Annotated in this window: 49 protein-coding genes; 28 read left to right on the top strand and 21 right to left on the bottom strand. The window is 66.3% G+C overall.

Annotation, left to right across the window (positions count from 1 at the left end; genetic code table 11):
• Nucleotides 1-126: 126 nt before the first annotated feature.
• Nucleotides 127-1059: a hypothetical protein gene (locus EGH23_RS12920; protein WP_220580409.1), complete on the top strand. Its 933-nt coding sequence runs from the start codon at nucleotides 127-129 to the stop codon at nucleotides 1057-1059.
• On the opposite strand, the gene EGH23_RS12915 is transcribed toward EGH23_RS12920, so the two are convergent.
• Entirely contained in the window at nucleotides 1060-1998 is a 939-nt protein-coding gene (locus EGH23_RS12915) for a M48 family metallopeptidase (RefSeq protein WP_220580408.1), read from the bottom strand.
• A gap of 330 nt (nucleotides 1999-2328) precedes the next feature.
• On the opposite strand from EGH23_RS12915, the gene EGH23_RS12910 reads away from it, so the two are divergent.
• The 5 genes from EGH23_RS12910 to EGH23_RS12890 all read left to right on the top strand — a co-directional run bounded on the left by EGH23_RS12910 (nucleotide 2329) and on the right by EGH23_RS12890 (nucleotide 7252).
• Nucleotides 2329-3648: a helix-turn-helix transcriptional regulator gene (locus EGH23_RS12910; RefSeq protein WP_220580407.1), complete on the top strand. Its 1320-nt coding sequence runs from the start codon at nucleotides 2329-2331 to the stop codon at nucleotides 3646-3648.
• Between the two features lie 124 nt (nucleotides 3649-3772).
• On the top strand, nucleotides 3773-4339 hold the full coding sequence (locus EGH23_RS12905; protein WP_220580406.1) for a HalX domain-containing protein: 567 nt from the start codon (nucleotides 3773-3775) through the stop codon (nucleotides 4337-4339).
• Nucleotides 4340-4404: 65 nt separating this feature from the next.
• On the top strand, nucleotides 4405-4698 hold the full coding sequence (locus EGH23_RS12900; RefSeq protein WP_236044814.1) for an ATPase domain-containing protein: 294 nt from the start codon (nucleotides 4405-4407) through the stop codon (nucleotides 4696-4698).
• Complete coding sequence (locus tag EGH23_RS12895) at nucleotides 4695-6089, top strand: sensor histidine kinase (RefSeq protein WP_220580405.1); 1395 nt, start codon at nucleotides 4695-4697, stop codon at nucleotides 6087-6089. The genes EGH23_RS12900 and EGH23_RS12895 overlap by 4 nt, the downstream gene beginning before the upstream one ends.
• Before the next feature lie 578 nt (nucleotides 6090-6667).
• Entirely contained in the window at nucleotides 6668-7252 is a 585-nt protein-coding gene (locus EGH23_RS12890; protein ID WP_236044813.1) for a DUF7344 domain-containing protein, read from the top strand.
• A gap of 458 nt (nucleotides 7253-7710) precedes the next feature.
• Here the strand turns inward: EGH23_RS12890 and EGH23_RS12885 are convergent, their stop codons facing one another.
• The 6 genes from EGH23_RS12885 to EGH23_RS12860 form a co-directional block, all read right to left on the bottom strand.
• Complete coding sequence (locus tag EGH23_RS12885) at nucleotides 7711-9393, bottom strand: asparagine synthase-related protein (protein ID WP_220580404.1); 1683 nt, start codon at nucleotides 9391-9393, stop codon at nucleotides 7711-7713.
• A 27-nt stretch (nucleotides 9394-9420) separates the two neighbouring features.
• Nucleotides 9421-11235, bottom strand: coding sequence for a glutamine--fructose-6-phosphate transaminase (isomerizing) (glmS, locus tag EGH23_RS12880; protein ID WP_220580403.1), 1815 nt, complete (start codon nucleotides 11233-11235; stop codon nucleotides 9421-9423).
• 566 nt (nucleotides 11236-11801) lie between these two features.
• Entirely contained in the window at nucleotides 11802-12395 is a 594-nt protein-coding gene (locus EGH23_RS27030; protein ID WP_328765967.1) for a helix-turn-helix transcriptional regulator, read from the bottom strand.
• A 249-nt stretch (nucleotides 12396-12644) separates the two neighbouring features.
• Nucleotides 12645-13307, bottom strand: coding sequence for a DUF7344 domain-containing protein (locus EGH23_RS12870; RefSeq protein ID WP_220580401.1), 663 nt, complete (start codon nucleotides 13305-13307; stop codon nucleotides 12645-12647).
• Nucleotides 13308-13650: 343 nt separating this feature from the next.
• Nucleotides 13651-14982, bottom strand: a complete 1332-nt coding sequence (locus EGH23_RS12865) for a nucleotide sugar dehydrogenase (RefSeq protein ID WP_220580400.1) — start codon at nucleotides 14980-14982, stop codon at nucleotides 13651-13653.
• Nucleotides 14979-15563 (bottom strand): acyltransferase, encoded by a 585-nt coding sequence (locus EGH23_RS12860; RefSeq protein ID WP_220580399.1) that lies wholly within the window; start codon nucleotides 15561-15563, stop codon nucleotides 14979-14981. The genes EGH23_RS12865 and EGH23_RS12860 overlap by 4 nt, the downstream gene beginning before the upstream one ends.
• A gap of 308 nt (nucleotides 15564-15871) precedes the next feature.
• Here EGH23_RS12860 and EGH23_RS12855 point away from each other — a divergent pair, with 308 nt between their 5' ends.
• Complete coding sequence (locus EGH23_RS12855) at nucleotides 15872-17425, top strand: hypothetical protein (protein WP_220580398.1); 1554 nt, start codon at nucleotides 15872-15874, stop codon at nucleotides 17423-17425.
• A gap of 207 nt (nucleotides 17426-17632) precedes the next feature.
• Here the strand turns inward: EGH23_RS12855 and EGH23_RS12850 are convergent, their stop codons facing one another.
• The gene (locus EGH23_RS12850) at nucleotides 17633-18622 is read right to left on the bottom strand and encodes a Gfo/Idh/MocA family protein (protein WP_220580397.1); all 990 of its coding nucleotides are present in this window, start codon (nucleotides 18620-18622) and stop codon (nucleotides 17633-17635) included.
• On the bottom strand, nucleotides 18619-19710 hold the full coding sequence (locus EGH23_RS12845; RefSeq protein WP_220580718.1) for a DegT/DnrJ/EryC1/StrS family aminotransferase: 1092 nt from the start codon (nucleotides 19708-19710) through the stop codon (nucleotides 18619-18621). The genes EGH23_RS12850 and EGH23_RS12845 overlap by 4 nt, the downstream gene beginning before the upstream one ends.
• A 364-nt stretch (nucleotides 19711-20074) precedes the next feature.
• On the opposite strand from EGH23_RS12845, the gene EGH23_RS12840 reads away from it, so the two are divergent.
• Together EGH23_RS12840 and EGH23_RS12835 are read left to right on the top strand one after the other, a co-directional pair.
• Nucleotides 20075-21082, top strand: coding sequence for a DUF1616 domain-containing protein (locus EGH23_RS12840; protein WP_220580396.1), 1008 nt, complete (start codon nucleotides 20075-20077; stop codon nucleotides 21080-21082).
• Nucleotides 21082-21657, top strand: coding sequence for a metal-dependent hydrolase (locus EGH23_RS12835; RefSeq protein ID WP_220580395.1), 576 nt, complete (start codon nucleotides 21082-21084; stop codon nucleotides 21655-21657). Before EGH23_RS12840 ends, EGH23_RS12835 begins: the two co-directional genes overlap by 1 nt.
• Before the next feature lie 80 nt (nucleotides 21658-21737).
• Here EGH23_RS12835 and EGH23_RS12830 read toward each other — a convergent pair whose 3' ends face one another.
• Nucleotides 21738-23087: a right-handed parallel beta-helix repeat-containing protein gene (locus EGH23_RS12830; protein ID WP_220580394.1), complete on the bottom strand. Its 1350-nt coding sequence runs from the start codon at nucleotides 23085-23087 to the stop codon at nucleotides 21738-21740.
• Nucleotides 23088-23345: 258 nt separating this feature from the next.
• Here EGH23_RS12830 and EGH23_RS12825 point away from each other — a divergent pair, with 258 nt between their 5' ends.
• Genes EGH23_RS12825 through EGH23_RS12815 form a run of 3 tightly spaced genes read left to right on the top strand, consistent with a single transcriptional unit; the run spans nucleotide 23346 to nucleotide 25782 of the window.
• Nucleotides 23346-24218, top strand: a complete 873-nt coding sequence (locus EGH23_RS12825; protein WP_220580393.1) for a winged helix-turn-helix transcriptional regulator — start codon at nucleotides 23346-23348, stop codon at nucleotides 24216-24218.
• A complete protein-coding gene (locus tag EGH23_RS12820; protein ID WP_220580392.1) occupies nucleotides 24215-24676 on the top strand; it encodes a response regulator in 462 nt (153 codons plus the stop codon). The genes EGH23_RS12825 and EGH23_RS12820 overlap by 4 nt, the downstream gene beginning before the upstream one ends.
• Nucleotides 24673-25782, top strand: a complete 1110-nt coding sequence (locus tag EGH23_RS12815) for a hybrid sensor histidine kinase/response regulator (protein WP_220580391.1) — start codon at nucleotides 24673-24675, stop codon at nucleotides 25780-25782. Before EGH23_RS12820 ends, EGH23_RS12815 begins: the two co-directional genes overlap by 4 nt.
• Before the next feature lie 31 nt (nucleotides 25783-25813).
• Here EGH23_RS12815 and EGH23_RS12810 read toward each other — a convergent pair whose 3' ends face one another.
• The 4 genes from EGH23_RS12810 to EGH23_RS12795 form a co-directional block, all read right to left on the bottom strand.
• Nucleotides 25814-26725, bottom strand: coding sequence for a glycosyltransferase family 4 protein (locus tag EGH23_RS12810; protein WP_220580390.1), 912 nt, complete (start codon nucleotides 26723-26725; stop codon nucleotides 25814-25816).
• Nucleotides 26722-27804 carry a DUF354 domain-containing protein gene (locus EGH23_RS12805; protein ID WP_220580389.1) on the bottom strand — a complete coding sequence of 361 codons (1083 nt, stop codon included), beginning with the start codon at nucleotides 27802-27804 and terminating at the stop codon, nucleotides 26722-26724. The genes EGH23_RS12810 and EGH23_RS12805 overlap by 4 nt, the downstream gene beginning before the upstream one ends.
• 258 nt (nucleotides 27805-28062) lie before the next feature.
• The gene (locus EGH23_RS12800) at nucleotides 28063-29622 is read right to left on the bottom strand and encodes a hypothetical protein (RefSeq protein WP_220580388.1); all 1560 of its coding nucleotides are present in this window, start codon (nucleotides 29620-29622) and stop codon (nucleotides 28063-28065) included.
• Between the two features lie 303 nt (nucleotides 29623-29925).
• Nucleotides 29926-30747, bottom strand: a complete 822-nt coding sequence (locus tag EGH23_RS12795; protein ID WP_220580387.1) for an LpxD N-terminal domain-containing protein — start codon at nucleotides 30745-30747, stop codon at nucleotides 29926-29928.
• 297 nt (nucleotides 30748-31044) lie between these two features.
• Here EGH23_RS12795 and EGH23_RS12790 point away from each other — a divergent pair, with 297 nt between their 5' ends.
• From EGH23_RS12790 to EGH23_RS12780, 3 genes are all read left to right on the top strand, one after another.
• The gene (locus EGH23_RS12790) at nucleotides 31045-32055 is read left to right on the top strand and encodes a glycosyltransferase family 2 protein (RefSeq protein WP_220580386.1); all 1011 of its coding nucleotides are present in this window, start codon (nucleotides 31045-31047) and stop codon (nucleotides 32053-32055) included.
• Nucleotides 32045-32806, top strand: a complete 762-nt coding sequence (locus EGH23_RS12785) for a polysaccharide deacetylase family protein (protein ID WP_220580385.1) — start codon at nucleotides 32045-32047, stop codon at nucleotides 32804-32806. The genes EGH23_RS12790 and EGH23_RS12785 overlap by 11 nt, the downstream gene beginning before the upstream one ends.
• Before the next feature lie 184 nt (nucleotides 32807-32990).
• Nucleotides 32991-34955, top strand: a complete 1965-nt coding sequence (locus EGH23_RS12780) for a glycosyltransferase family 39 protein (protein ID WP_220580384.1) — start codon at nucleotides 32991-32993, stop codon at nucleotides 34953-34955.
• Between the two features lie 255 nt (nucleotides 34956-35210).
• On the opposite strand, the gene EGH23_RS12775 is transcribed toward EGH23_RS12780, so the two are convergent.
• Entirely contained in the window at nucleotides 35211-36512 is a 1302-nt protein-coding gene (locus EGH23_RS12775) for a glycosyltransferase family 4 protein (RefSeq protein WP_220580383.1), read from the bottom strand.
• 188 nt (nucleotides 36513-36700) lie between these two features.
• On the opposite strand from EGH23_RS12775, the gene EGH23_RS12770 reads away from it, so the two are divergent.
• Nucleotides 36701-38338, top strand: coding sequence for an alkaline phosphatase family protein (locus EGH23_RS12770; RefSeq protein ID WP_220580382.1), 1638 nt, complete (start codon nucleotides 36701-36703; stop codon nucleotides 38336-38338).
• A gap of 352 nt (nucleotides 38339-38690) precedes the next feature.
• On the opposite strand, the gene EGH23_RS12765 is transcribed toward EGH23_RS12770, so the two are convergent.
• Both EGH23_RS12765 and EGH23_RS12760 read right to left on the bottom strand, forming a co-directional pair.
• Nucleotides 38691-39014: a helix-turn-helix transcriptional regulator gene (locus EGH23_RS12765; RefSeq protein ID WP_162318276.1), complete on the bottom strand. Its 324-nt coding sequence runs from the start codon at nucleotides 39012-39014 to the stop codon at nucleotides 38691-38693.
• Nucleotides 39015-39267: 253 nt separating this feature from the next.
• Nucleotides 39268-40854, bottom strand: a complete 1587-nt coding sequence (locus EGH23_RS12760) for a sensor histidine kinase (RefSeq protein WP_220580381.1) — start codon at nucleotides 40852-40854, stop codon at nucleotides 39268-39270.
• Nucleotides 40855-41138: 284 nt separating this feature from the next.
• On the opposite strand from EGH23_RS12760, the gene EGH23_RS12755 reads away from it, so the two are divergent.
• The 4 genes from EGH23_RS12755 to EGH23_RS12740 all read left to right on the top strand — a co-directional run bounded on the left by EGH23_RS12755 (nucleotide 41139) and on the right by EGH23_RS12740 (nucleotide 43973).
• On the top strand, nucleotides 41139-41309 hold the full coding sequence (locus tag EGH23_RS12755) for a hypothetical protein (RefSeq protein ID WP_220580380.1): 171 nt from the start codon (nucleotides 41139-41141) through the stop codon (nucleotides 41307-41309).
• On the top strand, nucleotides 41306-41524 hold the full coding sequence (locus EGH23_RS12750; protein ID WP_220580379.1) for a hypothetical protein: 219 nt from the start codon (nucleotides 41306-41308) through the stop codon (nucleotides 41522-41524). Before EGH23_RS12755 ends, EGH23_RS12750 begins: the two co-directional genes overlap by 4 nt.
• A 530-nt stretch (nucleotides 41525-42054) precedes the next feature.
• Nucleotides 42055-43524 (top strand): ATPase domain-containing protein, encoded by a 1470-nt coding sequence (locus tag EGH23_RS12745; protein WP_220580378.1) that lies wholly within the window; start codon nucleotides 42055-42057, stop codon nucleotides 43522-43524.
• Nucleotides 43524-43973, top strand: coding sequence for a hypothetical protein (locus EGH23_RS12740; protein WP_236044812.1), 450 nt, complete (start codon nucleotides 43524-43526; stop codon nucleotides 43971-43973). Before EGH23_RS12745 ends, EGH23_RS12740 begins: the two co-directional genes overlap by 1 nt.
• Before the next feature lie 146 nt (nucleotides 43974-44119).
• Here the strand turns inward: EGH23_RS12740 and EGH23_RS12735 are convergent, their stop codons facing one another.
• The gene (locus EGH23_RS12735; protein WP_220580377.1) at nucleotides 44120-44794 is read right to left on the bottom strand and encodes a hypothetical protein; all 675 of its coding nucleotides are present in this window, start codon (nucleotides 44792-44794) and stop codon (nucleotides 44120-44122) included.
• A gap of 270 nt (nucleotides 44795-45064) precedes the next feature.
• Here EGH23_RS12735 and EGH23_RS12730 point away from each other — a divergent pair, with 270 nt between their 5' ends.
• From EGH23_RS12730 to EGH23_RS12720, 3 genes are all read left to right on the top strand, one after another.
• A complete protein-coding gene (locus EGH23_RS12730; protein ID WP_220580376.1) occupies nucleotides 45065-46441 on the top strand; it encodes a CapA family protein in 1377 nt (458 codons plus the stop codon).
• Between the two features lie 84 nt (nucleotides 46442-46525).
• Nucleotides 46526-48313, top strand: coding sequence for a glucosamine inositolphosphorylceramide transferase family protein (locus EGH23_RS12725; RefSeq protein ID WP_220580375.1), 1788 nt, complete (start codon nucleotides 46526-46528; stop codon nucleotides 48311-48313).
• Between the two features lie 218 nt (nucleotides 48314-48531).
• A complete protein-coding gene (locus EGH23_RS12720) occupies nucleotides 48532-49455 on the top strand; it encodes a sulfite exporter TauE/SafE family protein (protein WP_328765964.1) in 924 nt (307 codons plus the stop codon).
• A 70-nt stretch (nucleotides 49456-49525) separates the two neighbouring features.
• Here EGH23_RS12720 and EGH23_RS12715 read toward each other — a convergent pair whose 3' ends face one another.
• Nucleotides 49526-51088, bottom strand: a complete 1563-nt coding sequence (locus EGH23_RS12715; protein WP_220580374.1) for an oligosaccharide flippase family protein — start codon at nucleotides 51086-51088, stop codon at nucleotides 49526-49528.
• Nucleotides 51089-51136: 48 nt separating this feature from the next.
• On the bottom strand, nucleotides 51137-52318 hold the full coding sequence (gene glmU / locus EGH23_RS12710; protein ID WP_220580373.1) for a bifunctional sugar-1-phosphate nucleotidylyltransferase/acetyltransferase: 1182 nt from the start codon (nucleotides 52316-52318) through the stop codon (nucleotides 51137-51139).
• A gap of 159 nt (nucleotides 52319-52477) precedes the next feature.
• Here glmU and EGH23_RS12705 point away from each other — a divergent pair, with 159 nt between their 5' ends.
• From EGH23_RS12705 to EGH23_RS12690, 4 genes are read left to right on the top strand one after another with little or no spacing between them, the layout of a single operon-like run.
• Nucleotides 52478-53302, top strand: coding sequence for a DUF4129 domain-containing protein (locus EGH23_RS12705; RefSeq protein WP_220580372.1), 825 nt, complete (start codon nucleotides 52478-52480; stop codon nucleotides 53300-53302).
• Nucleotides 53299-53901, top strand: a complete 603-nt coding sequence (locus EGH23_RS12700; RefSeq protein WP_220580371.1) for a DUF7269 family protein — start codon at nucleotides 53299-53301, stop codon at nucleotides 53899-53901. Before EGH23_RS12705 ends, EGH23_RS12700 begins: the two co-directional genes overlap by 4 nt.
• Nucleotides 53898-55169, top strand: coding sequence for a DUF58 domain-containing protein (locus tag EGH23_RS12695; RefSeq protein ID WP_220580370.1), 1272 nt, complete (start codon nucleotides 53898-53900; stop codon nucleotides 55167-55169). Before EGH23_RS12700 ends, EGH23_RS12695 begins: the two co-directional genes overlap by 4 nt.
• On the top strand, nucleotides 55166-55846 hold the full coding sequence (locus EGH23_RS12690) for a DUF7519 family protein (RefSeq protein WP_220580369.1): 681 nt from the start codon (nucleotides 55166-55168) through the stop codon (nucleotides 55844-55846). The genes EGH23_RS12695 and EGH23_RS12690 overlap by 4 nt, the downstream gene beginning before the upstream one ends.
• Here EGH23_RS12690 and EGH23_RS12685 read toward each other — a convergent pair.
• The gene (locus EGH23_RS12685) at nucleotides 55797-56789 is read right to left on the bottom strand and encodes an AAA family ATPase (RefSeq protein WP_220580368.1); all 993 of its coding nucleotides are present in this window, start codon (nucleotides 56787-56789) and stop codon (nucleotides 55797-55799) included. The genes EGH23_RS12690 and EGH23_RS12685 overlap by 50 nt on opposite strands.
• 125 nt (nucleotides 56790-56914) lie before the next feature.
• Between EGH23_RS12685 and EGH23_RS12680 the strand changes: the two genes are divergently transcribed.
• Nucleotides 56915-57250 (top strand): hypothetical protein, encoded by a 336-nt coding sequence (locus tag EGH23_RS12680; RefSeq protein ID WP_220580367.1) that lies wholly within the window; start codon nucleotides 56915-56917, stop codon nucleotides 57248-57250.
• Nucleotides 57251-57381 lie beyond the last annotated feature (131 nt).

Raw genomic sequence — 57381 nt, 5'->3', positions numbered from 1 at the left:
CGATCCCGGCGCTGATCAGGGGTTCTCCTCCACTACTTCTGGCCGTTCGCCAGTTTCGGCTTCGGCGCGCTCTGGGTCGGGACTTCGCTCGGCAGCGTTTTCCGCCCGTCGGCCCAACTGGCGCACATGTCATCGGTCCCCCCGCACTGTCACGTCGAGACGACGCTACCGCCGGCCGTTCGGGCGTACTTCGACGCAGAACTGGAGACGCTCGGCGACTACCTCGAACTGGTGCCGGACGCCATCGACGGAGGGACCGGCGACGCGACCGTCGGTCCCGTGCAGGCCGTTCCGTGGGTGTACATCCCCGATCTCACCGGCTGGCGCGGTTTCGCGCTCGCTCGGCTACTGGCCGCGGAACGGGACTGCCCGTGTTACCAACTCTCCGCGCTCGCGCGCGACGGCGTCTCCTCGCTGTGGGGCGCGATCGACCGGAGCGCCGACGGCCCGGTCGTCGTTCACCTGGAGCTGCGGGGCGACACCGGTCCGATCCCGGGGACCCTCCGAGAGGCGGTCCGACGCGGGTTCGACCAGCCCCCGCAGTCGGCGGGCGAGGGCGACCCGATCTCCGGCGACCCGACGAATCTCGTCGTCGTGCTCACCGACACACAACCCTCCAAACGGTTGACGTCGCCGCTGCCCGCCGCCACGTCGCCGGTCAGCGGGGCGACCCTCTCGTACGCGCCCCGGGACAGCATGACGCCGGAACACCCCGACGGGACGACGACGCTCGACGCGCCGCCCGCCGCGCAGGACCGGACGGAGCGACTCGACGGGCTACTCTCCTCGGCGCTCGACGGCGTCGGCGACCCCGACCGGCGAGAGCGCTTCGTGGACGACGCGGTCGAGGCGCTCACCATCACGCAGTCCACGATCGGCCGGCAGGACCTGCTGTTCGACGTCTCGCCGCGGGTGGCGCTGAAACACGGGCATCGACTGGAGCGGGTCGGGCCGGACGAGGCGCTCTCGGGGCTCCGCCGGGACATCCTCGCGGGCGTTCCGCAGAGCCCGGGTAGCGCGGATCTGCGGCGGACGCTCGCGGACCTCCTCCCCGAGTGATTACGGCCGTCGGAACCGCTGCGGGAGCGGCCGCTCGGCGCGCTCGACGAGCCGGGCCACTCGGTCGTCCATCGGCGGGTGCGTCGAGAGCAGTTTCGACAGCGTGCCGTCCTCGTCGCCGTGGACGTACAGCGGCGTCAGCGGACCCAGCTGCGGCGTCGACGCTCGCTCTATCTTCCGGAGCGCCCGCGCGAGCGCCAGCGGGTTTCCCGTCACTTCGACGGCCCGGTCGTCCGCGGCCCACTCCCGCCGGCGGGAGTACGCGAACGCGAGCAGCGTCACGCCGAGTCCCAGCACTGCGACGGCCCGCAACGCGGTGCGCTGGGTCCGGCCGAGCCACGACCGGGACCACGACGACGGGTCGCCGCGAAGCATCGCGACCGCTTGGGCGATCCCGCCGAGCAGGACGACGACCGGGAACACGAGGAGACCGACCAGTCCGACGAGACTCTGCGTGAGGCTATAGGCGAGCGTCTGGACGAGCGCGTCCCGCCCTTCGAGATGCGCCAGTTCGTGCGCTAAGAGCGCCTCCATCTCCTCGGTCGAGAGAATGCCGAACAGCCGCCTGTCGACGACGATGGCCGACCCGAAGCCGCCGATGGCGAAGGCGTTGGGGACGGGGAGGCGGGCGATCAGCAGCGTCGGCGTCTCGACCTCCATCCGGGCGACCAGCTGCTCCAGCCGCTCGTACACTGACGGCGCACGCGAACGCGGGAGGGCCACGGCGTCCAGCGACCGCTTGAGCCGCGTCGTCCCGGTCCAGTAACTCACCAGTCCGAGGACGGCCGCCGTCGTCAGCACGGCGAGCGCGAGCGTCGCCGGCGAGGGCCGGGACGCCCAGAGCGAGACCAGCACCCGGTAGCCGACGACGGCGACGAACAGATACGCCGTCAGCGACGCCAGTCCGAGCGCCGCGAGTCCGATCCGTCGTCCGTTCATACGGACGCTATCCCGAGCGGCGGCGAAACACCTTCGGTCGTTCGCTCCCCCCGTGCGTCCTCTCGATAATGGCAGAGAATCGTCACGTCCGCTCGCGATCTGACGGTGAGACGTACCACAAGGATATTAAATGACAGCACGCATGTGGTAGTACAAGGAATTCCGACGGCCGAACAGTCGGTCCTTTCCGGAACGATGGAAGTACAAGAACACACGGCCGAGTACCGGAGCGGCATCGGAAAACGCGCGGGTTGCCGTAGACGGACCGCCGGGTCGTCCAAACTGCCGACCGAGTGGTTGGGTGGAGGCGCTCGCTGACCGACGAGAACGATGACGAGTGATACAATCGAGGACGGGCGTCTCGCCGACGCCTCGAACGTGCTGGTACTCGCCCCGCTGACACCGGCGGGTAACAGCGCGTTCCTCGAACTCATAACGGCGACGAGCGCTCCCGCCGAGACGAACGTGGTGGCGATCACCTACACGCAGCCGCCGGATACCTGGATCGAAGACTGGAAGAGCCAGATCGGCGAACTGCCCGGCGCGCTCGCGTTCACCCACGCGAACGGCGCGGAGGTGACCAACGAGATAGAGAGCTCGTCGGTCCGCGACGACACGTCGATAACGGTCTCGAAAGTGGACCCGCGCGAGCCGATGGACATCATCGCGCCGGTCACGGAGTCGCTGACCCGCTGGCGGAACAACGACAGACAGACCGTCGTCTCCGTCCAGACGCTCACGATCCTCCTCGAGTACGTGGATTTCGACACGGCGTTTCGCTATCTCCACATCTTGACTCATCGAGTGCAGGACGACGCCATCGGGTTCTACCAGATGGACCCGGAGGTCCACGACGTAGAGACGATCAACACCCTCAAGCCGCTGTTCGACGCGGTCGTCGAGGTCGAGGACGGCGAGTGGCGCGTCACCGAGACGTTCGCCGAGAACGAGCGCGCCTCGACGGACGACCACGCCCAGCGCCACGACACCTCGAACGCCGAGGCCGAGGCCGAGGCCGGAGCCGAACCCGAAGAACAGGGCGTACTCGGCGCTATCAGCGGCGTCCTCGACCGGTTCTCCGGATTCGGCGGGTCGGACGATACGACCGCGTCCACCGCGAGCGAACCGGCCGAGACGACCGAGGCGACCGAGGCGACCGAGGCGACCGAGGCGACCGAGACGACCGAGACGACCGAGACGACCGAGACGACCGGTCCGGAGACCGCCGCGGAACCGGCCGCTCCCTCGGAGGCGGTCGACGGGGGGGCGTCACCGGATACCGCTGGTGACGCCTCGGCGGAGGCGGGACCCGAGTCCGCTCCCGATTCCGAATCCCCCTCGGTCTCCGATGCCGACGTTACCGAGCCCGAGACGAGCGAGGAGGAGATAGAACAGATCCCCGACGAGGCGATGATGACCGACGAGGACCTCATCTGCCAGCTGCTCACCAAGTACGGGGGGCGGATGAAACAGACGGACGTCACCGAGGAGACGACGTGGTCGAAGTCCACGGTGAGCCGCAAACTCTCCGCGATGGAGGAGAAGGGGATCATCACTCGGGTGCAGGTCGGCCGCGGGAACCTCGTCTTCCTCGCGGGCTACGAACCGGAGTCCGCGAAGTCGCCGTTCCTCCAGGAGAAACCCGACTGAGACCGATACTATGAATACGACACAATCACTACGGCATGACCAGTACGCCACCGTCCGACGACGTGGTACGCAACCGACGAGTTGCGGCGCGCATCGCGTGGCTGGGGCCGAACACTACTGACACATGCCGGAGCAAGCGACTGTCCTGATCGTCGACGACGAGAAGCCGATTACGGACGGCTACGCCCAGTGGATATCCGAGGAGTACACCGTCAGGACTGCCTACAGCGGTACTGAAGCGCTCGACAAACTCGACGAAGCGGTCGACATCGTTCTCCTGGACAGACGAATGCCGGACATCTCCGGCGAGGAAGTGCTCGAAGTCCTCAACGAACGCGGTCTCGACTGTCGCGTCGTGTTGGTCTCCGCGGTCGAACCCGACTTCGACATCCTGGAACTGGGATTCGACGCCTATCTCGAGAAACCGGTCTCCGAACCGGCGGAGCTTCGAGACGCCGTCGAGACGTGTCTCCGCCGCTCGGAGTACGACAACAAGATGCAGGAGTTCCTCTCGCTGGCGTCGAAGAAAGCGGCGCTGGAGTCGAAAAAGAGCAACGCGGAACTCGACAGCAGCGAGGAGTACGACACGCTCCAGCGTGAACTGTTGCGGCTCCGCACCGAACTGTCGGATACGACCGGCGCGCTCGACGACCAGGACCTCCGAGCCGAGTTTCAGCACGGTCGGGAGTGAGCCGCTGTCCGGTCTCGGTCCCTCGATAAGGCTATGTAGAGTCGGCGTTCGTACGTGAAAGCAAGATGACAGACCGTTCTTCCGCCCCCGTTTCGACCGGTATCTCCGGTCCCGACGAAGTGCTGAACGGCGGTTTCGTCCGCGGCCGCAGCTATCTCGTCCGCGGCGACCCCGGGACGGGAAAGACGTCGCTCGGAGCGCACTTTCTGGCTGCGGGCGTCGCCGCTGACGAGACGGCCCCCCACCCCTATTTAACGGAGAGCAGCGGCGATAGCAGACGGAACGCCGCGTCGAGCGGACCCGAGTTATCCGACGCGGCGTTTCTGGATCCGAGGACGCGGGGTGGCAGCCACCGATGACGGTCGAGAACCACACGGGCGATCGGACGACGGCGACGGAGAGCGGCCGCGTCCTCTTGCTCATCGACCACGAGCGGAACCGCGAACTACTCGCGAACTCGCTCGCCGCGTCCTACGACATCGTCGTCGGCGAGGGGAGCGCAGACGTCGAAGAGCGCTTCGACCTCTGTATCGTCGACGAGACGCTCTTCTCTCGGTGTCGAGATCGGCTGGAAAACAGGAAAGACGACGAGGGGGCCACGTTTCTGCCGTACCTGTTGGTGAGTTCCGAGGAGTCGTCGGTTCGCAACCCGGCGACCTGGCAGTACGTCGACGAGGTCGTCACGACGCCGGTCGCGAAGGGGGTTCTGACGGCGCGTATCGACGGACTGCTCGAACGGCGGCAGCTCTCGGTGGCGCTGGCACGCGAGAAAGAGCAGAGCGAACAGCGCTTTCGGACGCTCTTCGAGACGGGACCGGACCCGGTCTTCGTGCTGGGTTCCGGAGGTCACATTCGGGCGGTCAACGAGGCGTTTCGGACGCTGACACGCTCGGAAGCGGGGGAGATCGCCGGAAAGCGATTCGAGGAGATCGACGCGTTCCCCCCGGAGACGGCGGCGACGCTGACGGAGTCGCACGACGGGAACCCGGTGACGGTGAGCTACGTCACGCCGAAGGGCGAGACGCGGTACGCGGAAGTGAACGCGGCGTACACCCCGGGAGACGGGGAAACCGGCGAGATAATCGGCGTGCTGCGAGACGTCACCGAGCGACGCCGCCACGAGCGACAGCTCGAACGGCAGAACCGGCGGCTCGACGAGTTCGCGTCGATGTTGGCCCACGAACTGCGGAACCCGCTGGGTATCGCACAGATGTATCTCGGGATGGCGAGACGTGGGGAGAAGGCGGCCTTCGACCAGATAACCGACGCGCTCGACAGAATGGAGACGATGATCGATGCGCTGCTCGACCTGGCTCGGCGGGGCGAGACCGTCGACGACACGGAACAGATCGACCTCGGTACCGTCGCCGAGGAAGCGTGGGGGGCCGTCGAGACGGCCAACGCGACGCTGAACTGCGCAGACGGCGAACCCCTCGCTGCGGACGCCGACCGGCTGGGCGTCGTCTTCGAGAACCTCTTCCAGAACGCCGTCGAGCACGGGGGGCCGGGGGTGGCGGTGGAGGTGGATAGCTACGACGGCGGCTTCTACGTCGCGGACGACGGGTCCGGTATCGACGCCGACCAGCGGGAGATAATCTTCGAGCGGGGATACAGCGCGGCCGACGACGGCGTCGGCATCGGACTGACGATCGTGCGACGGATCAGCGAGGCCCACGGGTGGCGAGTGGAGGTCGGCGAGAGCGACGCCGGCGGCGCACGGTTCGACATAAGCGGCGTCGAGTTTCGCTGAGACGACGCCGAGGCGACCGGCTCGGTACCGGTAGCGGCCGTTTCTCTCACGTCCTCGGTAACCAGTTCGTTATCGCCTCGATGGCCACGAGAGACGCTATCACGCCGCTCTCGAAGGGAGGATCCGTCGCGGCGTAGGACCTTCCTAGTCGCGTGTGATCGGGACCCACGAAACGACCCGTCTCCCCGCCGACCAGCGCGATAAACTGACTATTTCAGTAAAGTTTTCTAACCATTTCACGACAGTCGGGCGACTATTTCATGACAGCCTATTAGTTGTTGTTGAGGGTGTACGGGGCGTTTATCGTTTCTGCCAACAGTAGGACTGGTTCGCTAAGACGCCGAATTTCGGGGCTGGTGAAGCTTACTGAACGAGTGAAACAGTTACGAAGCGTCCGAAACAATCCGTATCGGCGGCGGGACTAGTTATGAGGATGTTTATCGGCTGAAAGAGTACGTTTCGCCGGAAGGAATCCTCTGGTGGCCGGTTTCCGCGACCCCTCGCGTCGAAACCGTCTGCAACCGCTGAGACGGATTTAGGTCCTTATTACCCCGTGCTCTGTAAGACTGGGTAGAGCAATGAGCACGATGCAGAACCCTACCGAGCAGTCCGAGATCGAAGGCGAACTCGCCGAGACCGACGACGAGACCACGCGTGTGCGTGATCTGGCCAAAGACGACATCTTCCACCTCCTGCAGAACCGCCGCCGTCGGGATGCACTCCGCTATCTCGAAGGGGAGGACGAGGAAGTCCGCATGCGCGACCTCGCGGAGCAGGTGGCCGCGTGGGAACACGACACGACGGTACAGGCGCTCACCAGCGACGAGCGCCAGCGGGTCTACATCGCGCTGTACCAGTCCCACCTGCCGAAGCTCGACGACGAGGGCGTCATCGAGTACAACCAGAGCCGCGGGATCGTCGAGCGCACGGCCGTCGCCGACCAGCTCTCGCCGTACCTCGACGCCGACGAGGACGACGAGGAGACGGCCGAAGAGCCAGAGGGGTCCAACGCGCCGTACTACAGCGGGGCGCTCGGCCTGAGCACCCTCGTGGTCGGGAGCGCGGCCGCAGGGCTGGCGCTGCCGACGATGCTCGCGGTCACGGTCGTCGGGCTCGTCGCGCTCACGCTGTTCACGATGGTCACTAACGGCGTTCTGGCGTAGCGGCGTAGTTCAGTCTCCTGCTCGGTATGCGGATGCTCCGCCGCGGGCCGCGGCGGCCGGCATCCCCTCGTGCTCTTCTCATGTGGCACCGACAGGTGATGCGCCGCGCGGTAGTCGAGTTTCGGACGAGACGTTCCGACGACCGCTCTCATACGAGCGACAGCGAGGTCTTTCCCGAGCCACGCCCGCCGAGACACAGCGGTCACGCGGCGGCCCCTCACCGCTCTGCGAACGGCTGACCGGGGTCGAAGTATTCGAAGTATCGCGGAGGTCGCTGATCGTCTCGGAACATCTGTTTTCAATCCCCGCGCACAGGGGAGCGCCTGACTGCGGCGTGTCGGATACTCGGTCTGGATATCGTCTACCGTGTTGCACTCGTCGGCTCGCTGTGCGCTCGGTATCCCGGTCTTCGGGAGGTACAGGACGAGAGCGGGCCCCCGTCTCGGACGTGGAGTGAGTTACCGCTTCGCTCGAATCACTTCGTCGGGAGCGACCGAGTGGTCGAGCGTGGCGTCGAGCCAACTCGCGACGTCGTTGATGCGGAGTTTCGTCCGCGGGGCGAGCTCGTGGATGGACTCGGTCTCGGGGAACAGCTGCTGGTCCATGTTGTTGTTGGCGTAAATCTGGTCGCGGTCCGGCCACGCCGTATCGAACGCGTCGACGACGGGAAGCTTCCGTCGCAGGAACTTCTCTACCTGGTTGACTCGGTAAGAGTCGTGGGGGCGATCGGGCGGTCGGTGGTGGAGGATATCGTCGTCTATCTGTTTGAGCGCGTCGAGGAACACCTGGTCGTTGCGGTGCTCCGGTGGCGTCATCAGGTGCCACTCGACCAACTCCGCGTCGGCGGCGATGAAGCTCTCGATGTAGTTGTCGGCCAGGTGCGCTCGGAACGGCAGCGTCGGCTTCAGCTTGACCCCCAGTAAATCGATGGCGTTGTACACCGAGTCCGCTCGGTCGAGACACCGCTCGAAGGCCGGCCGTATCGTCTCCTCGGCGAACTGCCGCCCCGCCGTTTCGTCGAGCATCCCCCAGTCCTGTTCGCGGACGTCGGAGTCCGGGAAACAACCCAACAGGCCGCAGTAGTGGCCGGCGACGTCCGGGTCCGGGTCGAGCCGATCGCGCGGGAACGTGAGCCCGAACATGTCGAACCCGTCGCGCGGGAGGAAGTACCCCCGGAACATCGTATCGAAGAACAGCCCGTGGTAGATGCTATCGGCCCGTATCTCGGGGTCGTTGCCGCGGTGGTGGATGTGGACCGACTCGCGCAGCCCCTGCGTGTACTGGACCACGTCGTACAGCGTCTGGAGATAGCTGGCGTCCACTTCCAGGATGTCGTGTTCGGCGTCGTACTGATCGGCGAGCAGGCGGGCGACCTGTACCTCGTCGGCGTCCGTAGAACCGATGGAGTAACAGCGGTCGATGTCGTCGATCTGCGAGAGGATTATCCGCGAGTCGTACCCGGCGCTCAACAGTAGGCCGTTCTGACCGGGGAGGCCGCTCCGTCGCTCGAGCGCCCGCTCCATGCGGTCGGCCAGTTCGCCCGCGTAATCGAACTCCGCGGGCCGGTAGACGAACCGCCGTAACTCGCCGGTCTCCTCGGGACCGAGATAGCCGTCGAAGGGCGCACGCTCCAACTCCTCGATCGTCGTTCGGTCGGTGAAGACGTTCCCGAAGTGCGTGAACTCGCGGATCGCGTCCCAGTACGGCGTCGCGTCGTCGATGGTGCGACCGACGTGAGCGGCGTCGCTCCCGAAGACGCGGACGCCGGGAGCGTCGGTGTAGTAACACTCCCAACTGCGGAGCTGGTCCGTGAAGACGCGGGCGATGCCGTCCCGTTCGACGACGGCCAGATACGATCCGTTGACCGATCCGAGGGCGTTCGCCCCCCGCTCGCCGAACGCGTCGTAGAGGTGCTTCGCCGTCGACGTGCTCCCGGCGTCGTCGATGAACGCTTCCCCCCAGAGGACACAGAGTCCGTCCTCGTCGTCGTAGACCTGCGTCCGGCCGGGGAGTCCGAGAGCGACGTCGCTGACGCCGACAGTCACCTGTCTTCCCTCCAACACGCGGTCGTACTTCGCTGGAGCGGCGAACTGGTCGAACGTCTCGCGGTCGCCGAACACTCCAAATACCTCGGTATTCATCAGTGGGAAGATATCTCGGGTGACACGCTATCTAACCGTGACGCTCTTCGCGAGGTTGCGGGGCTTGTCGATGGGCCGTTCGAGCTGTCTGGCCGTGTAGTACGACACCAACTGCAGCTGGATGTTCGCGAGCAGGCTGGAGAGGTCCGGATGCGTGTCCGGGATCGTCAGCCGCTCGTCGGCCACGTCGTCTACGTCTACGGACTCGGGAGCGACCGTGACGATGTTCGCCCCGCGGGCGCGCGCCTCCTCGGCGTTGCTCCGGGTCTGAGTAGAGGGACCGGACCCGAGGAGAGTGAAGATGGTCGTCTCGGGGGTGACCAGCGCCAGCGGGCCGTGTTTGAGGCCGCCCGACGGGAAGCCTTCCGCGTGTTCGTAGGTGATCTCCTTGAACTTCAGCGCGCCCTCGAGGGCGACGGAGTAGTTCAGTTCGTGCCCGATGAAGAAGAACGCCTCCTTATCGAGGTGGTGACGGCTGAGCCGCTCGGCCTCCGTGGTGTCGAGGAGGCGCTGGATGTCCTCGGGGAGCCGCTCGAGCGCGGCGAGGAACTCCTCGCGGTCCTCCCGCGGCGTCCCCTGCGGGAGGTCGTCCGCGAAGTGTTCGGCCAGCAGGCTGAGCGTGACGGCCTGCGACGAGAACGTCTTGGTGGCGGCGACGCCGATCTCCGGCCCGGCGCGGATGTACACCGGCGTATCGACCTCGCGCGCGACCGTCGAGCCGATGACGTTGGTCACCGCGAGCGTCTGTGCGCCCTTCTTCTCGGCGCGGCGAATCGCGGTGAGCGTGTCGGCGGTCTCGCCGCTCTGTGTCACCGCGATCGTCAGCGTGTTGCCGTCGACGGGGATGGTATCGGTGTACTCGTTGGCCCGGTGGGCGGTCGCGGGGATGCCGCGGCGGTTCATCAGGTTACTGCCGAACATCGCCGCGTGGTAGGAGGTCCCACAGGCGACGAGGTGGACCTGTTCGACCCCCTCCAGATCGGCCTCCTCGAGGGCGTCGAGCGTGACCTCGCCCGCCTCCGGGTCGACCCGGCCCTGGATCGTCTTGCGGAGCGACTCGGGCTGGCTGTCGATCTCCTTGAGCATGAAGTGGTCGTACGCGCCCTTGCCGGTCTCCTCGGGGTCCCACTCGACGGTCTCGACGTCGCGGGAGACCTCCTCGCCGTCGGCGTCGGTGATGGTCGCGCCCTCGGCGCTGACCTCGGCGACGTCGCCGTCTTCGAGGTAGCTGACCTGGTTGGTGAACTCGAGGAACGCCGGGACGTCGCTGGCGAGATAGTACTCCCCGTTCTGCTGGCCGAGGACGAGCGGGGAGTCCTGTCGCGTCGCCAACAGCTTCTCGTGGCCCTCGACGAGCGCGACCGTCGCGTAGCTCCCTTCGAGCGAGTCGATCGTGCGCTCGAACGCCTCACGCGCGTCCGCGCCCTCGTCCATGTACCCCTCGATGAGATGCGGGATGACCTCGGTGTCCGTATCGCTCTCGAATTCGTGCCCACGCGCGCGGAGGTCGCTCTTCAGCTCCTCGTAGTTCTCGATGATGCCGTTGTGGACGACGGCGACCCGCTCGGATTCGGCCGTGTGCGGGTGCGCGTTCTCGTCCGTGGGCGGGCCGTGGGTGCTCCAGCGGGTGTGACCGATGCCGATCTCGCCGTCGGGGAGGTTCTGAACGATCGTGTTCTTCAGGTCGCTGATCTGTCCCGACTGCTTGTATATCGAGACGCCGTGACCGTTCTTGACGGCGATCCCGGCGGAGTCGTAGCCGCGGTACTCGAGGTTCTCGAGGCCGGTGATCAGTCGGTCCACCGCGTCGTCCGTGCCGACGCAGGCGATGATCCCACACATCTCAGTACGCCTCCGAGCGGGCGACGGGACTCGACGGAGTGATTCGCAGCGGTACGGTTCTGGGTCGGTCGGACGAAGGGCGAATAGTACTCATCATGATTGCGTGAGTCTACGGTTCTCTCACTCCCACCGTACACCGGGATGGGGCATTACTATCTGCTCGTTAAGGACTCGAGTGACGGAAATCGGACAGAAGCGCAACAGTACCCCCATCGTTTCGGTTGTTTCGGCTTAATCCCCCGAGCGACGGCCGGTTTCCGGGTCTCTGCTTATCACCTCCGTTTGTGGCGCTTATCAGGTGTGTAATTCCGTTTCTGCGGCCTTGCTGTCCGGAGATCCCCCTCCGAATGCGCCCCCGCCGTCACGATGGCAGTCGTTGTCACAAGAACGAGAGATAGAGCGGTCTAATACGTGACAGCACGGTCGGAACGGCCGACCGAACGACCCGCGGAATCCACGTCTCGCGTGAGCGCACGCGCACTGACAGTTCATTCCGTTCAGCGCCGTTCATCGCTTCCCTGCCGGCCGCCACCCTGGCCCGGGTCGAGCGGCCGACGCGGTTCGCGTTATCCGCGATGCTTGAGGACGATGATGTTCTCGCGGCCGTCCTTGTCCTTCCGGATGATGTCCCGGTCGGCCATCCGAGAGAGGAGGCGGCTCACCTTCGCCTTCGACCACTCGGTCTGTTCGACGATCTCCGACTGCTTCATGTAGCCGTCGTTCTCGGCGAGCAACTGCTCGACGCGGTCGGCGTCGGTCAGGGGCTTCCAGGGCTCCTGGTCGTCGTCCGAATCGTCGGAGCCGCCGCCACCGAAGAGACGTTCGCGGACGCGGATGAGCGAGAGGAGGACGAGCGCGAGGAGACCGCCGCTCGCGAGCAATACGACGGAGGGGCTCGAGACGGGCGAGAACACGTTCGTACTGGTGAAGTGAGCGTCGAGCGCCGCTTGAGTCCGGGTCTTTACCGATCCCGTCGCGGCGGCGAGGCTCGCGACCGCTGACCCGCAGGGGAACTCGTCGACGCTTTCGACAGCGTGTGTCTGGGCGGTGGCGTGTCGAGTGTCGGTCGGCTGGTCGACCGGTGCTGCACTCACCGTGCCGACGCAGCTCGAGAGGCCGACGCCGAGGACCAGCACGCCGACGGCGATCGCTACTGGCACTCGCAGTCTCAGCCCAGCGATGCGGGCGGCTGCCCACATTGCGTCATCGCGCTCCCGGGACGCGGGGGTCCCCCGAAAGTGCGCTGCCGGATCTCGTCTCACGAACGGTTTGGGTTGGAAGCACTGTCAGTCACTGTTCGCACAGTGGGCCTTTTGTGGGATAGTTTCTCTCCCGTTAAACTCGGACGCGGGCGGCTGATGTGATTGATAAACGTACAGTTCTCGACCCGGGCAGAACGACTCGTCTGCTTACGTCCACGCGGACGCGGCGGAGGTCAGTGCAAACAGCGCGGTGACGACGACGGCCGTCTGCAGGCCCGAGAGCAGTGTCGAGGGGATCGCCTGGGACCAGACGCCGACGGTCAGGAGGAAGCTCACCGTCGTCACGCCCATGAACGCGGCGTGCTGGCTGACGCCCGCGGGCGCGTCCGCGTCGTCTTCGGTGCCGTCGTCCGCGCCGGCCGCGTCGGGCTCGCCCGCGTCGTCGATGGAGACGGTGTCGTCCGAGCGCGCGGCCGCCTCCGGCGAGTCCACGTACTTGCTCACGCCGTCGAGCAGCGCCGTCGCCTCGACGATCCCGCGGCTCTGGTTGTACTCGATGAGACCGATGTCGTCGAGCTTCGGCAGGTGGGACTGGTACAGCGCGATGTAGACCCGCTGGCGCTCGTCGGACATGAGCTGGCGGACGGTGGTGTCGTGTTCCCACGCGGCCACCTGCTCCGCGATCGTCCGCATCTCGAAGGGACCGTCGTTGTGAATGATATACGCGAGGACGCGCCTCCGGCGCTCGTTCTGGAGGACGTGAAAGAGGTCGTCTTTCGAGATCTCCGTGGGCGCGTCGTCCCCGTCCGCAGTGTCTGTCTCGGTGCTCCGGGTCGAAACGTCGTCGGTCTGCTCTGCGGTTACAGCCATTGGTGTTCTATTCATCCGATTACCCCGGCCATAGATAAAGGGGGGAAGCCATTGCAATCGATTTCAAACGGTTTCCAATCGTTGCGCAACTGTTCTATTCCTCCCCGCACCTTACGGGTTTGATTATACCTCATCGATCACGCAGTCTGAAACACGGAGCTGAGGCGGCCAGACTGGCGGATAAGCCATTAAACGACCCACAATCTACGTCGTCTGGTACGCATCTGGACGTTTCGTTGACAGGTATTCGGAACCGCCGAGCGGTCGGCGCCTAGCGTCGAACGTCACACAGAAGGGGGAAATTCTCGGGGTGAACGCGAGTCCGTCGGTCGGCGCGCGACGATCAGAGGTGGTCGTAGATGAAGCCGGCCTCGGTCGCGTCGGCCTCGTCTACGTCCGCCATCACGTCGACGAGCACCGGGTCGTCGTCGAGCGCGCCCGCGACCTTCGAGAGGTCGAAGCGGTCGAACTCGTCGTGGGGCGTCGCCAGGAAGACGGCGTCGAAGCCCTCGAAGTCCGGCGTGTCCTGGATCGGGATGCCGAAGTGCTCGGCCATCGCGTCGTCCTGGGCGTGCGGGTCGTACCCCTCGACGTCGATGCCGTAGGTCTCCAGTTCGGTGATGACCTCGTCCACTTCGGAGGTGCGGATGTCGCCGACGTTGGGCTTATACGAGAGCCCGAGGATGAGCACCGAGGAGTCCTTGAGGACCTTCCCGGCCTCGTTGAGCCCGCGCATCGTGAGCTCGGCCGCGTGCTTGGGCATGTACTCGTTGACCTCGCGGCCCTGCAGGATGAGGGAGGGCGTGTAGCCCGCTCGTTCGGAGCCGTGAGCGAGGTACAGCGGGTCCACGGGGATGCAGTGGCCGCCGACCAGTCCGGGCCGGTAGTCGTGGAAGTTCCACTTCGTCCCGGCGGCGTCGAGGACCTCGTGGGTGTCGATGTCCATGTGGTCACAGATGATGGCGAGCTCGTTCATCAGCGCGATGTTGAGGTCGCGCTGGACGTTCTCGATGACCTTCGCCGCCTCGGCGGTCTGGATGCTCGGGGCGCGGTAGACGCCCGCGTCGACGACCGTCTCGTAGAGGGTCGCCACGTCCTCGAGCGTCTCGTCGGTGTCGCCGCTGACGATCTTCATCACTTCTTCGAGCGTCTTGCCCTTGTCGCCGGGCGAGAGCCGCTCGGGCGAGTAGCCGAGGTTGAACTCCTCGCCGGCGGTCAGCCCGGACTCCTCCTCGATGATGGGGGCGAGTTCGGACTCGGTCACGCCGGGGTAGACCGTCGATTCGAGGATGATGGTCGTATCCTCGGAGATGTGTTCGCCGACGGTGCGGGCCGCGCCCTTCACGAAGTCTAAGTTCGGGTTCTGCGTGTTGTCGACGGGCGTCGGGACCGTGAGGATGACGTAGTCCGCGCGCACGATGTTGTCCGGCTGTGCGGTGAAGGAGACGTCGCTCTCCGCGACCCGGTCGTGACCGGCCTCGCCGGTGGGGTCGTTGCCGTTACTGAGCGTCTCGACGAGTTCGGGGTCGATGTCGAAGCCGGTGACCTCGAACCCCTCGTCGTCGAACGCCAGCGCGAGCGGCATGCCGACGTAGCCGAGTCCGACGATGCATATCTGTTCGCCCTCGGGACGGGCGCTCTGTTCGCCTGTTCTGTGTGAGACTGATTCACTCATGCTATCACGTTTCCGCCGCTGAGCTGCTCGGGAAGGGGCTTCTCTTCCGCCGGTGCGCCGATGGCGAGCGTGCCCGCCGGGACGTCGTCGGTGACGATGGCTCCGGCGGCCACGAAGGCGTCTTCGCCGACGGTGACGCCGGGGAGAATCGTCGCGTTCGCCGCGATGGAGGCGCCGTCCTCGATGGTCGGCCCGACGAGTTCGGACTCCTGTCTGATGGGATACTGGTCGTTGGTCAACACGGCCTTCGGTCCGACGAAGACGTTGTCGCCGATGGTCGTGTTCTGTGGCACGTAGACGCCCGTCTGGAGACTGACGTCCGAGCCGATCGTCGTCTCGCCGTCGATGACGGTGTCGGTCCCGACGACGACGTCGTCGCCGATGGTCGTGTTCTCGCGCACGAGGACGTCGTGTCCGGTAACGAGGTTCTCACCGACTTCGACGTCGGTGTAGATCGTCGTCCCCGAGCGGATGCGGGCGTCGTCGCCGATGACGGTCGGGTCGGCGTCCTCGCTGTGACGGTAGCCGACCGTCGCGTCGTCGTCGATGTCACAGCCGTCGCCCAGGTCTGTCGCGACCATGCTCACACCTCTGTGTCGCCGACGTCGGCCGCGGCCGCGCCGCTGCTGTTGGATCGGCGCAGGAGAAGGCCGACTGTGACGATGCTCGCAAGGACCACCAGTGTTTTGCTCGATTTCATCGGAATCACGTTCCCCCTCGGGCCGGTCCGGCCCGTGGGCTATCCCAACGGAGTACCCCTACCCGGTTTATTATAAAGGCGATAAGGGTCGTTCGACAGGGGACACGTCGAAAACACGCAGTTCAGGCGCTGAAAATGCCGCTTATCTAATTCATAATAATGCGGGTAGCTCGACATAATACGGGACGCATGTCTCAGGACAGCCCCCCCGCCCGAGTTGGCCGCCGAACGTTCGTCACCGGTCTCGCGGCCGCCGGTGCCGCTCTCGTCGGTGGAACCGCGGTCAGCGCCACTGCGACCCAGACGGAGAGCGGAAGCGGTCCCACGGTCGCGTGGGAACGGAACTACAGCGGCGAGGCGTACGACGTCCACCTCACCGCGGCGACCCAGACGGCCGACGGCGGCTACGCCCTCGCCGGCACCGGCGCGCCGGCCGGGAGCGACGGGGCGCAGTACGGGATGGTCAAGGCGGCCGCCGACGGCTCGACGGAGTGGGTCGCGTTCGCCGACGACGACGACCCGGAGACGAACGACGTCTCCCTCTGTGACGTCGTCCAGACCGCCGACGGTGGGTTCGTCATCGTCGGGTACGCGACGAATCCGACCAACGGCGGCGACGACCGAGTCGGCGGCAAGGTCGCCGAAGCGGTGAAGGTGACCGCGGGCGGCGACGTATCGTGGGTCGTCCAGCACGACGCTTTCGAGGACGACGAGAGCGCCGACCTCGACTCGGGCAACAGCGACAACTCGCTGTTCCTGACGGCGACGGCGACCGACGACGGGGGCTTCCTCGCCGGCGGTTCCTTCGAAGGTAGCGCGTGGCTCGCCAAACTCGACGGCTCGGGGAGTATCGCGTGGGAACGGCAGTACGACGGCTTCAGCGTCGAGTGGGTCAGGCCGCGAAACGGCGGCTACCACGCGGCGGTCGATGCGGACGACACCTGCGCCGGACTGGTGCTCGATTCCGCGGGCGAAGTTCGGCAGCGAGTCGCGCTCGACATCGACTACGGCGCGACCCCGTACAACCACGAGTTCGCGCTGACCGACGACGGCGGCTACGCCTACACCGGCCGCGACGAGGGCCGCGAGGACATGGTCCTCGGCAAACTCGACAGCTCCGGCGCGCGAATCTGGCGCGCGGAGTTCGACGGTCCCGCCGGGGACACCGACTTCGGGAGGCACGTCCTCGAAACCGGGGACGGCGGCTACGCCGTGGCCGGCTACATGAGCGTCGATACCGCCGCCGAGTACGCGCCGACGGTCGTCCGGACCGACGGCGACGGGACCGAGCAGTGGCGATACCTCTTCGCGGAGTCCGAAGCCGACGGCGTGGCCGACGTCCTCCAGACCGAGGACGGCGGCTACGCGGTCCTGCTCGCCTCGGGGACGAACACGCTCGCGAAGCTCACCGCCGGCACGGATACCGAGGAGACGGCGACGCAGGAACCGACCGAAACGGCGACCCAGGAATCCACCGAAACGGCTACCGAAGAGCCGACGGAGACGACGCAGGAACCGACGGAGACGCAGACCCAGGAACCGACCGAGACGCGGACTCGAGAGCCGACCGACACCGCGACCCGGACGCCGGAGCAGACGGCTACCGACGCGCCGACTGACGCGTCGGGCGGCACGCCCGGGGACGCCTCGACGGAGACGGCGACGCGACGGACCGCCACCGACGCGCCGACCGATTCCGGGAGCGACGCGGGCGACGACGACTCGTTCCGCTGTATGCTGTAGGCCGACGGAGCCTCTCCTTCGGCGCTGAATCGGGACGCTTTTCGACGGCGTAGCTACCGAACCACCGGAGAATCGTCTCTTCGAGTCGGGTAACCTTCGCTGGCGATCCACTGTCTGAGAGATGTCTCCCGAAGCGAGTGCGGTGCGGAAAACGAGGGGAATCGACCATTCACCGAGGCGTCGGGACTCCGACGCCGGGCGAGTGAGCTACTGCGTGGTGGCGGGCTTGCGGGTCTTGCGGGTCGCGTCCTTCGAGAGCTCGTCGATCTCCTTGACGAGTTCGAGGGCGCGCAGGCCGTCCTCGCCCGTGACCGGCGGTTCGGCTCCGGTGCGGACCGACTCGACGAAGGCGTCGAGTTCGTGTTTCAGCGGCTCGCGGTTCTCGACGCTCAGCTGCTCGACGAAGCTCTCGTGGCGGTGGGTGAACTCCCCGTCCTCGCGGATGTACTCGGGGGCCGAGCCGCGGGTGACCTCCAGCGTCTGGTCGATGTAGTCGACGGTCACGCGGCAGGTCTCGGCGGAGATAGTGAGCTTCCGGACCTTCTCCTGGGTGACGCGGCTGGCGGTCAGTTGCCCGACGACGCCGGATTCGAAGGCGAGGTTCGCGCTCGCGTAGCGGGCGTCGCGGTTGCCGACCGCGTCGACCGACTCGACCTCGTCGTCGACGAGCGCCAGCAGGATGTCGATGTCGTGGATCATCAGGTCCATCACGGCCGACTCGTCGATCTCGCGGTCGAGCGGCGGGCCGAGGCGGTGGGCGTCCACGGCGATGATGTCTAGGTCCTCGACGAGGTCCAGCAGGGTGCTGACGGCCGGGTTGAACCGCTCGACGTGGCCGACTTGGATGTTGACGTCGCGCTCCTCGGCGAACTCGATGAGCCGCTCGCCCTCCTCGGCGTCGGAGACGAACGGCTTCTCGACCAAGACGTCGACGCCCGCGTCGATGCACTCGCGGGCGGTGTCGAAGTGGTACTGGGTCGGGACGGCGATGGAGACGGCCTCGACGGCCGACAGCAGGTCGTCCAGCGAGCGATAGCGCGTGTCGTACTCCTCGGCGACAGCGCGCGCGTTCTCTTCGTCCGCGTCGTAGACGCCGACGAGTTCGGTGGTCGGAAGCTCGCGGTAGACGCGGGCGTGGTTGCGGCCCATGCTTCCGACGCCGATCACGCCGACGGGTGTGGGTGTGGTCGTTGTCATAGTAGCGGCGTTTCAGTGATGGCAGCGGTTATCTGCTCGATGTCGTCGTCGTCGACTTCCGGGTGGACCGGAAGCGAGAGCGCTTCGTCGGCGGCCCGCTCCGAAACCGGTGCCGAGACGCTGTACTCCTCGTAGGCCCCGAGCTCGTGGATGGGCGTCGGGTAGTACACCGCGCTGCCGACGCCGTGGTCCGCGAGGGTCTCTTTCAGCCCCTCGCGGTCCGGACATCGAACCGTGTACTGGTGGTAGACGTGCCGGCGGTTCTCGGGCTCCGCGGGCGTCTCCACCTCGGTGTCGGCGAGTCGCTCGGTCAGCTTCCGCGCGTTCTCGCGGCGCTTGCGGTTGAACTCCGGGAGCCGTTCGAGCTGGGCGAGGCCGACGGCGGCCTCCATGTTCGTCATCCGGAAGTTGTGGCCGACCTCGACGTGGTCGTAGCCCGAGACCTCGCGGCCGTGGTTGATGAAGCGCTCGGCCGCGTCGGCGACGTCCTGACGGTCGGTCGTTATCATCCCGCCCTCGCCCGAGGTCATGTTCTTCGTCGGGTAGAAGCTGAAACAGCCGACGTCGCCGATCGCGCCGACGGCTTCGCCGTCGTATCGCGCGCCGTGGGCCTGTGCGGCGTCCTCGACGAGCGCCACGTCGTAGTCGTCGGCGATGTCCCGCAGCGCGTCCATCTCGGCGGGCAGGCCGTAGAGGTGGACCGCGACGATGGCGTCGACCGGCTCGTCGCTCTCGCGGATCTTCTCCTCGACGCTCTCCGGGTCGAGGTTGTACGTCTCGGGGTCGATGTCGGCGAACACCGGCGTCCCGCCCGCGAACTGGATGGTGTTCGCGGTGGCGACGAACGAGAACGGCGTCGTGATCACGTTCGCGCCCTCGGAGACGCCGACCGCTTCGAGCGCGGCGTGGAGCGCGGCGGTCCCGTTCGTGGCCGCGACGCCGCGGTCGGCCTCGCAGTAGTCGGCGAACTCGGCTTCGAACTCCTCGACGACGTCGCCGGCGGCGAGGTAGCCCGAGTCGAGGACGTCGAGGACGCGCTCGCGTTCGGGCTCGCCGATCGTCGGCGACGCGATGGGAATATCTACCATCCGTCGCTCACCCGTCTCGGTCGATATCGTTCGGCCGCCCGCGAACGAGGTGCGGACGGGGTCTGCGATTCGGTCGGTCGTTCGTCGCACGGCGCGACAGTCCCTTGCTCACTCGGATGCATGGTCGATTTGGGCGGCCGCTCCGCCGTCTTCAGACTTCCAATGTACCAGACAGGGCTTTATTATGGGCGAGGTAAGCGGTCTCCTGTCGTTTAGCCCCCGACCAGTCGTCGTTGAGTGGGTGGCTAAACGACCCCCGCTCGACCCGGGATTCGCTTAGGCAGCGGCTATCAAATCGGGTATAGAACCGTCGAACTCGAACGATCCTGACCGCTTATCAGGCTCGGGTGCTTCCGGCCAACCGATGAACGAACGCCTCGGTGCAGTCGTCGACCTACTCGCCGTGCTCCTGTTGCTCGGGGCGGCGACGGCCGTCGTGGTAGTCGAACCGCCCGGGGGTGCGCTGCTCAGAGTCCCCCTCTTGCTGCCCGCCATTCTCTTCCTGCCGGGTTACGCGCTCGTGAGTTTCCTCTATCCGGACGCGCCCGGAAACCAGGCGGCCCGAAACGACGACGGGTGGAGCCTGACGCCGCTGGAACGGGCCGGGTTCGCCATCGCGGCGTCGGTCGCCATCGTCCCGATAATCGCGCTCGTGTTCAACTTCACGCCGTACGGCGTCCGCGGCCCACCGGTGCTCGGCGGCACGATCGCCGTCACGGCGGTCCTGACCCTGGCGGCGTTCGTGCGCCGGGCCCGGCTCCCGGCCGAACGCCGGTTCCGAGTCAGCGTCGGGTTCGCTGGCGGTCTCCGAAAGTACTTCACGACCGACCGTCGCGGCGCGCGCCAGCACTCGCCCTTCGAGGTCAAGAGCGACCGCCACCGCGTCCTGAATCTCGTCCTGGTCGCCGCTATCTTCCTGTTGCTCTCCAGCGTCGCCTACGCGGCCGTCGGTCCGACGCTCCCGTCGCAGGACCAGGACTCCACGGAGTTCTACCTCTTGGACGAGAACGGCGAGTACTTACTCGGCGTCGAAGAGCCGCTCGACGGCGGTTCCGTCCCGGCGAACATCGTCATCGCCAACCACGAGAAAGAGGACGTCCAGTACACGGTCGTCGTCAAACGTCAGCAGGTCTCGGTCGGCGATAACCGGACGCAGGTCCAACAGGAGCGGGTCACCGACCGGTTCCAGACCAGCGTCGCCGCCGGCGAGACCGAGCGGATCGAGCGGACCTTCGAGGGCGGCGGCGAGAACGTCCGCGTGCAGGTGCTGTTGTTCCGCGGCGGGGCACCCGAGAACCCGACGGCGGCGGACGCCTACCGCGAGGCGCGGTTCTGGCCCGCGGGCAACCCCACGGAGTCGGGGGGGAACTGATGTTCCCCTGGGGGCATCTCGCCTTCGGCTACGTGCTGTACTCGCTGACTCGTCGCGCGCTCGGGATGGACGCCATCGCCGGCCGCGAGGTGCTCGTCCTCGCGCTCGCGACGCAACTGCCCGACCTCGTCGACAAACCGCTATCGTGGTCGCTGTCGGTGTTCCCGAGCGGATACGCGATCGCACACTCCGTCTTCCTCGCCGTGCCGCTGGGGCTGGCGGCGCTCGCCGTCGGCTGGAAGTACGATCAGGTCCGGCTCGGGTTAGCGGTGCTCGTCGGCTGGTGGTCTCACCTCGTCGGCGACGTCATGCTCGCTGTCCTGACCGGCGGGGCCTACACCGTCACCCGCGTACTTTGGCCGGTCGTCGTCCTCCCGGGATCGCACTCGGAGCTCTCGTTCCTCGAGAAGTTCGTCTACTACGTCGGCGAGTTCCTCGAACTGCTGCAGTCGTCGGCGGGGCCGTACGTCTTCGCCATCTACTTCGGACCGCTGTTGTTGGCGGCGGTCCTGTGGCTGGCCGACGGCGCGCCGGTGGTCCGCGAACTCTGGGACTGGGCCGTCGACCCCCAGTAATCACTACTCGGTGGGCGGGGGGTGACGAGATCGGCAACTGAGAAGAAAGCGGTCGTCTACGCGGTCGATACGGCGTCCATCTACAGCGACGTCGTCTCGGAGATGCGCCACTCGCCCTCGCGCCAGACTGCGGGGCCTTCGACGCCGCCGCCGATGTGATACCCCGTGTCTCCCTCGTGGTCACCGTCGACGCCGCGGAGGTCGCTCGGCATGATCATGCCGTCCGTCCGGGGACGAACGTTGTCGAAGTTCGTGGGGTCGGTGGCGAACAGCCCTCGGCCGGTATCGAGCGTGTAGTGAGAGGAGGCGTGGAAGTCCGGGTCGACGCAGCCGAACGTGGCGATGACTCCCTCGCCGTAGTTCCGGAAGGTGCAGTTGTTCACCGAGAGCCGGTCGGTGTCGTGGACGTTGATCGCGCGGAGGACGTAGTCGTGGTTGTGGGCGGTCGACCGCGGGGTGATGCCGTTGAAGTAGCAGTTGTGGATGTTGAGGCCGTCCGCGTTCTTCGCGTACACGTCGATGGGATAGCTGTTGGCGCGACCGTTCGCCTCGATGTACGACCCCTCTATGTGGCTTCCCTTGCCGCGGCGAGCCTCGACGCCGTAGCTGTGGTTGAGCTGGGACGTACAGCCGACGATCTCGTTGACGTATCCCCGAATCCGGAAGCCGACACCCTCGTTCGAGGATGCCTTACAGCTGTGGAACGTCGTCCCGTGGGGCATCGCGTCCACCGCCATCCGGAAGCCGTCGCCGCCGCAGACCCACGTCTGACAGTTGTGGAACAGCGCGCCGAACGTCCCCTTCTCGCGGCTGCTGTCGGGGTCGGTGTAGCCCTGGACGTGGACGCCGTGCGAACCGGCCCGGTAGACGACGAGGTTCTCGAAGGAGGCGAAGGGGGCCGCGCGGACGCGCAGGCCGACGTCGCCGCCGACGATCTTCAGGTTCTGGACCACGGGGTTGTTGCGGTAGTCGTTCATCCCGCGGCCGAGCACTTCGATGACGTTCTCGCTCGAGTGACTGGCGTCGATGACGGATCCGGAGGGGTGGCCGCCGGTCAGCATTACCTCCTTCTCCTCGTAGTCCAGCACGACCGGGAACGGTTCGCCGGCCTCCTTGGCGTCGTACGAACAGTGGACGTAGATAGTGTCGCCCGAGGACGCGGCGTCCCAGGCCTGCGTGATGGTGTCGTAGCCGCCGTCGCCGACGACCAGCGTGCCGCCGAGGTTGAGCGCGTCGCCGCCGACTTCGAACGGCTCCGACGTCTCCTCTTCTGCGGCCGCCGCGTTGCCCGACATCGCGGCGACGCCGAGGCCCGCCGCACCGACGGTAAGCGCCTGCATGAACGTTCGCCGACCGCTGTCGACTGACTCCGCCGCCGTTTCGGTCTGCTGGTCCGCTGCTTCGGTCTGTAGTGATTCTTGCTCACTCATTCTCTGTCAACATCTATCCAAAATACTGTTTTACTTATTAATTTAATCTTACAAATAAGTAAGCGAGCGCACTTACCTGTCCGTAAGTGGGTTCTCAGACTCTCTCGGTGCGATTCAGTACGAGAGGGTCGCCCGGCGGCGTTCGCACCGTTGCTATCCGCTCACCGACGGAGAAAACTGTCCTATCGGCGTCGCTCCCGGCGTTTACGGGCACGATAATAATCACCTTGCGGTGTCTGGACTGCGTTACTGAGAAACGTGAGCCCGAGCACTCCATCGGACGACCGGGTCGCCCAAGCCGTGACGCTCATCTCGAAGAAGTGGCATCCGGTCATCATCCAATCGCTGCTCGACGACGGACCGCTTCGGTTCAACGAGCTACAGGAACGTCTCGACGGGATCTCGGGCAAGGTGCTGACGGACAGCCTCGCAGACCTCCAGGAGAACGACCTCATCGAACGACACGTCGTCAGCGAGTCGCCGAAACGCGTCGAGTACGACCTCACCCGCGCCGGCCGGGAGCTGCAGGCGGTCATGGAGACGCTCGCCGACTGGGGGAAGCGCAACCTCGGCGAATCGACGCGGCCCACCGTTCTGGTCGTCGACGACGACCCGAGACTGGCGCGGATGCACGCCGGCTGGCTCGCCGAGGAGTACGACGTCGAGACGGCGTTCAACGGCAAGGACGCCATCACGGCGCTCTCGGACGAGATCGACGTCGTCCTCCTCGACCGGCGGATGCCGGGCCTCTCCGGCGACGACCTCCTAGAGAAGATCCGCGAGGCGAACCTCGACGCGGGCGTGGTGTTGCTCACGGCCGTCGAGCCCGACGTCGACGTCGCCGACATGGAGTTCGACGCCTATCTGTTGAAACCCGGCGAGCAGAGCGAGGTCAGAGAGGTCGTCGCGGAGGTGCTCGAACGGACCACCGCCGACGACGATATCACCGAACACTACTCGCTGTTGGCCCGGCGAGCGCTGCTCGACGCGCGGCTGACCGCCGCCGAACGGGAAGCGAGCGACGAGTACCAGCGCCTCCTCGAGCGCCTCGACGCCGTCGAGGCGGCCCTCGACGACGAGTCGAGCGAAGCGGAGGAGACGACGGCTATCACGGAACGACTCAACCTATGACTGCTAGTGCAACCGACACCTGTTCACCGCGGGTGTTGCTCGTCGAGGACAACCCGGCGGACGCCCGCCTGGCGAAAGAAGCGTTCTCGGAGATCGGCGCGCGCGTCTCGCTGACCGTCGTCCAGAACGGGAGCGACGCGCTGGCGACCCTCCGCGGAGAAGGCCAGCAGGAGGACGACGTCGCCCCGCATCTCGTCCTCCTCGACATCAACCTCCCGGGCCGAAACGGCGGCGACGTCCTTCGGGAGATCAAGTCCGACGACTCGCTTCGCCGCATCCCCGTCGTCATCTTGACGACCTCCGACGAGTCGAAAGACGTCGAACGGATGTACGACAACCACGCGAACGCCTACGTCACGAAGCCGGACTCGGTCTCCGAGTACATCACCGTCATCGACCACCTCCAGTCGTTCTGGCTCTCGACGGCGACGCTACCGCGCAAGCGACGAGTGCAATGACGGAGACCGTAGACGTCCTCCTCGTCGAGGACAACGACGCCGACGCCCGCTACGTCGAGGAACTCTTCCGCGAGCCGATCCCCGTTCAGGAAGAGCGGTTCCCGGGTCTCTCGGACGCCGGTAACGAGGTGCAGATTCACCGCGAGACCTCCCTCGCGGGGACCACCCGGATGCTCGAATCCAGCGCCGAGATGCTCGACGTCGTCCTCCTCGACCTCCACATCGACGACAGCGGCGGGATGGAGACGCTGGAGGGCGCGCTGGAGGCCTCTCGGGACGTCCCCATCGTCGTCCTGACCGGCGTCGACGACACCAGCGTCGGCGCGGCGGCCATCCGGGCCGGCGCACAGGACTACCTCGTCAAGGACGACGTGAACCGGGACCTGCTCGAGCGCACCATCCGCTACGCGATCCAGCGCCACGAGACGGGTCAGGCGCTGCGCGAGCGGACCGAACAGCTCGCCATCATGAACCAGTTGACTCGCCACGACGTGCGAAACGACATCAGCCTCGTCGTCGCTCGCGCCCGGCAGCTCCGGAACGAGGTCGACGAGCGCTACGCGGACACGCTGACCGAGATCATCACCGCGAGCAACCACGTCCTGCAGCTCACCCGGACCATCGGCGACGCCGTCGAGGCGGCCGACGACGACCCGGACGACTCCCGCCTCGGTGCCGTCTCCCTCGCCCGCATCCTCGAGGGCGAAGTCGAGAAGGCCCTCGACCTCTACGAACCGGCGGAGATCGAGATCGGCGGCGACTACGAGGACGTCGAGGTGTGGGGCGATAGCCTGCTGGGGTCGGTGGTCGGCAACATCATCAGCAACGCCATCATCTACAACGACGAGCAGACGCCGCGAGTGGACGTCACCGTCACCGTCGAGGACGACACCGTCACGGTCGACTTCGCCGACAACGGCCCCGGCATCTCGCCCCGACAGCGCCGCGAACTGTTCTCCAGCGAATCGTCGGACTTGGACGGGAGCGGCCTCGGTATCGGCCTGTTCCTCGTGCGCCGACTGGTGGACCGCTACGACGGCGACATCGACATCTCGGACAACCAGCCCAAGGGATCGGTCTTCTCCGTCGAACTCCAGCGGGCGTAACCGCCCGCAGAAAAGCGCCGGGTCGCGCTCGCTACCGCCCGTCGATGGCCGCCCGGTAGACCGATTCGAGGTCCTCGCCCATCCGGTCCAGCCCGACGATACTCGAGCGGCCAGAACTGGGTTCACCGGCGGCGAGTACGTCCGAGAGCGCGTCCGCGAGTTCGGCCTCCCCGTCGCGGACGTAGCTGTGCTCCACTTCGTCTAAGACGTCTGCGACGAAGCCCACGTCCGTCGAGATCACCGGGACGTTGCAGGCCGCGGCCTCCTTGACGACCATCGGACCGCTCTCGCGCTTCGACGTGACGAGCATCGCGTCGCTGGCGTTCATGTAGTAGGGGACCTCCTCGTAGGGCACTCCCGACATCGTCCGCAGGGTCACGCCGTCGAGCCGGGAGACGACGCGTTCCGCGAGCGGGTGGTTCTTGACGTCGCGTTCCGGGGGATAGGGGAACAGGACGGTCGTCTCGTCTTGCGGCCAGCCGAGGCGCTCCCGTGCGCGCTCTTGGTCGATGGGTCGGAACTGCTCGGTGTCGACGCCCCACGGGAGTATCTGGTGGGGCGTGTCGAGATACGCGCTCATCGTCGTCGAGGGCAAGATCACCTCGTCGCTCAGGCGCGCCGAGAGGCGGCTGAGCCGCGGGACGAAGCTCTCCTCGTCCATGAGGTCGGAGCCCCACAGCGTGAGGACGACCGGGCGTTCGGGCTGTGCTATCGCGAACGGCCCCATCAGCCCGTAGTGGGCGTGGACCACGTCGTAGCCGTCGAGTGAGTGGTCCAGCACGTCCGGGTAGTACCGGAGGTAGTCGGTCGCCGAGCGGGACCGGTCGGCGTCGTGGGTCCCGGGGACGGTGACGGTCGTACACTCGATACCGCGTCGTTCCAGCGCTTCCACCTGCTTGTCGAAGAACGACCGCGGGGTGTTGACCAGCTGGAGGACCCTCATGTGTCGACGACGGCCTTCGTCCGCGTGGTCTGGTCGGAGCCGAGGGTCTCGTCGTTCATCGCCAGCCCGAGCATCCGCAGGACGACGCCCGTCGCGTCCTGTTTGTCGTCGAGGAGTCGTTCGCGACGGGATTCCCAGCGGTCCGACTCGGCGTCTTCGAGGATGGCGACGGCGCGTTCGAGGGCGGCGTCCTGTTCGTCGTCCTCGTTGAAGTTCCAGAGCAGGTCGTACTCCGCTTCGAGCTCGTCGGTGTAGCCCATCGTCAGCGAGTTCATGTACACCGCGGGCGTCCCGAGGACGGCGGATTCGGAGGCCATCGTCGCCCCCTCGCCGATGAACAGGTCGGCGTGAGCGAGCAACTGGTGGATCTCCTCGGGCGGGACGAGGGTCCGACAGCGTTCGAGGTCGTCGGGCAGGGGCACTTCGGAGGTGATGAGGACCGTCGCGCCCGTCGCTTCGAGCCGGTCGACGGCGTCGTGGATGTCCCGCACGCCCGACGCGCCCACGTCGTGCGAGGAGTCCCACGCGCTGAGGCGGACGACGACGAACTTCTCGTCGGGGTCGACGCGCAGGTCTTCGAACGCCGACGTATCGGGTTCGAAGCGGTCGGGGTGGAGGTAGGCGAGTTCGTGATACGAGGGGTACGTGACCTGATTGTCGCCCGCGTCTTCCGTGTAGCAGGTCGGCGTCGCCACGTAGTCGGCGACCGGATGGGTGATCTTGTTGATGAGCGTCGCGTGTTCGGTGTCGGTGAAGACGACGCTCTCCGCGCCGACCACCGCGGCGGTGTGGGCGGCCGTGACGCCGCCGACGCCCGCGACGACGTCCGGGTCGACCTTGAGCGCGTAGCGGATCGACCGCAGTTCGTAGGCGGTCTGGACGACGGCGAGCTGGGCCAGCGACCCGGACTCGTTCGCCAGGACGGTGTAGTCGATGTCGTAACTGTCCAGGAGGTCGAGGGCGACTTCGTTGTCCCGCGCGACGACGTGGACTTCGCGCCCCTCGTCTTCCAGCGCCCAGATGGCGTGCTTGAAGAAGTGGACGTGCGCCGGGTGCTGGATGGTGAACATGACGGTCATGCGTATCGTCTCCCCCTCTCTGTCGTCTCGTGACTCTCCATACAGGGACAAACCCGCCAGATACCGTTATTATGGAGATGATAGCCGCCTTCGCGCCCGAAACGTGGCCATGTCTCTCTCCCAGTCCAGTCGAGCGTCGTTCCCTCGGCGACGGGGACGAGAGCGTTTATGCAGTGGCAAAACGAGCAAGCGCGGTGATATGTGCGCCGCTACGGGGTGTGGCGGGCGAAGGAGGGACTACTGCGGGGGACTCAGGGGTTAGTTGTCGGGGTAGCTGTTGTCGAACGTGGCGAAGTCGTCGTTCCCGCTCGGGTTGGTGATCCCGTTGTAGAGAACGCAGTCGTAGATGCTCACGTCCTCGGCCTCGTACAGTTTTATGGCCTCTTGGCCGTTGTACGCCTCGGCTTCGAGGTCGAGAATGGCCGTGTCTTCCGCGTTGTTGATTATCGGATGGTGCGTCGAGCGGTACTCGCCGAAAGCGACGATACAGTCGTCGCCGGTGATGGTGATACAGCGCCGGTAGTCGTCGCCGGGCTGGTCAACCGTGAGGTCGTAGAAGCGCGATTCGTCGCGCTCACAGCGGATGGCGTGGCTCCCGCCGTACCCGCCGTCGGCGTCACCGGTGATGGTGACGTCCTCGACGAGGGCCGGGACGTCGTCGTCGGACGCCTTGAGGTCGATGGCCGTTCCGCCCGCGCGCATCTCGATCTCGGAGTCGAAGATGGTCACTTCGCCCGCCGACGGCGAAACGGAGATGGCGTCTTCAGCGCCGTCGTCGTCGTCGACCGTGATCGACACCTCTTGGATAGTCGTGTTGTTCGCGGAGTTCGTCACGCGGATGGCGTCGCCGGTGGCGGACTCCATCTCGATGTCCGTATCGTATACCCAGAAGTCGTCGCCGCTGTCGAGGCGGATGCCGCGCTGGTTCCCGTCGAGGTCGCGGGACTCGTCGACGACGACCTCGGCGTGCTTGATGTAGCCGAGCGGGCCGTCGAGGCGGATGTTGGCGACGTTGCTGTTACGATAGCTCCCGCCGTAGACCATTATTTCCCCGTCTTCGGCGGAAGAGTACAGACCGTTGTCGGGGAACCCACCGAGCTCGCAGTGTTTGAACCAGATCCGACCCTCGTGAGCCGGGCTGACGATGATGCCCGTCGGCCCGCCACCGCCGACCGGCGACGGGTAATGGTCGTTGGGCGTGTTCTCCGAGTACTCCCCGCCGTCGAGCGCGGTCACGTTCTTGACGACGGCGATCTCGTCGGGATCGACGACGTCGAACTGGTACGGACCCCACGTTCCGGTGTCGTGTTGCCCCCTGACGTGGACGTTTCTGGCGTAGAGGTCGTTACACTGTATCTGGAGCGCTCGAAGCCCCGTGTTCGACTCCGTGAAGTCGAAGTCGATGTTCTGGACGCGGGCCCAGTCCCCCGGGCTGTACGACGTCCCGAGTTTGAACAGGCGAGCCGGCCCGTCGAACTCGTCGGCCGGCGCGGGCCTGATGGTCGCGTCGTCGCCGAACATGGCGAACGACTCGAAGCCCGTGTGCCGTAGTTGCTCGTCCATCAGGTACTCCCCGGGTGGGAAGTACAGCGAGATGTCGTCCTCTCCGCTGACGAGGTCCTCCAGTACGCCCGTTATCGACTCGCTGCCGTCGTTGGCTGCGCCAGCCTCGACCACGTTGACCGGGTCGTAGCTGTCGTGATACGCTGAGGCAGTTCCGCTCGTCGCTGCCGCTCCGACAGCGGCGCCGACCCCTGCGAGGAACGTCCGTCGACCGATACTGCTGTTACCGCCGCGGCCTCCCTTCGGATTATTCATCCTACCCTCTACGGAAATCCGGCCCTTGTTAAATGCTCCGACTTTTCTTCGAAAATGACATCAAGAAAAATTCGTCTGTTCCATTTTTACGTACCAGATGGAAGATATTCCTTCAAATATACTTGATATATACGCTGGAAAATACACCGGGTCCCCTCCTTATCTCCGTGACGGGAACCGGGTGGGCGTTCACGTGTCGTCCAACACTGAATGTCTATCTGAACCGAAGTTCGACCGAACGGCGTCGATGCCCGAACTTGCTAACTGTTATCGCATGACCTGTTGAGAGTACACATACAGGGGTCACTCTACCACTCTCGCGGGCGATCCGGCGACGGTCGTCTCGCGCGCGACGTCGTCTAACACCGCCGCGTTCATCGCCAGCTCGGCGTCGTCTCCGACGGTCACGTCCGTCGCGACCGAGACGTGCGGGTGGACGGTCACTCTATCACCTACGACGGCACCGCCCGCGAACCCGCAGCCGAACGCGACGGTGGTGTCCTCACCGACGTGGACGTGGTGTGCGACGTGAACCTGTCCGCTGAGCTTCGCGCCCTCGTGGAGGACGGTCTCCTCGAAGACGGCTCGGTTGACGGTGCAGTTCTCGCCGATCTCGACGCCGTCCTCGATCCGGACGGTCCCCTGATGGGGGAGGCGGTGGAGTGTCTCCTCGTCGTCGCGGACGAACCCGAACCCGGGACCGCCGATGCGGGTCCCGGTTCCGATGGTACAGTCGTCGCCGATGGTCACGCAGCCCGCGACGTACGCGTGCGGACCGACGGTGCAGTTCTCGCCGATGGTCGCACCGTCCTCGACGACGGCGGTCGGGTGGACGCCGGTCTCCGAACCGCTGCCGAAGAACGCCTCGACGGCCTCCGCGAAGGCCAGCTTCGGGTTCTCGGCGTAGATGAGGGCCTTCCCCGCCGCGCCGGTGACCGACGGTGGACAGATGACCGCGCCCGCCGCCGAGTCCGCGAGGGGCGCGGCCTCGTCGTAGACCGAGAACGCGAGGTCGGTCTCTCCCGCGCGGTCCAGCGAGTCGACGCCGGTGACCTCCGTGGCCGGCCCCGCGTGTTCGAGGCCGAGTTCCGCGGCGATATCCGTCGTCGAGTGAGCCGTCGTCATCTTCGGTGGCAAATCGTCCCCCGGCCTCCTTACTATGGGTTCGGTAAGTCCCGGCTCGGCGTTCGCTAAACGAGCGCGAAGTCGCGACGCAAACGCGACTCTCGGCGGCCGAAACCGGCGTTCTCCGCGAAACAGTCGTCAGCGCTGTCGGCTTCGACACGAGGCCGGGCCCGAGCGCGCCCCGCTGTGCTTACTCGATACATAATAACGGCCCTCTGTCCCCAGAGAACAGACGAGATGGAGACCGTGACGAAATCCCGGACGGAGAGACGCTCGATACGACGCCCGAGGTAAGCTATGTACCAAGGAAAGACAATCGCCGCCGTCGTTCCGGCGTACAACGAGGAGGGGCTCATCGGCGAGGTCATCGACACGCTCCCGGAGTACGTCGACCAGACCTACGTCGTCGACGACGGCTCGACCGACGGAACGTGGGCGGAGATTCAGGAACACGCGGAACAGGTAAACGACCGCGACCGCACGGCCGATTCCCCGCCGGCGACCGACGGCGGCGTCGAAGCGGACCGGCGCGTCGTCCCGATCCAACACGAGGAGAACACCGGCGTCGGCGGTGCCATCAAGACCGGCTACAAGCGCGCGCTCGACGACGAGATGGACGTGACCGTCGTCATCTCCGGGGACGGACAGACCGAACCCGACATCGTCCAGCGCATCCTCGAACCCGTCGCGGACGGTCGGGCCGACTACTCGAAGGGGAACCGGCTGCTCGACCGGGACCGCAGCGACATGCCCGCCTTCCGACAGCTGGGCAACTTCATGCTGTCGTTCCTCTCGAAGGTGGCCAGCGGCTACTGGAGCGTGATGGACCCCCAGAACGGGTCGACGGCCATCTCCCTCGAGGCGCTCGAACAGTTAGACCTCGACGAACTGTACGACGGCTACGGCTTCGTCAACGACCTGCTGGTCCGCCTCAACGCGAACAACATGCGCATCGCGGACGTGGCCCGGCGCGCGGTGTACAAAGACGAGACGAGCCACATCTCCTACAGGTCGTTCATCCCGCAGCTGTCCCTGCTCCTGCTCAAGGGGTTCCTCTGGCGGCTCCGCTCTAAGTACCTCGTCAAGGACTTCCACCCGCTCGCGTTCCTCTACTACCTGGGCGCGTTCGCCGTCGGTACCGGCGGTCTCTTACTTCTGGGCCGGGCGAGCGACACGGGCGAGGGCGCGGGCGTCGGCGAGACGCTGGTCCTCGGCGTGCTGGGGATCATGTGTCTGGTCATGGCGATGATCTTCGACCGCGAGGAGAACCGGAACCTGCAGATCCGGGAGGACGGCCGTGACGCCTGATCTGACCGACGGCGGACCCGAGCGGACGGACGCTCGGTCCGAGGAGATGAACTTCTCCTTCGAGTGGTACGAGGACTTCGTCCGCGACGTCGACGCCGCCGGCTACGAGTTCGGCCGGTACGGCGACCCGGTCGAGCCCGGGACGGCGCTGTTGCGCCACGACGTGGACCTCTCGCCGGAGCGCGCCCTGCGGATGGCGAGGATCGAGGACGAACAGGACGTCCACAGCACGTACTTCTTCCTCGTCTCCTCGCCGGTGTACAACGTCCTCAACGAGGACACCCGCGAGGTGTTGACGGCGATTCGGGACCTCGGCCACGACGTGGGCCTGCACTTCAGCACCCACCAGTACTGGTCGCCCGAGGACGTGCCGGAGACGGACGAGCCGATCGCCGAGCGGGTCGCTCAGGAGTGGGACATCCTCTCGGCGGTCGCCGACCCGATCGAGACGGTGTCCTTCCACATCCCGCCCGAGCGGGTCCTCCGCTACGAGTTCGACGGCTTCCCGAGCACGTACGAACCCCGGTTCTTCTCGGAGATCGGCTACTGCGGCGATTCGAGCCAGCGCTGGCGTTCGGACCCGCCCGAAGTCGACCGGTTCGACAGTAAGATGCAGATACTCACTCACCCCGGTCTCTGGGGCGAAGACGACGACTCCTTCGAGGCGCGGGTCCGCGAGGGCGTCGCCGAGATGCGCGAACGGACCAGCGACTACGCCGAGGGTCGATACGTCCGCCAGAAGTTCGGGTGAGCGCTGTTCCGCTCCCAGTTCCGTTCTACAGCGACCGCTCTCGTGCTATCATCTCCATAGACCGCGTTTAGGCGGCCGATTATAATGGGACTGCCCGGTGTGGACCGGAACACGAACCAGCCGTCCGCGATCGACGGCGCCCTCGCCACATGACACGACACCGCACACCGACTCCGTAGCTACAATGAGACCCAACACGACAGACTCTAGATGGTTCGATTTCAGGCTGGACGTCGCCGCCGCAGTCATCGGCCTGATACTCGGCCTACTGATGGTGCCGCTTCGTTTCCTCGCCTCGCAGGTGTACATCGAGACGATCCCCATCGTCCTCGCGCTCGCGTGCCTGCTGTATCTGGTCAGCGTCCGCGTCTCGAACACGGCCGATTTCCCGACGTTGACTCCCACGCTGACGCGATTACTCCCCTCGGTCGCGTTCCTCGGGATGGCCGCGCTGGTGGTCGTCGCCGTCCACCAGTCCCGCTCGACGCTGTTTTACTACATCGCCGTCTGGACCGGCATGGTCGTCCTCGCGCAGGTGATCTTCGCCGACGAACGCGATTACCACGTCGGCCTCCTCCTGGCCCAGGTCCTCGTCTTCGGCATGGTCGTCCGCCTCGCGGGCGCGTTCACCGCACCCGGCTACGTCGGCATCGACATCTGGACGCACGCCGGCAACTGGGCGCCCGCGATCAAGGAAGCGAACTCGCTGGCCCCGATAGACACGGAGAAGTACTACGCGTCGCCGCTGTATCACCTCCTCGTCGCGGTGGGAAGCCAACTGCTCGGCGTCACAATCCGCCAGTCGCTGATTTTTACCGTCGGGATACCGATGGCGCTGTCGACCATCCTCGTCTACGCGACGGCGAACGTCCTGGTCGAGCAGCGCTGGGCCGTCTTCGCCGCCGCCCTCTACACCCTGAGCGGCAACGTCATCGAGTGGGGCATCCACCTGATTCCGACCGGGCTCGGGCTGGTGTTCTACATCGGAATCATCTACGCGCTGACCCGCATCATGTCCACGTCGTACAGGATTCGGGACTTCCTGCTGGTCGTCGTCTTCAGCGTCGCCGTCATCCTTACGCACCAGATCTCCTCGTTCATCATGCTGATATTCGTCGGTGCGGGGCTGATAGCGAAGGTATTGCTCTCGACCGGGCTGCTCCGCCCGGTGCGGACGACGGGGCTCGGTGAGCAGGTCCGCGATACGACCAACCTCACGGGGCTACTCGTCTTCGACCTCGGCCTGATAACGTTCATGTGGTCGCTGACGCCGTACCGGGGGTCGTCGTTCCTCGAAACCATGCTCAGCTTCTTCGCCAACACGCTACGGGAGTCGGCGGGCTTTCTCAACCTCGCGGGCGGGTCCGGCGGGAGCGCCAACAGCGCCGGAGTCACCGCGGGACCGACGGCGATGGAGCAGTTTATCGGCTACCTGGACGCGATGGGGCTCCTCCTGTTACTGTTGCTCACTATCGCCGGGAGCCTCTACGTCCTGCACCGCCGGCGCACCTCGCAGGTGACCATCGCGAGTATCATCGCCATCGTCGTGATGCTCGTGTTCATCTTCGGGTTCCCGCTGTTCGGTATCCGAACGTTCGTCCCCGGCCGCTGGCTCGCCTTCATCACCGTCCCGATGGCCGTCGTCGGCGCGATCGGCATAGCGTACCTCGCCAGCGAGTCCCCGAAGGGAGTCGCGGTCGCCCTCCTGGTGGTGTTCACGCTCGTCTATCCGCCGGTCACGATGCTGTCGAGTCAGGGGACGCTCGACGACCCCGCCTTCGACGGCGTCCAGACCCGGTACAGCTACACCGAGAACGAGCTAGACGCCGTCAGGACCATCGCCAACACCACGAACACGTCACAGCAATCGACGGACCCGGCCGACCGAATCACGACCGACCACCCCTACGGGACGGTGTTCGAACGGGCCTGGGAGGTGAACGCGGAGCCGGTGGTCATCGACAACGGCTCGACGACGAACGAGACCGTCGTCTACCGCGAGTACGCCCAGTCCGGTGCCGAGTACTATCAGAACGGACGGGGCGAGCCGTTCCAGCCCAAGGTCCAACAGGAGGACCTCTGTCGCGGCTACAGCGTCGTCTACGACAACGGCGGCGTGGCGGTCTGCGAACGCTCGATGAGTTCGTAAGGGAGCGGCTCTCGTCGGGGGTCGCGCCGGCCGCCACGGCCGTTCTTCGCTGCCGTCGGTTGCACGCGACGATTCTGACTCGTTCTCGCGTATGTGACATCCCCGCTCGATAGCCCAGCCAGTGGGCTGGCGATTCACCTCACTCGACGGCACAGCGCCGAGACCGGCGGCTCTCCGTCGAGCGGTCGCGCCGTCGAGACGCGCGGCGGACGGAGACAGCGCGGCGACTCATCGAAAAGGAACTGCGAGGCTCTCTCAGTGACTCGCGGTCGCTGGGGTCCGCGTCTCGGCGACTTCTTCGTAGAGGTCGAGGAACGCGCTCTCGACGGTGTCGGGTGCGAACCGCTCGAGCTGTTCGGGAATCGCCGCTCGGTGGCGTTCGTAGTCGGCGACGAGATCGCCGAAGCCGTCGGCCAGCGCCGCCGGGTCGCCGGCCTCGAAGCGGACGCCCGCGTCGCCGACGATGTAGTCCGTGCTCCCGACGTCGGAGGCCAGCACCGGGGTGTAGGTCCCGAGCGCCTCCAGTAAGACGCGGCCGAACGGTTCGTCGAGCAGGCCGGGGTAGACGAACGCGTCGGCGTCCGCGTAGAGCGGCGGGACGTCGTCGTGGTCGACGTAGCCCAGCCAGTCGATGGCGTGGTCGACGCCCAGTTGCCGCGCCAGCTCGTGCAGGCCCTCCTCGTAGCCGCCCGATCCGGCGACCCGGAGCGTGAGGTCCTCGTGGTTCGAGAGCAGGCGCGGCATCGCCCGCACGAGGCTCTCCTGTCCCTTGTTCTCCTGAAGCCGACCGACGTGCAGGAGGGTGAGACCGTCGCTATCGTCTAACGGTTCGTCCCACTCGGGGTGATAGAACTCGTCGTCGTAGAAGTGCGGAACGACGGTGATCCGGTCCCGCTCGACGCCCATGTTCGCGTAGTCGTCCTTGATATGGGGCGACAGCGCCTGGAAGGCGTCGACGTCGTGGATGGCGGTCATCGCGTCGTCGACGTAGTTGACCTTCCCGAGCGAGGAGTACGCCGACCGGAGGCTGTTCTCGACCCCCTTCCGCCGGTCGACGTCGGCGTGGGCGATGCAGTTGATGCACTTCGCGGTGCCGTGACCGGTGCACTTCTCGCCGTCGTAGTAGCGGAAATCGCCTTTCGGACAGGCCGGGAGGTAGGAGTTGAGCGTCGACAGCGTCGGCACGTCGAGGTCGGCGAGAATCGGGATGAACCCCGGCGAGTAGGTGTGGACCATGTCGTGCGTACTCAGCGCGTCCACCTCCTCTCGCATCGCGTCGAGTTTCGTGAGCAGGGGATGGGGTAGCTTCGCGAGCCCGTCGTGCAGGACGTACTCGACCCGGCCGCGGGCGGGCAGTCGCTCGGGGTCGGCCTCGGCCTGACTGGCGACGTAGACGGTCAGGTCGTGGTGGTGTGACAGCCTCTGGATGAGCAGCTCCGAGGTCCGGGTCGCGCCGACGGCCCCCGTGCCGGGACACTCGGCGGGGATGAAGCCGACGTCGAGCGTCGGCCGGTCGGTCTGGTCGTCGGAGCCGTCTGTGACGGCGGTTTCGGTCATTACTCGGTGTTCGACGTCCGGAGTCGTTATTATCTGTCTAGTAATGCCGACAGACGCATGGCACGGCTCCGGTCGCCGTATCTGTCCGAGACATTTGATAGCGAGATTCCATTAAGAGCGATATAATAAGGCCCTTCGGACGCTACGAATCAGACACGAATGCCATCACGAGCTGTGGAGGATCGCAGATGACAGAACACAGTGACCTCGACGTCCTGCTCATCGGCATCGACGCGGGTTGTCTGTCCGTCTTCGACCGACTCAACGACGAGGGGCGCATCCCGAACCTGGCATCGATATACGAGGACGGCGTCGCCGGGCCACTGGAGTCGCAGATCCCGCCGTGGACGCCGAGCGCGTGGCCCTCCCTGTACACCGGCGTCAATCCCGGTAAGCACGGAGCCTACAGCTTCGTCAGCTTCGACGGCTACGACTGGGAGGTGGTCAGCCGCGACCACGTTCGCGAACACAGCATCTGGGAGCTCTTAGACGACCGCGGCAAATCCAGCGTCGTTCTGAACGTCCCCGTCACCTCGCCGCCGGCCGAGATCGACGGCGCCGTCGTCCCCGGCTTCATCGGTCCGGAGGACCCGCCGTGTCACCCCGAGGGCGTCATCGACGACATCAAAGAGGCGCTCGGCGAGTACCGCGTCTACCCCGCGTACACCCGCGGCGAAACCGAGCTCTCTGACGCCGAGAAGCTCGAAGAGTACCACGAGCTCGTCCGCCTGCGTCGGAAGGCGTTTAGCTATCTCCTCGACGAGTACGAACCCGACTTCGGATTCGTCCAGTTTCAGAAGACCGACACGGTCTTCCACGAGTTCCTCGGCGACGAGAGCGCCGTCAACGAGGTCTACGAGACGACCGACGAGGAGATCGGGAAACTCCTCGACGACCACGACCCCGATACGGTCATCATCGCCAGCGACCACGGGATGGGGCCCTACGAGAAAGAGGAGTTCCGCGTCAACGAGTACCTCCGGGACGAGGGGTACGTCGAGACGGTCAAAGGCGGGAAGGGGATGCCCTCCTGGAACCCCATTCGACAGGGCCTGCGCGAGGGCGAAGACGAGACTTCCTGGGAGCCGAACATGATCGAGCGCATCGCCGCGACGGCCGCGAAGTTCGGGCTGACGGCCAACCGCGTCGGTGCCGGCCTGCGACACGTCGGCCTCGAGGAGATCGCCAAGCAGTACGCGCCCAACGGCGTCGTCCGCACCGCGAACGAGCAGGTGGACTTCCAGTCTTCCGTCGCGTACATGCGCGCCCGGACGGAGCTGGGCGTCCGTCTCAACGTCGAGGGCCGCGAGCCGGAGGGGGTCGTCCCCGAGGCCGACTACGAGTCGGTGCGCCAGGAGATAATCGAGTCGCTCCGGGACGCCACCACGCCCGACGGCAACCCGGTCTTCGACACCGTCGCGCCCCGCGAAGACTACTTCGAGGGACCGTACGACGAGGGCGCGGTCGACATCGTGACCGTCCCCCGCGACTTCGATCACTTCCTCTCGGCGCAGCTGCTCGGCGACCACTTCGGCGAACCGGCCGAGCCGTGGAACCACAAGCTGGAGGGGATCATCGCCGCCACGGGCGAGGGGATCGACGAGTCGGCGTCGCTCACCGACGCTCACCTCTTCGACGTCGCGCCGACCGTCCTTGGCGCGCTGGGTGTCCCCTACAGCGACCGGATGGACGGGACGCCCCTCCCCATCGTCGACGACCCCGGTTCGACCACCTACGACGCCTACGAAGAGGGGTCAGCGGCCGCTGCGACGGCCGACGACTCGACCGTCGAGGGTCGGCTCTCGGACCTGGGTTACCTCGACTGACGCGCCGCTCAGACTGTTTCTCAGCGCCGTGACGGCTCGTCCGTTACCGGTGGTCGTCGCGCTTGGACCGCTCCAGCCCCGCGCTAGTACGGTCGACGGAGGCGACGTTTCTCACAGCGAGCGACGAGAGCGAGGCGGCGACGGGATAGGTCGTCGAAACGGGACACCGACGGGAGTCGACGCGACGCTTCCGACGGGTGATATCGCCCGGTACTCACTTCGAACCGCCGTCTCGGCGTGGTAGATGTCTCTGGCACGGAACCGACTCGTGATAAGTGTCGATTCTCGACCGCAACGGCGGCACTCGGCGGCTCGACGAACTAGCTGCCAGCGGTGTCGATCGCCGGGGAAATTACTCTGCGGTCTGCTTTATCGCGACGTCGTCCAGTTCGGCGATGAGGTCCTCGGGGAGACACGAGAGCTCCCACTTGAGTCGGGATTTCAGTTCGCGCTTGCCGCGGTTTCGCAGCTTGTACTCGTTCGAGCGGTCGTCTTTCTTGCCCTTCTCGATGAGGCGGGCTTCGACCAGCGTATCGAGGTTCGGATAGAGGCGGCCGTGGCGGATGTTCTGGTCGTAGTGTTCCTGCAGTTCGTCTTTGATCTCCAGCCCGTGTGGCTTGTTCAGCTTCGCTATCACGTACAGGATATCCCTCTGAAACCCTGTCAGGTCGTGCATTGACATCTCGTCTGATTCGTCGTTCCCGACGGCTATATACCCCGTTTACCGTTCGATTTTTTTGATATTGATTAAGAACGGATCGCCCTGTCAAGGCGCTGGTGGGATAGTGCGTAACGATGAACGATTCGTCCGATTTGTCCGACAGATACCGGATGAACGCCCGTTGCTCACGAACTGTTGAACAGGGGCCAGCGATCGTTCTGTTGCGGGCTTAAGCGGATGGTAAGACGGCAACGGTGCCGATATTCGGCTATTCCGGGACGGAAGCGTCTGCCACGCCCACGTCCGCGCGCTCGATCTCACCGTCCTTTCGGACGAGCGTGAAGTGGATGGTCGTCCCCTCGCCGGGCGTGCTGTTGAGCCAGATCCGTCCCCCGTGACTCTGGACGATTTTCCGACAGAGCGCCAGCCCGATGCCCGTCGAGTCGTCCCTGCCGGTCGTATAGAAGAGGTCGAACGCCTGCTCCTGCTCGTTCGGGTCGATCCCCACGCCGTCGTCCGCGACGGTAATCTCACACTGTTCCGGTTCGAGGGAGACGCCGATCTCGATGCGCGGGGGGTCGTCGCCGGCGTATTTGATGGCGTTGCTGACGAGGTTCTGAAACAGCTGTTCGAGCCGGTGTTTGTTGCCCTGGACGACGGGCAACTCCGCGACGGTCAACTCCGCGTCCGCCTCTTCGAGTCTGACCTCGAGGTCGGTCCGCACGTCGTCGAGCACGTCGTTCAGGTCCACGAGCGTCAGCTCGTCGTCGTCGCGGCCGACCCGGGAGTACTTGAGCAGGTCGTCGATGAACCGGCGCATCCGCTGGGCTCCCTCGACGGCGTAGCCGATGAAATCCCGCGCGTCCTCGTCGAGTTCGTCGCCGTACCGCCGTTCGAGCAGCCCGAGGTAGTTAGACACCATCCGTAGCGGCTCGCGCAGGTCGTGCGAGGCGACGTACGCGAACTGTTCGAGTTCGGCGTTCGATCGCTTGAGTTCGGTGACGACCGTGTCCAGTTCGGACTGCCGACGCTCCAGTTCGTCCTGGTGTTGTTTGAGCTTGGTGACGTCCTTGAAGATCAGCACCAGCGCCGACTCGTCGCCGACGTCCAGGGGCTTCCCGTTGACGAGGAGCCAGTGTCTGGGTTTGTCGGCGTGATCCGGATCTGGGTCGTACCCCACCACCGACGGGCCGGTCGAGAGTATCTGCTGGAAGTGAAACTCCATCGAGGAGACGGGTTGGCCCGATTCGTCGTAGATGCGGCCCGACAGCTGATCGGTGACGCGGGCGCACCCGGTGTCGGAGCTGAACTGTAGGATATCCTCGGCGTGTCGGTTGACGCGCGTGATTCGCCCGTCGACGACGATGGCGATTCCCACCGGACTCGTCTCGACGACCTGCTTCGAGAGGTTCGACCAGCGGTCGATCGACGTCCGCTCGTCGACCTCCCGCAGCCCGTCGTCCCACCGCTCCTCGACCGCGTCTCCGAATGCACCGCTGTCCGCGAGCGCGGTCCGAACCGCCTCCCGCCGAACGGCCACCGAATCCGCGTCCGTGAGCCGCTCGTCGTACCTGCTACCCTCGGTGTTCAGCTCGGCATCGCCGTGTTGGAACAGAATCACCGGCAGATCGCTTCGGCTCTCTTCGACCGTGGCGAGAAACGAGGCGACGTCGAGTTCCGGGAGCCGCGTATCGACGACGAGACAGTCGACGACGCCCGTTCCGAGTCGGTCGAGCGCGGCGTCGGTCGACTCGGTGACGGTGCCGACGACCGCGACGTCGTCGATCGTCGGGAGGAACGACCCCAACGCTTCGACCGCCGGCCCGAGATAGAGAACTCCTACCTGTCCAGTCATCGTTTACCGAGCGGGACCTGTCGAGTCCGAGCGTTCCGGGGCGTTCGCCGCGTCCGACCCTGCGTTCTGTCCGGAATCAGCCATAGCTAGTAAAGGAAACGAAGGCGCGAGTAAAATGGTTTTGTACGGTTGAACGACCAGTCTCGCCCTACTTACCTCGGGGTAAACGGGGTCGCCAACCGGTCGGTTCGCTGAACTATATGTGGGGTTGTCGCCTTCGAACGAACAGAGGGAAAGATGACTGAAACCCCATCCGCCGCCGAGGTCTCCGAGGTGAACCGTCGATGAAACTACCGATCGATCAGCGCGTCGCCGTCGCCCGCGAACTGCTCTGTGGCTGGTCAGAGGACGAATACGAGGGACTGTCCGCCGAGTGCAAGGTAAATCTCCAGGAGGCAATCGATTTCCTGCAATACTACGAGCAGGCACGCGAAGAAGATGAGGTAAAAAAATGAACCACGGCCAATCTTTCGACGAGGAGAACGTCGAAGCGGACGATTGGCCGGATTTCGAACTGGCCCCCACGTACAACCCCAAGTTCCTCCCCGCGTCGGTCGAGGTCGAGACCGACGAAGTGGTGCTCTACGACCCCGAGGACTGCGACGGCGGCAGCGACCGGTGGATCTCCGCCGACCGCGATTCGCACGTCTCGCTCTCGGACACCCAATAGCCGGATTCTCACCCGCCGTACCGCCCCGCGACGCTTCGCACGGCCGCTGTCCCGCTGCGCCGTTCGATGTGGCCTTCCGCCTGCACCGCTCTCCAGTTCCCGCGAGTGCCGACGCCGACCAGCGCCGCACCGTTCGAATACGGGCTTTAGCAACCCGATAATAATGCGTATATGGACCGTTGCTCCGGATGGAGTGGGCTCGGCTCATGGAGCCTACGTTCGTGGCGCGACTGCCACGGCGGACCGGTCGCGGCCTCGACGCCGCGTCTGCTCGTTCCGGAACTCGACCCCACCCCACCACCCCCAACCCCACCCCCACCTTACTGTGACAGCGATCCCCCAGTGACTGCCACGGCTCGCGGTTCGCTCCGACTGGTCGCTCGCCCGTGACGTCGCTCGACCGTTCGGTGCGTCGCTCGGACTCCGATATCATCTTTCCCGTGATTTCGCCCTCTAACTGTCCGGACACCGCAAACTGTATCGAAACAACCGATACAAATATGTCGCTCTCCGGCTCCAAGTAGTCTCTAATGAGCAGTCGAACGCCGGAGCGGATCTCGACGGGGATTTCGGGGCTCGACGAGGTGCTCCACGGCGGTCTGATAGCGAACCGCAGCTATCTGGTCCGCGGCGAACCGGGGACGGGGAAGACGATCCTCGGAATCCACTTTCTCAAAGCGGGAGCCGATCGGGGCGAGACGGCGCTGTACGTCAACTTAGAGGAGACGACCGAGGACATCGAGACGAACGCCGCGACGCTCGGCATCGACCTCGACGACGTCCGCTTCCTCGACCTGAGTCCGGACTCGGAGATGTTCGCCCGCAACCAATCCTACGACATCTTCGCGCCGAGCGAGGTCGAACAGTCCTCGCTGACCGACGCCGTGACCGAACGCGTCGAGGACGTAGAGCCCGACAGGGTGTTCATCGACCCCATCACGCGGCTCCGCCATCTGACGCCCGACGACCACCAGTTCCGCCAGCAGGTCATCGCCTTCATGCAGTATCTCCGCGAGGCCGGTGCGACCGTCGTCTTCACCTCCCAGAACACGAGGTCGATCCCCGACGACGACCTCCAGTTCATGAGCGACGGGACGATAGAGATCGACCTCGGCGAGTTCGGGCGCACCGTGACCGTCCCGAAGTTCCGCGGGTCCCAGATTCGGGGCGGGACACACGCGATGCGGATCGGCGACGATGACGTCTCGGTGTTCCCGGAACTCCAACCGAGCAGTTACGACCGCGAGTTCGTCGCCGAGTCCATCCCCTCCGGCGTTCCGGAGATGGACGAGTTGCTCCACGGCGGCATCGAACGCGGCACTATCACCGTCGTCAGCGGCCCGACCGGCGTCGGCAAGACCACGACGGGAACCCAGTTCATGAAGGAGGCGGCCGGCCGGGGCGAACGCTCCGTCGTCTACATGTTCGAGGAGACGAAGGGAACGTTCCTCCGGCGGAGCGAGGCCATCGACATGCCCGTCCGGCAGATGCTCGAACGGGACGCGCTGAACGTCCACGAGATCGAAGCGCTCGACTTCTCGCCCGAGGGGTTCGCCCACCTGGTCCGCGAGGACGTCGAAGGGCACGACACCCGCATCGTGATGATCGACGGGATCGACGGCTATCAGCTCTCCCTTCGGGGCGAGGAGACCGACCTCGTTCGAAAACTCCACACGCTCTGTCGCTACCTCAAGAACGTGGGCGTCACCGTCATCCTCGTCGAGGAGACGGAGGCGGTGACCGGTCGGTTCACCGCCACCGAAGCGGGCATCAGCTATCTCGCGGACAACATCGTCTTCCTCCAGCACCTCGAACTGGAGGGACGGATGCGCAAGGCCATCGGCGTCCTGAAAAAGCGGACCAGCGACTTCGAGCGCACCCTCCGCGAGTTCCGCATCACCGAACGCGGTATCGAGGTCGGCGAGTCGCTCACCGACCTCCGGGGCATCCTCAGCGACACACCGACGACCCGCGTGCGAACGGAGGAACGAGACGACTGATGGGCGTCGCGTTGGTCTTAGCCCTCTCGAAGAAGCGACGGAACCTCGAGTTGCTCGCAGACCTCCTGGCGGAAGTGAGCACGGAGGTGGCCGTCGCCACCGAGATCGACGAGTTCGAGGCGCTGTTGACCGAACGCGAGGACGTCTCGATGGCCGTCATCGACGTCGGCGAGTTCACGCGCGACATCTGGGAGCGCTCGGAGCGCCTCCGCGAGGCGGGCATCCCGGTGTCGGTCCTGACGATGGCGGCCCCTCGGATATCCGCGAAGAAGCCATGCGACACGGCGCACAGCGTATCCTCGAAAAACCGATCGAGAAGGCGACGATCCGGGCCCTCGCGAACTAGACCCGTGGCAGTCGACGCGGGAGACGCTCCCCGTCGGGCCGTCGTCGACGATGTCGATCGAGCTGCGGTAGCGGTCGGCCGTCTCCGGAAGGCGGATCTGTGACTCCGAGTCGACCATAGCGCGAGGCGGAACCGCAGCGATAGATATCCGATACCGCGAGATGATATATAAGAGGCGGGGAACGTTCCGTCGCGCACTCGATCGGGCGGACGTCTCGTTGCCGTGGTAGGCCTCTGTTCCGAGCCGAATTACAGCAGCGAGCCGTCGTCCGTCCCGCTCTCGGTGGACGTCTGGTTCGGCTCGTCGGTTTCGGTCTGCGTCTGCGTGGCCGTCTGTGTCCGCGTTTCAGTTCGAGTTCGCGTCTCGGTCCGCGTCTGAGTCTGGGTCTGCGTCTCTGTGGCCGTCGCCGTCTGCGTCTCTGTGGCCGTCGCCGTCTGCGTCTGTGTTGCCGTCGCCGTTCGCGTTTGCGTCTCGGTTGCCGTCTGCGTCTGTGTTGCCGTCGCCGTTCGCGTCTGCGTCTCCGTGGCCGTCTGGTCCGGCTGGTTTGGCTGGTTCACGTCATCGTCGTCGGAGTCGTCGTTCGAACCGCCGAAATTCGAACCGTTCGCTTCGGTCGTGGACTGTTCGGGCGTCTCGGTCGGCCCCGAGAGCAACGGTTCGTCGGTCCCCGTCGCCGTCGGCGTTCGCGCGGCCGTCTCGGGGGCCCGCGTCGCCGTCGCCGAGTCGGTCGGCTCCGCCGAATCGGTCGACGCCGCCGGGGTCGCGGTCGACGGCGCTTGCGTGGCCGTCGGATCGGCGGGCTGTGTGGCCTCGTCGTCCGGCGTCCCGCCGATGTCGGCGTTTATCGACCCGACGCCGACCGTCAGCACCAATCCGCCGACGAACAGCAGGAGTCCGAAGCCGAACAGGACTTTCTGGATCATGTCACCGCCCCCTCGTCACGCGGCGCTCTCGGTACGCGCTGGCGACGGTGACGGCGTGACGAATCGACCTGCAGCGATCTCATAGATTCTGCTACGTCTTCGCCGGTAATTATTATCGAGCCGCTAAGTCGGCGAAGCCGGGCGAACGGAATCGGTACAGTGTGTTTTCGGCGGTTTTCCGATTCGCGTCCGCTCGCCGGCGACCGTCGCGACCGGGCTTGTGCGATGCGTAACTAAGGGGGTCGGAATCAAAGGGTACGTAACTGCTACATGTCTCGCCCGTCGATCGCACGGTGGACGAACGATGACGCCCCGGCGGGTCGCCGAGAGTGGTCGCTGACGGTCGCCGGTGACACCGTCTTCACCGACTCGGCGGAGCCGAGCGTCGGCGACGGCCTCCGGGGCCTCATCACCGACGCCGACCTCGCTATGGCGAATCTCGAAGCGCCGGTCGCCGGGCGCGGCACGCCCATCTCGAAGTCCGGTCCGGTCATCGAGACCGTCGCCGAGACGCCCGAATTCGTCCGCGGGATGGGTTTCGACGCCGTCACGCTCGCCAACAACCACCTGATGGATATGGGTCCCGAGGGGCTCGAACACACCGTCGAACGATGCCGAGAGGAAGGGATCGAGACTTGCGGCGTCGGGGAGTCGCCGTCCGACGCGCTCGACCCGCTTCGAACCGAAATCGCCGGGCAGTCGGTCGCCGTCGTCAACGTCTGCGAACGGGAGTTCGGGGCCGCCGACCGCGGTGGTCCGGGGACGGCGTGGGTCGGCCACGCCGACGCGACCAGAGCGGTCAGAGAGGCCGGGGAGACGGCAGACGTCGTCGTCGTGGTCGCACACGGCGGCGTCGAATACCTCCCGCTCCCCCCGCTCGGCCACCAGCGTCGGCTCCGTTCGTTCGCCGAAGCCGGTGCCGACCTCGTCGTCGGCCACCACCCGCACGTTCCGCAGGGCTGGGAACGCCACGCGGAGACGCCGATCTGCTACAGTCTCGGCAACTTCCGGTTCGACATCCCCGGCCGGACGAAGACGGAGTGGGGGCTGCTCGTCGACGCGGCGTTCGCGGGCGAGACGCTCGTCTCGGTGGACCTGCGACCGGTCGAGCGCCGCGACGACGCCGTGGCGTTCATGGGAGAGCGGTGGTCCGTCGCGGACCGTCGTCCGTACTTCGAGCGCGTCTCGGAGATCACGGCCGACAGAGACGCCCTGCAGGCACACTGGCAGGAGCTCGCCGTCCGCATCTTCGAGCAGCGCTACGGGCGCTGGCTGCGTATCGGCACCGGGAGCGACCTCCCCTCGCTCATCCGCCACCCGCTCCAGTACCTGTACGGAGAGCGCCTCTGGAGCGGTGACGACCGCGAGCGGGAGCTGTTGACGCTGTTGAACTTGGTCCGAAACGAGTCTCATCGAGACCTCATCGAAACCGCCGTGAGCGTCAAGACCGCCGACCGGCCGGACCACCGGACCCCCGAGGTCCGCGAGACGGTCAGAGAGCTGTTGGCACAGACCGAGGACGAGGCGGTGTACGACCGCCCCTCGCCCGCGGCACGACTTTTCAACGCCGTCTCCACGCGACTGCGCGAGTCGATCGCGCGAACCGGCAAACGGCTCCGTCCCCGCTCCGTCTCCGACCGCCTGTGAACGGATAACAGACCATAACAGGTCTCTAAGTGCTCGATTAGCGGCCTCATATATAGGGGGCGATGGGCTGACTACTAGAACGAAATGAGTGATGACTCCACTGAGCGGTCACAGACCGCGACACGGCGACGCATGCTCGCGGCGCTTTCTTCCGTGGGCGCTGCCGGTATCGCCGGCTGTGACGGGCTCAGCTCATCGCCGGAGACGCCCGAGAACGGTACCGCCCCCGCAACCGATTCGGCCGCCAACGGCGCCGAGGCGGGTACCGATGCCCAGTCTAAAGCGGTGTACACCGGCGAGACGATTCCGCCGACCTCCTACGACGACCTCGCGAGCCAAGCACCGACCACGGCCGCGCCCGCGGGCGAGGTGACGAACCCGGTCCTGTCGGCCGACGACGTCACCGACTTCGGGCGCGTCGATTACGTCGCGGACCCCTACATGTTCCGCGAGGAGGGCAACTGGCACCTCTTCTTCGAAGTGGTCAACAAGAACCGCTCGCCCGACGCGGCCATCGGTCACGCCAGCAGTAAGGACGGCTTGGACTGGCAGTACACCGGGATCGTCTTAGAGAAGAACGCCCACACCTCCTATCCGTTCATCTGGAAGTGGCAGGGCGAGTACTACATGCTGCCGCCGACGGGCAAGTCCGTCGAACTCTGGCACGCGAAGGACTTCCCGACCGGCTGGGAGCGGAAGGGGACCCTCATCGAGAAGGAGTACTTCACGCACGACCCGGTGATATTCCGCTACAACGACCGCTGGTGGCTGTTCACCTCCCGAGAGAACCAGGACGTCATGGCGTTCCACTCGAAGGAACTCACCGCCTCGACGGACGCCTGGACGGCCCACTCCGCCAACCCGGTCGTCGAAGACCGACAGTGGGCCGCCCGACAGGGCGGTCGCCCGGTCGTCATCAACGACACGCCTCACCTGTTCTTCCAGGACGTCGAGTACGAGTACGGCGACAAGATCCGCGCGTTCAAAGTGAACGAGCTGACCACGGACGCCTACAGCGACACGGAAGCCGCCCACTCGCCGGTTCTCGTCGGCTTCGGCAGCGGCTGGAACGCCATCAAGATGCACCACTACGACCCGTGGGCGCTCGGCGGCGACAACGGCTGGCGCTGTGCGGTCGACGGCGCGTTCGACGACTCCGGCGACGGCGTCGAGTGGAGCATCGGCATCTTCGACGCCCCCAACCACCGAGACCCGAACAAGCAGGCGATTCCCTACGACGCCGGAAAGACGAACGGGTACTTCCGCTTCGACGGGAACTCGACGGTGGCCGTCGACGATTCGGGCAACAAGAACCACGGGATGATTCGTGGCGCGACGAAGACCGACGTCGGGAACTGCAAGGGCCGACGCTTCGAGGAGGGCCGCGACCGCGTCGTCTTCCCCACGCGGTTCGACGCGATAGACACGGACGCGTTCACGCTGTTCTTCCGCGGTCGACTGCAGTCGACGAAGGAACCGCAGGCCCTGTTCGACTACAGTTCGCGGCACATACAGCGCCGGCTCGCGGCTCGGTTCGACCCCGGAGCGAACGGCTGGAAGTTCGACTTCACCGGCACCGGCGGGCAGACGCGACCGGCCGTCGAGGCCCCCGTCTCGGCGGGCGAACCGTTCCAGCTCGCGATAGCCTACAAGCAGGGCGACGGCTATCGCATCTTCCAGGACGGGAAAGAGCTCACGCAGGCCCGTGACGTGGGCAGCGTCTACCACGAGGTCTGTCTCCCCCTGCTGGGTTCGACGCTCCCCGGACAGTACTCCTGGAAGGGCGACATCTCGCACTTCGGCGTCTTCAGCGAGGCGCTCACCGAGAAGGACCTCGCCTCGTTCACCTCGTCGGTCTGTTCCTCGAAGTAAACCGTTCGTCGCGTCTTCGGCATCGATTGCCGAAAGCTACGTCGCGTTTCGATCCGGCGCGCTGCCCGGAACCGCCCGAAATGCCCTCGAACCACCGGTTTCTCCGAGAGAGCGCTATCCGAGGCCGCCCCCACGCGTTACCGAATTGGTCAGCGAAAAAGGTGGCCTCGCTCTAGCGTAGATAGAATGAGTATTCGGTACGCGGGAGCGGGGTCGCCGTGAGCGCGCAAAACGCTGGAATCGACGCCAGACAGTTCGTCACCAACCTCCGAGCGTTCCGCTACCGGGAGGTGATGATGGTCTGTGCGACGCTGGCCGTCGTCGTCGGGTCGGTCGTCTTCTTCCCGGGCGTCGAGAGCGTCACCCAGGGACTCCAGTCGGACGTCTCGGGGACGCTGCTCGCCCTCTTCGTCGTCGTCGCCGTCGTCGCCGGCGCGATCAAGGGGATGATCGGCTTCGGGTACTCGCTCGTCACGACGCCCATCTTCGCCTCCGTCATCGACCCGACGCTCGCGGTGGTCGTCCTGGCCATCCCGCCGTGGATGATAAACATGTTTCAGGTCGGCGAGACCGACACCGGGCTCGAGTTCGTCCGCCGGGAGTGGGTGCTGCTGTCGCTCGCCGTCGTCGGGTCCGTCGTCGGCGTCACCTTCCTCGCGGAGTTCAGCACCGGTCCGATCGTCCCGTTCCTCATCGGGCTCGTCATCTTCGGGTACGTCCTCTTTCAGGTCTTTCGGAACTTCGTGACTATCGAGGGGGCTCACCACCCGGTCGCGCTCAGCGTCACCGGGTTCCTCGAGGGGTTCTTACTCGCCGTCGCCAACCTCGGGCCGCTCCTCCCCGCGTACTTCCACACCTTCGAGCGCGACGTCGACCGCTACATCGGCGGACTGTCGATGGTGCTGGCGACCATCTTCACGGTCCGCATCCTGCAGATGGTCCTCTTCACCGACCTCATGACGACCTACCGCCTCTGGCTGGGCTCTGTCATCGCCGTCGTCACCGTCGTCGGTCTGCTACTGGGGACGTACCTGCGACGGCTGGAGTTCGACGAGGAGAAGTTCAACTGGTTCGTCGTCGCGCTCCTCTTCGTCATCACGCTCAACATCTTCCGGAACACGATCCCGGCCCTGTTCCTCTGAGCGCTCACTGTCGTTCGAGGGGCGTTCTCGCCAAAAGAGGCGACAGCGACTCTACCGCCCTGTCGTGTCGTTACCGCGCGTCCAGATACGCCTGCAGCGCGGCCAGTCCCGAGCGGTTCTCCTCGGCGTACGGTTCGATGTACCGCCCGAACCGACTGACCGGTTCGGGTAGCGAGTCGAGCAGATCGACGATCTCCGAGAGATGCATCGCGCCGGTCAGGACCGTCGCCAGCCCGAAGACCAGCAGGCCGACGGGGGGGACGACGGCCAGCGCCAGATACGTGTTCTGGATGAGCAGCGAGAGTCCGACGATGGGGACAGCGCCGATGACCGTCGTCGCCAGTATGCGGGCGCCGCGGAAGTCGCCGAACGGCTTGTAGCCCAGCACGCGCGCCCCCCAGGTGTGTGCCAGCGGGAGCGTGGCGTAGCCGGTCGTGGTCGCCACGGCTGCCCCGTACATCCCGTAGGTCGGGATGAGAGCCGCGTTCATCACGAAGTTCACGCCGGCGGCGACGCTGGTCACGAGTATCAGCGTCCGCATCTCCCCTTTGGCGTAACTGATGGCGAAGACGGGACGACCGATGGCGTAGAACAGCGTCCCGGGAATCAGCAACAGGAGGGGTTCGACGGCCGCCTGCCCCTCTTCGCCGAGGTACAGCGGGACGAAGTCGTACGCCAGCGCCGCCAGCCCGATGGACAGCAGTATCGACAGCAGCGTCGTGTACCGGACAACCCGGTGAGAGATGGCGTTGATCTTCTCGATGCGGTCGTTGGCCCAGTGGTCGGAGACGGTCTGGACCATCACGCTCTGGACCGACTTCGGCAGAATCCACAGCAGTTGGACGATGACGAGCGCTCCCTTGTAGACGCCGACGGTGCTGCTGTTGGCGAGGAAGTACCCGAGCATCAGGACGTCGACGTGGATGAGCGACTGCATCAGGAAGTGGTAGACGATGCCGCTGTTGTTGAAGTCGATCAGCTCCCGCTTCGGGAACTCGGACGGTAGCGGCTCGACGACACGCGATAGCGTCAGTTCCCGTGCCATCGCGATGCTGGCGATGATAATGACGCCACTGCTGGCGAGTATTTCGCCGACGAGGACGCCCTTGACGCCGTAGCCGAGCCACGCGAACGAGACGGCGAACACGCCGAACAGCACCTTGTGAGCCACCCGCATCGGCTCGGAGAGATGTTCGAGCTTCAGCCCCATGAGCGACCGCCGGACGTACGAGCGGAACTGCGCGACGATGGTGAGCACCGCGAGCAGATAGAAGTAGCTCGTGTACTCCGGGCCGAGCGTGCTGGCGACGAGACCGGTCCAGGCCGCGAGGGCGAGCCCGCCGGCCGCGAGGAGGGCTAACACCGCCGCGAGGACGAAGAAGTACGAGAAGACGTGCTCCTGCCAGTGGGGGATATCCCGCTTCTCCGAGAGGAACTTCCGCGAGCCGCCGTTGATGCCGGAGCTCACCAGTATCATCAGGAGGCCGAACACCGACATCACGGTCGCCCACTTCCCGTAGGTCCCAGCGCCGAGCAGTCGGAACAGCAGCGGCGTGATGAAGACGGAGGCGACGATGATAGCCAGGCGCGACCCGGCCACCGAGAGGAACGCGGTGAAGGTGTTTCGTTCCATAGTTAGTGCTCCGAACGAGCCGCGTTCGGTCTCGGTGTCGAGGTCGCTTCAGGGGTCATCGCTGACTCGCACCTCCGGCTCGGTCGTCGCGTCGGTCGGGAGCTTCACACCCGGCTCGAGCGTCGTCTCGGCGCCGGTCTCGACGCCGTCCCCGAGGACCGCGCCGAACGTCTGTCGGCGGGTCGAGACGCGGTCGCCCTTCACCGTGACGGAGACGGACCCGTCGTCGTCGCTCCCGTTTCGCACCGTCGTCTCGGCTCCGAGCTGGCAGTTGCGCCCGAGAACGCTGTCGCGGACGACCGATTCGCGGCCGACGCTCGTCCCCGACATGAGAACGCTGTTCTCGACTTCGGCCTCCGTTCCGATCTCGGTGTCGGTGCCGAGTAGCGTCGGCCCGCGGACGGTCGCGCCGCGGCCGACGGACGCGCCGGACTCGACGACCACCGGTCCCTCGACAGTCGCGCCCTGAGCGACGGACGCACCGGGTTCGACGACGACGTCTCCCGCGACGGTCGCGTCGTCGTGGACGTCGCCGCCGAGCGTTCGGCTCTGACGGCTGACGTGCCGTTCGTTGGCCGCCAGCAGCTCCCAGGGGCGGCCCACGTCCAGCCAGTCGTCGATGACGACCGGGGTGACGTCGCTGTCGTCGATGACGCGGTTGAGGACGTCGGTGAGTTCGCGCTCGCCCCGTTCGCTCTCGGTCACGTCGAGCGCCTCGCGGGCGGTGGCGGGAAAGACGTACGCGCCGGCGTTGACGAGATCACTCGGCGGCTCCGCGGGCTTCTCCAGCAGGCCGCTGACCGTCTCGCCGTCGGTCTCCACGACGCCGTAGTTCGACGGTTCGTCCACCCGCGTACAGGCGATCGACGGCGCGCTCTCGAAGAGGCGTGCGAGCGCGTCCGGCTCGTAGACGTTGTCCCCGTTGAGAACGGCGAACGGGCCGTCGAGGTGTTCCCGCGCGGCCGCGACGGCGTCGGCCGTCCCCTGTTGGTCTTCCTGTTCGGCGTAGTGGACCGGCGCGTCGCCGACGCCGTCGCCGAGGTGGCGCTTCACCTGTTCCCCTTCGTAGCCGACGACGACGATTACTTCCTCGGCGCCGGCCGAGACGGCGGATCGCGCGACGTGCTCGACCAGCGGCGTCCCCCCGACGCCGAGCATCGGCTTCGGTCGCTGGTCTGTCAGCGGCCGCATCCGCGTCCCTTCTCCGGCGGCCAGTATGACGGCTTGCATAGCTCTTGTCTCCCCTTTCGGCCCTCGACGTGTTATTATACGCGAGCTAAGCGATCGACGCGGGAAACCGAGCCAAGCGAGCCGAAGCGAGCCGGAACCGCCGGACGGCGGGATTCCCGCTTAGCGCCTGCATAACTAACCAGTCAGGTACGTTACAGTATGCCAACAGACGATGAACTGCAGTGCTCCCCACGCGGGCGGGTGACGATGGACCGAGCCCAACTCCTCTCGATCGGTGTCGCCGTGCTCTGTATGGCCACGCTGGGCGTCGCGGGGACGACTCTCGACAGCACGGTGTCGAGCGCACCGGCGGACGTCCTCGACGTGGACTTCGACTCACAGCCGGTCGGACAGGGATCGGCCGAGGCCATCGACGAGAGCATCGAGTCGAACAGAGAGCGGGTCGAACGACGAGACGGTTCGAACGCTCGGGAACGACAGCGCCAGTCGAGCGAGAGCGACGCGAAAAGCGGTCAACGCGGCTCTTCGGGCGGCGCGTCGAGCCAGTCCGAAGACGCGTCCACCGACTCGCCGCGCTCGCTCGTAGAACAGTTGCTCGAACTGTTGAGGCTCATCTTACCGTACGCGCTGGCGGCGCTCGCCGCCGGAGCAGTCGTCGCGCTCGCTTATCGCTACCGCGCCCGAATCGCGGCGCTCGCGCTCGCGTTCGTCCCCGACGGTGACGGCCGGGCTGGGGCGTCCGACTCGATAGCCGGGCCGTGGGACGACGGGCAGTTCGGCGACGACGTCCACCGGGCGTGGTACGCGATGGTCACGCACCTCGACATCGACCGGCCGTGGGCGAAGACGGCCGACGAGTGCCGCCGGCGGGCGGTCGAGGCCGGGCTCGACCCCGAGGCCGTCGGGCGGCTCACGGAGGTCTTCCGCGAGGTGCGCTACGCCGAGTCGGGACCGACGCCGGACCACGAACGGCGGGCGCGGGAGTCCCTCGCCCGGCTCGACCTCGGAGGGGAGTCGACGTGAACGTCGCCCGCGGCGTCCTCGCGGCGGCCGGATCGGTCGCCCTCGCCGCCGCCGGCCTGCTCGTCCTCGACCCCGAACTCGCCGCCGCCGTGCCGACCGACGCCGCCGTCGCGGCGCTGGGCAACGACTACCTCCTCGTCGCCGCGTTCGGCGTCGCCGCGCTCGTCCTGGTCGCGGCGGCGCTCGGCGGCCGAGCGGTCACGGAGTTAGAGCAGGCGACGCCGCCCCGACCGGAGACCGTGAAGCGCGCGCCCCGCTTCGGGAGCGACTTCGACGAGACGCTCGCCGGCGAGGTCGGCCTGCGCGCTCGGCTATTCTCCGACCGCCGCGAGGCGGTCCGCGAGCGCCTCCGCGAGAACGCGGTCCGCGCCGAACTCGCCGCCGAGGGCTGTCGCCGGGCGGAGGCCCGACGGCGGGTCGAGGCGGGCGACTGGACGGACGACCCCGACGCGGCGGCCTTCCTCGGGGCCTCGCTCTCGCCGCCGGTTCGCTCGCGGATTCGGGCGGCGGCCCGCGGCGAGACGTGGTTCCGGCGCGGCGCGCGCCGAACCGCCGAAGCGGTCGTGACGAAGGCGCGAGCGGGGGAGGCGGTCGAATGAGTACTGTTCGGACGACCACGCGGTGGCGAGGCGTCGTCGGCGTCGCGCTGTTCGCCGGCGCGGCCGGCGTCCTGCTCAAGCGGCCGTCGCTCCTCCTGCTCGCGACGGCCGGAATCGCCCTCACGGCGTACCCGCGGCTGACGCGTCCGCCGACCGTCTCGCTGGACATCGACCGGACTACCGACGCGGACGAACCCGCCGACGGCGACCCGGTCGAGGTCACGGTGACGGTCCGCAACACGGGCGAGGGGACGCTGACCGACTGTCGCATCGTCGACGGCGTCCCGCCGATGCTGTCGGTGAGCGACGGGACGCCGCGGCACGCGGCGGTCCTGCGGCCCGGGGCCTCGACGACGTTCTCTTACACCGTCCGCGCGACCCGCGGCGTCCACCGCTTCGAACCGGCGTCGGTCGTCGCCCGCGATATCGCGGGGGCGAACGAGGTCGAGACCACCGTCGGCACCGACACCAGCCTCGCCTGCGAGTCGTCGGTGCCGGCGGTCCCGCTCCGGCGACGGACCGGCCGGCGGGTCGGCAACCTCGTCACCGACGAGGGCGGGAGCGGCATCGAGTTCCACCGCACCCGCGACTACCGCGCGGGCGACCCGCTCTCCCGCGTCGACTGGAAGCGCTTCGCCCGGACCGGCGAACTGGCGACCGCCGAGTACCGCGAGGAACGGGCGACCTCCGTGGTGCTGTGTCTCGACGGCCGCGAGGCCGCCTTTCGGACCCGAGCGCCGGGCGAACCCCACGCGGTCTCGCACTGCCTGGGCGCGATCGAACAGACCTTCGGCGCGCTGCTCGAGACCGCCAACCGGGTCGGGCTCGCCGGGTTCGGCACCGACTTCTGCTGGCTCGCGCCGGGGGCGGGGACCGAACAGGCCGCCCGCGGGCGGGACCTGCTCGCGTCTCACCCGACGCTGTCGGTCCACCGTCCGGCCGAGCCGACGACGGCCGAGACGCTGTCCGAACAGGCGACCGAACTCCGGAAGCGACTGCGCGGCGACACGCAGGTCGTGTTGTTCTCGCCGCTGCCCGACGACGCCATCGCCGAGGCGTGTCTGCGGCTTGAGGCCAACGGCCACGCCGTGACGGTGATCTCGCCGGACGTGACCAACGAGGAGAGCGTCGGCGGCCGCCTTGCCGGGTTCGAGCGGTCGAGGCGGTTGGACTCGCTGCGCGAGGGCGGCGTCCGGACCGTCGAGTGGACGCCCGACCGGCCCTACGGGGCGGCGCTCGTCCGAGCACAGGAGCGGTGGTCGGCGTGACGGCGCACAGACCCGCCGTCTTGAGCGGAGCGCTATCGGTGCTCGTCGGCGCGGCCGCGCTCGCGCTGGTCGGGACGACGCCGGCCCAGCGGCTCACCATCGGGGTGACGCTCGTCGCGCTCGTCCCGCTCGCGCTCGGCCTCGAACTGCGTCGGCGCGGTCACGTCCCGGCGGCGCTCGCGCTCTCGTCTCTCGGGACGGCCGGCGTCGCCGGGGCGCTGGCGCTCGGCAGCGCGCGGATCGCGTCGTTCAGCGACGGTATCGAACTGTATCCCGGGCTGGTCGGGCTGTTCGTCCTCGTCCTCGCGCTCGGCCCGGTCTGGGCGGGCCGCGAGCGCGCGCTCGTCTCGGTCGGGTCGGGGCTGTTGCTGATTTCGGTGATCGCCAGCGCCGGTGTGTACGGGACCGACACCACCGGCTTGCTCGTCGCCGGCGTCGGGACGGTGCTCGCGTGGGACCTCGCCGAACGGGCCGTGAACCTCGGCGAACAGGTCGGTCGCGAGGCCGAAACGAGAACGGTCGAACTGACCCACGCGGGCGCGACGGCGGCCGTCGGCGGCGGGGCCATTCTCGCCGTGCAGGTCATCGTCGACGCCGACGTGACCGGGCTCTCGCTACCCGTGCTCGCTAGTCTGCTCGGTTCGGGGCTGCTGTTGACCCTGGCGCTGTATAATTGACCGTCGGCACCTGCGTCTCCTCGGTGATGTCCGCGACCACGTCCGCCTTCTCGACGCCGTCGACGCGGGCGTCGGCCGTCAGCACGAGTCGGTGAGCCAGCACCGACTCCGCGACGAACTTCACGTCCTCGGGCGTGACGTACTCCCGGCCGTTCCCGACCGCGACGGCGCGGGCGGCCTCGAACAGCCGCTGGGTCCCCCGCGGTGAGACGCCGCCGTCGACCCGGTCGTCGGACCGCGTCGCCCGGGTGAGCGTGGCGATGTAGCGACGGACGTCGTCCTCGACGTGGACCGATTCGGGGGCGGCCCTGAGCTGCCGCACGTCCGCCTCGTCACAGACCGGCTCGACGGCGGGCGTCTGACTCGTCCGGGAGGCCCGCCGGTCGATGAGTTCGAGTTCGCCCTCCATCCCGGGGAAGCCCAGGCTCGTCTTCACGACGAAGCGGTCCTTCTGGGCCTCCGGCAGCGGGAACGTGCCCTCCTGTTCGACCGGGTTCTGCGTGGCGATGACGAAGAACGGCTCCGGGAGCGGGTGGGTCTCGCCGTCGACGGTCACCTGCCCCTCCTCCATCGCTTCGAGCAGCGCGGCCTGCGTCTTCGGCGACGCGCGGTTGATCTCGTCGGCCAGCACGACGTTCGCGAAGACGGGTCCCGGCTGAAACTCGAAGTCCCCGTCGGTCTCCTCGTAGACGTGCGTGCCGGTCACGTCCGAGGGGAGGAGGTCGGGCGTGAACTGAATACGGGAGTACGACAGGCCGAGCGCCGTCGCGAAACACCGGGCGGTCAGGGTCTTGCCGGTCCCCGGCGCGTCCTCTAAGAGGACGTGGCCGCCGGCCTGAAACCCCGCGAGGACCGTCCGTAACACCTCGTCGTCGACGACGACCGCTCGGCTCACTTCCTCCAGCAGCGTCGTACACTGCGCTCGAACCGCGGTTGCGTCCATACCTCCGTCTCACGGCCGAGCGGCCTTATTATCGCCAACCTAAGGGGTTCGAGCGCGGCCGGACGAGCGCCCGCGCCCCGCTTAACGGTGTCGTAATTATGCACCTAGAGCGGGAACTTACGCACATGCGCGATGCGAATCGGACCGAGCGGTCGAACCGAGAATACGGGGGTGACAACCACATCGAAGGGGAAGAACTCCGCGGGAAGGCGTCGTCGTTTTCCGCCCGCTCGACGCGGTTTCGTCACGCGGCGAGCGAACACCCGGTCGAACTCGCCGTTCGCCTCGTCGCCGGCATCACCGGCATCCTCCTGATAACGATCGCCATCGAGCGCGTCACGCAACCGGCGCTGGCCTACGATCTCCTCGTACTGCTACAGTCGCCTACGGGACAGTGGCTCACCGTCATGGTGTTCGCGCTCGTCCTCCTCTCGTGTGCCGTCCGAAGCGGGATGCCTTGAATCGACGGACTCACACGCCGCCCAGCCCGCCGCTCCCGCCCTTTCTCCGGCCGTAACTTCGATTAGTGAATAGTATCTGACACCGAATGTGTGGTCGTTTCGCACGGAGATTTCACGACTCACACCGGCTA

The organism is Haloarcula nitratireducens, assembly GCF_019599505.1.
This window is presented reverse-complemented; position numbering and strand designations above follow the sequence as displayed.

Bases quoted from the DNA above. Each gene is read 5' to 3' on its own strand.
- EGH23_RS12920 (WP_220580409.1), top strand. From the start codon at position 127: ATGTCATCGGTCCCCCCGCACTGTCACGTCGAGACGACGCTACCGCCG.
- EGH23_RS12915 (WP_220580408.1), bottom strand. From the start codon at position 1,998: ATGAACGGACGACGGATCGGACTCGCGGCGCTCGGACTGGCGTCGCTG.
- EGH23_RS12910 (WP_220580407.1), top strand. From the start codon at position 2,329: ATGACGAGTGATACAATCGAGGACGGGCGTCTCGCCGACGCCTCGAAC.
- EGH23_RS12905 (WP_220580406.1), top strand. From the start codon at position 3,773: ATGCCGGAGCAAGCGACTGTCCTGATCGTCGACGACGAGAAGCCGATT.
- EGH23_RS12900 (WP_236044814.1), top strand. From the start codon at position 4,405: ATGACAGACCGTTCTTCCGCCCCCGTTTCGACCGGTATCTCCGGTCCC.
- EGH23_RS12895 (WP_220580405.1), top strand. From the start codon at position 4,695: ATGACGGTCGAGAACCACACGGGCGATCGGACGACGGCGACGGAGAGC.
- EGH23_RS12890 (WP_236044813.1), top strand. From the start codon at position 6,668: ATGAGCACGATGCAGAACCCTACCGAGCAGTCCGAGATCGAAGGCGAA.
- EGH23_RS12885 (WP_220580404.1), bottom strand. From the start codon at position 9,393: ATGAATACCGAGGTATTTGGAGTGTTCGGCGACCGCGAGACGTTCGAC.
- glmS (WP_220580403.1), bottom strand. From the start codon at position 11,235: ATGTGTGGGATCATCGCCTGCGTCGGCACGGACGACGCGGTGGACCGA.
- EGH23_RS12870 (WP_220580401.1), bottom strand. From the start codon at position 13,307: ATGGCTGTAACCGCAGAGCAGACCGACGACGTTTCGACCCGGAGCACC.
- EGH23_RS12865 (WP_220580400.1), bottom strand. From the start codon at position 14,982: ATGAGTGAATCAGTCTCACACAGAACAGGCGAACAGAGCGCCCGTCCC.
- EGH23_RS12860 (WP_220580399.1), bottom strand. From the start codon at position 15,563: ATGGTCGCGACAGACCTGGGCGACGGCTGTGACATCGACGACGACGCG.
- EGH23_RS12855 (WP_220580398.1), top strand. From the start codon at position 15,872: ATGTCTCAGGACAGCCCCCCCGCCCGAGTTGGCCGCCGAACGTTCGTC.
- EGH23_RS12850 (WP_220580397.1), bottom strand. From the start codon at position 18,622: ATGACAACGACCACACCCACACCCGTCGGCGTGATCGGCGTCGGAAGC.
- EGH23_RS12845 (WP_220580718.1), bottom strand. From the start codon at position 19,710: ATGGTAGATATTCCCATCGCGTCGCCGACGATCGGCGAGCCCGAACGC.
- EGH23_RS12840 (WP_220580396.1), top strand. From the start codon at position 20,075: ATGAACGAACGCCTCGGTGCAGTCGTCGACCTACTCGCCGTGCTCCTG.
- EGH23_RS12835 (WP_220580395.1), top strand. From the start codon at position 21,082: ATGTTCCCCTGGGGGCATCTCGCCTTCGGCTACGTGCTGTACTCGCTG.
- EGH23_RS12830 (WP_220580394.1), bottom strand. From the start codon at position 23,087: ATGAGTGAGCAAGAATCACTACAGACCGAAGCAGCGGACCAGCAGACC.
- EGH23_RS12820 (WP_220580392.1), top strand. From the start codon at position 24,215: ATGACTGCTAGTGCAACCGACACCTGTTCACCGCGGGTGTTGCTCGTC.
- EGH23_RS12815 (WP_220580391.1), top strand. From the start codon at position 24,673: ATGACGGAGACCGTAGACGTCCTCCTCGTCGAGGACAACGACGCCGAC.
- EGH23_RS12810 (WP_220580390.1), bottom strand. From the start codon at position 26,725: ATGAGGGTCCTCCAGCTGGTCAACACCCCGCGGTCGTTCTTCGACAAG.
- EGH23_RS12805 (WP_220580389.1), bottom strand. From the start codon at position 27,804: ATGACCGTCATGTTCACCATCCAGCACCCGGCGCACGTCCACTTCTTC.
- EGH23_RS12800 (WP_220580388.1), bottom strand. From the start codon at position 29,622: ATGAATAATCCGAAGGGAGGCCGCGGCGGTAACAGCAGTATCGGTCGA.
- EGH23_RS12795 (WP_220580387.1), bottom strand. From the start codon at position 30,747: ATGACGACGGCTCACTCGACGACGGATATCGCCGCGGAACTCGGCCTC.
- EGH23_RS12790 (WP_220580386.1), top strand. From the start codon at position 31,045: ATGTACCAAGGAAAGACAATCGCCGCCGTCGTTCCGGCGTACAACGAG.
- EGH23_RS12780 (WP_220580384.1), top strand. From the start codon at position 32,991: ATGAGACCCAACACGACAGACTCTAGATGGTTCGATTTCAGGCTGGAC.
- EGH23_RS12775 (WP_220580383.1), bottom strand. From the start codon at position 36,512: ATGACCGAAACCGCCGTCACAGACGGCTCCGACGACCAGACCGACCGG.
- EGH23_RS12770 (WP_220580382.1), top strand. From the start codon at position 36,701: ATGACAGAACACAGTGACCTCGACGTCCTGCTCATCGGCATCGACGCG.
- EGH23_RS12765 (WP_162318276.1), bottom strand. From the start codon at position 39,014: ATGCACGACCTGACAGGGTTTCAGAGGGATATCCTGTACGTGATAGCG.
- EGH23_RS12760 (WP_220580381.1), bottom strand. From the start codon at position 40,854: ATGACTGGACAGGTAGGAGTTCTCTATCTCGGGCCGGCGGTCGAAGCG.
- EGH23_RS12755 (WP_220580380.1), top strand. From the start codon at position 41,139: ATGAAACTACCGATCGATCAGCGCGTCGCCGTCGCCCGCGAACTGCTC.
- EGH23_RS12750 (WP_220580379.1), top strand. From the start codon at position 41,306: ATGAACCACGGCCAATCTTTCGACGAGGAGAACGTCGAAGCGGACGAT.
- EGH23_RS12745 (WP_220580378.1), top strand. From the start codon at position 42,055: ATGAGCAGTCGAACGCCGGAGCGGATCTCGACGGGGATTTCGGGGCTC.
- EGH23_RS12740 (WP_236044812.1), top strand. From the start codon at position 43,524: ATGGGCGTCGCGTTGGTCTTAGCCCTCTCGAAGAAGCGACGGAACCTC.
- EGH23_RS12735 (WP_220580377.1), bottom strand. From the start codon at position 44,794: ATGATCCAGAAAGTCCTGTTCGGCTTCGGACTCCTGCTGTTCGTCGGC.
- EGH23_RS12730 (WP_220580376.1), top strand. From the start codon at position 45,065: ATGTCTCGCCCGTCGATCGCACGGTGGACGAACGATGACGCCCCGGCG.
- EGH23_RS12725 (WP_220580375.1), top strand. From the start codon at position 46,526: ATGAGTGATGACTCCACTGAGCGGTCACAGACCGCGACACGGCGACGC.
- EGH23_RS12715 (WP_220580374.1), bottom strand. From the start codon at position 51,088: ATGGAACGAAACACCTTCACCGCGTTCCTCTCGGTGGCCGGGTCGCGC.
- glmU (WP_220580373.1), bottom strand. From the start codon at position 52,318: ATGCAAGCCGTCATACTGGCCGCCGGAGAAGGGACGCGGATGCGGCCG.
- EGH23_RS12705 (WP_220580372.1), top strand. From the start codon at position 52,478: ATGCCAACAGACGATGAACTGCAGTGCTCCCCACGCGGGCGGGTGACG.
- EGH23_RS12695 (WP_220580370.1), top strand. From the start codon at position 53,898: ATGAGTACTGTTCGGACGACCACGCGGTGGCGAGGCGTCGTCGGCGTC.
- EGH23_RS12685 (WP_220580368.1), bottom strand. From the start codon at position 56,789: ATGGACGCAACCGCGGTTCGAGCGCAGTGTACGACGCTGCTGGAGGAA.
- EGH23_RS12680 (WP_220580367.1), top strand. From the start codon at position 56,915: ATGCGCGATGCGAATCGGACCGAGCGGTCGAACCGAGAATACGGGGGT.